Origin of the sequence: Nostoc sp. WHI (assembly GCF_015714725.1) — a bacterium.
GTDB lineage: Bacteria > Cyanobacteriota > Cyanobacteriia > Cyanobacteriales > Nostocaceae > Nostoc.
Map to the genome: position 1 here is coordinate 1 of NZ_WBKM01000356.1, position 57671 is coordinate 57671.

At 41.4% G+C, this 57671-nt stretch carries 50 protein-coding genes, 1 other RNA gene and 3 pseudogenes (1 of these 54 running past the window's edge); 23 read left to right on the top strand and 31 right to left on the bottom strand.

From position 1 onward, the window contains the following. The first annotated feature begins 47 nt into the window (after positions 1-47). Together F8S12_RS36675 and F8S12_RS42575 are read left to right on the top strand one after the other, a co-directional pair. Positions 48-866 carry a type 1 glutamine amidotransferase gene (locus tag F8S12_RS36675; RefSeq protein ID WP_196521253.1) on the top strand — a complete coding sequence of 273 codons (819 nt, stop codon included), beginning with the start codon at positions 48-50 and terminating at the stop codon, positions 864-866. Between the two features lie 273 nt (positions 867-1139). Continuing rightward, complete coding sequence (locus F8S12_RS42575) at positions 1140-1253, top strand: transposase (protein ID WP_442946853.1); 114 nt, start codon at positions 1140-1142, stop codon at positions 1251-1253. A 137-nt stretch (positions 1254-1390) separates the two neighbouring features. On the opposite strand, the gene ssrS is transcribed toward F8S12_RS42575, so the two are convergent. The 3 genes from ssrS to F8S12_RS36695 form a co-directional block, all read right to left on the bottom strand. Next, positions 1391-1573, bottom strand: a non-coding RNA gene (gene ssrS, locus F8S12_RS36685) — 6S RNA. A 60-nt stretch (positions 1574-1633) separates the two neighbouring features. Next, positions 1634-2812, bottom strand: coding sequence for a 5-(carboxyamino)imidazole ribonucleotide synthase (locus F8S12_RS36690; protein ID WP_196521302.1), 1179 nt, complete (start codon positions 2810-2812; stop codon positions 1634-1636). Beyond that, positions 2809-3297 carry a pentapeptide repeat-containing protein gene (locus tag F8S12_RS36695; protein WP_196521303.1) on the bottom strand — a complete coding sequence of 163 codons (489 nt, stop codon included), beginning with the start codon at positions 3295-3297 and terminating at the stop codon, positions 2809-2811. The genes F8S12_RS36690 and F8S12_RS36695 overlap by 4 nt, the downstream gene beginning before the upstream one ends. A 493-nt stretch (positions 3298-3790) precedes the next feature. Here F8S12_RS36695 and F8S12_RS36700 point away from each other — a divergent pair, with 493 nt between their 5' ends. Next, on the top strand, positions 3791-4114 hold the full coding sequence (locus F8S12_RS36700) for a hypothetical protein (RefSeq protein ID WP_196521255.1): 324 nt from the start codon (positions 3791-3793) through the stop codon (positions 4112-4114). A gap of 516 nt (positions 4115-4630) precedes the next feature. Here F8S12_RS36700 and F8S12_RS36705 read toward each other — a convergent pair. Further along, a complete protein-coding gene (locus F8S12_RS36705; protein WP_196521256.1) occupies positions 4631-4828 on the bottom strand; it encodes an NblA/ycf18 family protein in 198 nt (65 codons plus the stop codon). Between the two features lie 312 nt (positions 4829-5140). Then, positions 5141-5974 (bottom strand): photosystem II manganese-stabilizing polypeptide, encoded by an 834-nt coding sequence (locus tag F8S12_RS36710; protein WP_196521257.1) that lies wholly within the window; start codon positions 5972-5974, stop codon positions 5141-5143. 518 nt (positions 5975-6492) lie between these two features. On the opposite strand from F8S12_RS36710, the gene F8S12_RS36715 reads away from it, so the two are divergent. Next, entirely contained in the window at positions 6493-6840 is a 348-nt protein-coding gene (locus tag F8S12_RS36715) for a hypothetical protein (protein ID WP_196521258.1), read from the top strand. Between the two features lie 5 nt (positions 6841-6845). On the opposite strand, the pseudogene F8S12_RS42580 reads toward F8S12_RS36715, so the two are convergent. Next, positions 6846-6938, bottom strand: a pseudogene (locus F8S12_RS42580) (hypothetical protein); the annotation flags it as partial. Positions 6939-7389: 451 nt separating this feature from the next. On the opposite strand from F8S12_RS42580, the gene F8S12_RS36720 reads away from it, so the two are divergent. The 4 genes from F8S12_RS36720 (at position 7390) to ftsZ (ending at position 11724) form a co-directional block, all read left to right on the top strand. Beyond that, complete coding sequence (locus F8S12_RS36720; protein ID WP_196521259.1) at positions 7390-8223, top strand: cell division protein FtsQ/DivIB; 834 nt, start codon at positions 7390-7392, stop codon at positions 8221-8223. Positions 8224-8793: 570 nt separating this feature from the next. Next, positions 8794-9954, top strand: a complete 1161-nt coding sequence (locus tag F8S12_RS36725) for an RNA-guided endonuclease InsQ/TnpB family protein (protein ID WP_196521260.1) — start codon at positions 8794-8796, stop codon at positions 9952-9954. A gap of 117 nt (positions 9955-10071) precedes the next feature. Then, positions 10072-10365, top strand: a complete 294-nt coding sequence (locus F8S12_RS36730) for a hypothetical protein (RefSeq protein ID WP_230968527.1) — start codon at positions 10072-10074, stop codon at positions 10363-10365. Between the two features lie 54 nt (positions 10366-10419). Beyond that, a complete protein-coding gene (ftsZ, locus tag F8S12_RS36735; protein WP_196521261.1) occupies positions 10420-11724 on the top strand; it encodes a cell division protein FtsZ in 1305 nt (434 codons plus the stop codon). Positions 11725-12663: 939 nt separating this feature from the next. On the opposite strand, the gene gshB is transcribed toward ftsZ, so the two are convergent. Then, on the bottom strand, positions 12664-13638 hold the full coding sequence (gene gshB, locus F8S12_RS36740; RefSeq protein ID WP_196521262.1) for a glutathione synthase: 975 nt from the start codon (positions 13636-13638) through the stop codon (positions 12664-12666). Positions 13639-13833: 195 nt separating this feature from the next. On the opposite strand from gshB, the gene F8S12_RS41375 reads away from it, so the two are divergent. The 3 genes from F8S12_RS41375 to F8S12_RS36750 all read left to right on the top strand — a co-directional run bounded on the left by F8S12_RS41375 (position 13834) and on the right by F8S12_RS36750 (position 17537). After that, on the top strand, positions 13834-13989 hold the full coding sequence (locus F8S12_RS41375) for a hypothetical protein (RefSeq protein WP_230968528.1): 156 nt from the start codon (positions 13834-13836) through the stop codon (positions 13987-13989). Further along, positions 13958-15304: a DEAD/DEAH box helicase gene (locus tag F8S12_RS36745; protein WP_196521263.1), complete on the top strand. Its 1347-nt coding sequence runs from the start codon at positions 13958-13960 to the stop codon at positions 15302-15304. The genes F8S12_RS41375 and F8S12_RS36745 overlap by 32 nt, the downstream gene beginning before the upstream one ends. A 175-nt stretch (positions 15305-15479) precedes the next feature. After that, a complete protein-coding gene (locus tag F8S12_RS36750; protein ID WP_196521304.1) occupies positions 15480-17537 on the top strand; it encodes a thioredoxin domain-containing protein in 2058 nt (685 codons plus the stop codon). Positions 17538-17736: 199 nt separating this feature from the next. On the opposite strand, the gene F8S12_RS36755 is transcribed toward F8S12_RS36750, so the two are convergent. Continuing rightward, the gene (locus F8S12_RS36755) at positions 17737-18159 is read right to left on the bottom strand and encodes a type II toxin-antitoxin system VapC family toxin (RefSeq protein ID WP_196521264.1); all 423 of its coding nucleotides are present in this window, start codon (positions 18157-18159) and stop codon (positions 17737-17739) included. Next, complete coding sequence (locus F8S12_RS36760) at positions 18156-18380, bottom strand: hypothetical protein (protein WP_196521265.1); 225 nt, start codon at positions 18378-18380, stop codon at positions 18156-18158. Before F8S12_RS36760 ends, F8S12_RS36755 begins: the two co-directional genes overlap by 4 nt. A gap of 92 nt (positions 18381-18472) precedes the next feature. On the opposite strand from F8S12_RS36760, the gene F8S12_RS36765 reads away from it, so the two are divergent. Continuing rightward, positions 18473-19075: a molybdenum cofactor guanylyltransferase gene (locus F8S12_RS36765; protein WP_196521266.1), complete on the top strand. Its 603-nt coding sequence runs from the start codon at positions 18473-18475 to the stop codon at positions 19073-19075. 55 nt (positions 19076-19130) lie between these two features. Next, positions 19131-20102 (top strand): alpha/beta fold hydrolase, encoded by a 972-nt coding sequence (locus F8S12_RS36770; RefSeq protein ID WP_196521267.1) that lies wholly within the window; start codon positions 19131-19133, stop codon positions 20100-20102. Between the two features lie 7 nt (positions 20103-20109). On the opposite strand, the gene F8S12_RS36775 is transcribed toward F8S12_RS36770, so the two are convergent. The 6 genes from F8S12_RS36775 to F8S12_RS42180 all read right to left on the bottom strand — a co-directional run bounded on the left by F8S12_RS36775 (position 20110) and on the right by F8S12_RS42180 (position 27530). After that, positions 20110-21609: a family 10 glycosylhydrolase gene (locus F8S12_RS36775; protein ID WP_196521268.1), complete on the bottom strand. Its 1500-nt coding sequence runs from the start codon at positions 21607-21609 to the stop codon at positions 20110-20112. A 343-nt stretch (positions 21610-21952) separates the two neighbouring features. After that, complete coding sequence (gene psb27 / locus F8S12_RS36780) at positions 21953-22357, bottom strand: photosystem II protein Psb27 (protein ID WP_196521305.1); 405 nt, start codon at positions 22355-22357, stop codon at positions 21953-21955. A gap of 62 nt (positions 22358-22419) precedes the next feature. Continuing rightward, positions 22420-23568 carry a 7,8-didemethyl-8-hydroxy-5-deazariboflavin synthase subunit CofH gene (gene cofH / locus F8S12_RS36785; RefSeq protein WP_196521269.1) on the bottom strand — a complete coding sequence of 383 codons (1149 nt, stop codon included), beginning with the start codon at positions 23566-23568 and terminating at the stop codon, positions 22420-22422. A gap of 56 nt (positions 23569-23624) precedes the next feature. After that, the gene (locus F8S12_RS36790; protein WP_196521270.1) at positions 23625-25568 is read right to left on the bottom strand and encodes an ArnT family glycosyltransferase; all 1944 of its coding nucleotides are present in this window, start codon (positions 25566-25568) and stop codon (positions 23625-23627) included. Between the two features lie 297 nt (positions 25569-25865). Then, positions 25866-27026: a hypothetical protein gene (locus F8S12_RS36795; protein WP_196521271.1), complete on the bottom strand. Its 1161-nt coding sequence runs from the start codon at positions 27024-27026 to the stop codon at positions 25866-25868. 303 nt (positions 27027-27329) lie between these two features. Then, on the bottom strand, positions 27330-27530 hold the full coding sequence (locus F8S12_RS42180) for a CbtB domain-containing protein (protein ID WP_331001489.1): 201 nt from the start codon (positions 27528-27530) through the stop codon (positions 27330-27332). Positions 27531-27996: 466 nt separating this feature from the next. Between F8S12_RS42180 and F8S12_RS36805 the strand changes: the two genes are divergently transcribed. From F8S12_RS36805 to F8S12_RS36820, 4 genes are all read left to right on the top strand, one after another. Then, the gene (locus F8S12_RS36805; RefSeq protein ID WP_196521273.1) at positions 27997-29022 is read left to right on the top strand and encodes a multicopper oxidase domain-containing protein; all 1026 of its coding nucleotides are present in this window, start codon (positions 27997-27999) and stop codon (positions 29020-29022) included. A gap of 170 nt (positions 29023-29192) precedes the next feature. Beyond that, positions 29193-30230 carry a helix-hairpin-helix domain-containing protein gene (locus F8S12_RS36810; RefSeq protein ID WP_196521274.1) on the top strand — a complete coding sequence of 346 codons (1038 nt, stop codon included), beginning with the start codon at positions 29193-29195 and terminating at the stop codon, positions 30228-30230. Between the two features lie 117 nt (positions 30231-30347). Then, on the top strand, positions 30348-30782 hold the full coding sequence (locus F8S12_RS36815) for a ferritin-like domain-containing protein (RefSeq protein ID WP_196521275.1): 435 nt from the start codon (positions 30348-30350) through the stop codon (positions 30780-30782). 72 nt (positions 30783-30854) lie between these two features. Then, positions 30855-31823, top strand: coding sequence for an FTR1 family iron permease (locus F8S12_RS36820; RefSeq protein WP_196521276.1), 969 nt, complete (start codon positions 30855-30857; stop codon positions 31821-31823). A gap of 227 nt (positions 31824-32050) precedes the next feature. On the opposite strand, the gene F8S12_RS36825 is transcribed toward F8S12_RS36820, so the two are convergent. The 3 genes from F8S12_RS36825 to F8S12_RS36835 all read right to left on the bottom strand — a co-directional run bounded on the left by F8S12_RS36825 (position 32051) and on the right by F8S12_RS36835 (position 35133). Next, positions 32051-32986, bottom strand: coding sequence for an ABC transporter substrate-binding protein (locus F8S12_RS36825; protein ID WP_196521277.1), 936 nt, complete (start codon positions 32984-32986; stop codon positions 32051-32053). 153 nt (positions 32987-33139) lie between these two features. Then, positions 33140-34549, bottom strand: coding sequence for an N-6 DNA methylase (locus tag F8S12_RS36830; RefSeq protein WP_196521278.1), 1410 nt, complete (start codon positions 34547-34549; stop codon positions 33140-33142). Beyond that, complete coding sequence (locus F8S12_RS36835) at positions 34546-35133, bottom strand: restriction endonuclease subunit S (protein ID WP_196521279.1); 588 nt, start codon at positions 35131-35133, stop codon at positions 34546-34548. The genes F8S12_RS36830 and F8S12_RS36835 overlap by 4 nt, the downstream gene beginning before the upstream one ends. A 100-nt stretch (positions 35134-35233) precedes the next feature. Here F8S12_RS36835 and F8S12_RS36840 point away from each other — a divergent pair, with 100 nt between their 5' ends. Continuing rightward, positions 35234-35464, top strand: a complete 231-nt coding sequence (locus tag F8S12_RS36840) for a hypothetical protein (RefSeq protein ID WP_196521280.1) — start codon at positions 35234-35236, stop codon at positions 35462-35464. A 278-nt stretch (positions 35465-35742) separates the two neighbouring features. On the opposite strand, the gene polA is transcribed toward F8S12_RS36840, so the two are convergent. After that, positions 35743-38688 (bottom strand): DNA polymerase I, encoded by a 2946-nt coding sequence (gene polA / locus F8S12_RS36845; protein WP_196521281.1) that lies wholly within the window; start codon positions 38686-38688, stop codon positions 35743-35745. A gap of 528 nt (positions 38689-39216) precedes the next feature. Here polA and F8S12_RS36850 point away from each other — a divergent pair. Continuing rightward, positions 39217-39924 carry a choice-of-anchor E domain-containing protein gene (locus tag F8S12_RS36850; protein ID WP_196521282.1) on the top strand — a complete coding sequence of 236 codons (708 nt, stop codon included), beginning with the start codon at positions 39217-39219 and terminating at the stop codon, positions 39922-39924. A 315-nt stretch (positions 39925-40239) separates the two neighbouring features. Here the strand turns inward: F8S12_RS36850 and F8S12_RS36855 are convergent, their stop codons facing one another. From F8S12_RS36855 to F8S12_RS36875, 5 genes and pseudogenes are all read right to left on the bottom strand, one after another. Next, the gene (locus tag F8S12_RS36855; RefSeq protein WP_196521283.1) at positions 40240-40575 is read right to left on the bottom strand and encodes a XisI protein; all 336 of its coding nucleotides are present in this window, start codon (positions 40573-40575) and stop codon (positions 40240-40242) included. A 272-nt stretch (positions 40576-40847) separates the two neighbouring features. Continuing rightward, positions 40848-42056: a 4-hydroxy-3-methylbut-2-enyl diphosphate reductase gene (locus F8S12_RS36860; protein ID WP_196521284.1), complete on the bottom strand. Its 1209-nt coding sequence runs from the start codon at positions 42054-42056 to the stop codon at positions 40848-40850. A 240-nt stretch (positions 42057-42296) separates the two neighbouring features. Next, positions 42297-43175 (bottom strand): SGNH/GDSL hydrolase family protein, encoded by an 879-nt coding sequence (locus F8S12_RS36865; protein WP_196521285.1) that lies wholly within the window; start codon positions 43173-43175, stop codon positions 42297-42299. 143 nt (positions 43176-43318) lie between these two features. Beyond that, positions 43319-43687: pseudogene (locus F8S12_RS36870) on the bottom strand (ammonium transporter); the annotation flags it as partial. Positions 43688-44141: 454 nt separating this feature from the next. Continuing rightward, positions 44142-45695, bottom strand: a complete 1554-nt coding sequence (locus tag F8S12_RS36875) for an ammonium transporter (RefSeq protein ID WP_196521286.1) — start codon at positions 45693-45695, stop codon at positions 44142-44144. A 434-nt stretch (positions 45696-46129) separates the two neighbouring features. Between F8S12_RS36875 and F8S12_RS36880 the strand changes: the two genes are divergently transcribed. Next, positions 46130-46420: an IS4/Tn5 family transposase DNA-binding protein gene (locus F8S12_RS36880; RefSeq protein WP_196521287.1), complete on the top strand. Its 291-nt coding sequence runs from the start codon at positions 46130-46132 to the stop codon at positions 46418-46420. Here F8S12_RS36880 and F8S12_RS36885 read toward each other — a convergent pair. Both F8S12_RS36885 and F8S12_RS36890 read right to left on the bottom strand, forming a co-directional pair. Continuing rightward, positions 46411-46914, bottom strand: a pseudogene (locus tag F8S12_RS36885) (ammonium transporter); the annotation flags it as partial. The gene F8S12_RS36880 and the pseudogene F8S12_RS36885 overlap by 10 nt on opposite strands. A 353-nt stretch (positions 46915-47267) precedes the next feature. Then, positions 47268-47591 carry a YnfA family protein gene (locus tag F8S12_RS36890; protein WP_196521288.1) on the bottom strand — a complete coding sequence of 108 codons (324 nt, stop codon included), beginning with the start codon at positions 47589-47591 and terminating at the stop codon, positions 47268-47270. A gap of 178 nt (positions 47592-47769) precedes the next feature. Here F8S12_RS36890 and F8S12_RS36895 point away from each other — a divergent pair, with 178 nt between their 5' ends. After that, the gene (locus F8S12_RS36895) at positions 47770-48132 is read left to right on the top strand and encodes a ribosomal maturation YjgA family protein (protein WP_196521306.1); all 363 of its coding nucleotides are present in this window, start codon (positions 47770-47772) and stop codon (positions 48130-48132) included. 378 nt (positions 48133-48510) lie between these two features. Here the strand turns inward: F8S12_RS36895 and F8S12_RS36900 are convergent, their stop codons facing one another. The 4 genes from F8S12_RS36900 to F8S12_RS36915 form a co-directional block, all read right to left on the bottom strand. Further along, complete coding sequence (locus tag F8S12_RS36900) at positions 48511-51171, bottom strand: MGH1-like glycoside hydrolase domain-containing protein (protein ID WP_196521289.1); 2661 nt, start codon at positions 51169-51171, stop codon at positions 48511-48513. Positions 51172-51281: 110 nt separating this feature from the next. After that, positions 51282-53282 (bottom strand): amylo-alpha-1,6-glucosidase, encoded by a 2001-nt coding sequence (locus F8S12_RS36905; RefSeq protein WP_196521290.1) that lies wholly within the window; start codon positions 53280-53282, stop codon positions 51282-51284. 66 nt (positions 53283-53348) lie between these two features. Then, positions 53349-54122 carry a glucose 1-dehydrogenase gene (locus F8S12_RS36910; RefSeq protein ID WP_196521291.1) on the bottom strand — a complete coding sequence of 258 codons (774 nt, stop codon included), beginning with the start codon at positions 54120-54122 and terminating at the stop codon, positions 53349-53351. 484 nt (positions 54123-54606) lie between these two features. Next, positions 54607-55404 (bottom strand): MIP/aquaporin family protein, encoded by a 798-nt coding sequence (locus tag F8S12_RS36915; RefSeq protein ID WP_196521292.1) that lies wholly within the window; start codon positions 55402-55404, stop codon positions 54607-54609. A 901-nt stretch (positions 55405-56305) separates the two neighbouring features. On the opposite strand from F8S12_RS36915, the gene F8S12_RS36920 reads away from it, so the two are divergent. Then, positions 56306-57061 carry a hypothetical protein gene (locus F8S12_RS36920; RefSeq protein WP_230968529.1) on the top strand — a complete coding sequence of 252 codons (756 nt, stop codon included), beginning with the start codon at positions 56306-56308 and terminating at the stop codon, positions 57059-57061. After that, complete coding sequence (locus F8S12_RS41385; protein ID WP_230968530.1) at positions 57061-57228, top strand: hypothetical protein; 168 nt, start codon at positions 57061-57063, stop codon at positions 57226-57228. The genes F8S12_RS36920 and F8S12_RS41385 overlap by 1 nt, the downstream gene beginning before the upstream one ends. Before the next feature lie 325 nt (positions 57229-57553). Here the strand turns inward: F8S12_RS41385 and F8S12_RS36925 are convergent, their stop codons facing one another. Further along, positions 57554-57671, bottom strand: the 3' portion of a protein-coding gene (locus tag F8S12_RS36925) for an AraC family transcriptional regulator (protein WP_331001490.1). 551 nt of this gene lie beyond the right edge of the window; the window shows 118 of its 669 coding nt (coding positions 552-669); its start codon lies off the right edge, out of view; the stop codon is at positions 57554-57556.

Below are 57671 nucleotides of genomic sequence, written 5' to 3' on the forward strand. Positions count from 1 at the left end.
TTCCCCACTCCCCACTCCCCACTCCCCACTCCCTACTCCCTAAATTTATGAGTTATCAAAATTTGGAATTAACAATTGGTTGGCTGTATCCGACGCTAATGAGTACCTATGGCGATCGCGGTAATGTTATTACTATAGAACGTCGCGCTCAGTGGCGGGGATACACTGTTAAAGTATTACCCCTAGATCAAAATGCCACAGCCGCAGATATTAAAACTGTAGATATCATAGTTGGTGGTGGCGCACAAGACCGTCAGCAAGAAATTGTCATGCGTGATTTACAAGGTGCGAAAGCCGATGCTATGCGCGAGAAAATCGAAAATGGAACACCGGGAGTTTTTACCTGTGGTTCACCCCAATTACTAGGACATTATTATGAACCAGGATTAGGACAACGCATTGAAGGCTTGGGAATACTCGATTTAGTTTCCGTCCATCCTGGTGAAAATACTAAGCGCTGTATTGGTAACTTGGTAATTGAAGTTACAGCTTCACGTCTAGCGCAGGAGTTGAAAGAAATGACAGGTAACACACCGTATTTGGTAGGCTTTGAAAATCATGGCGGACGTACCAAGTTAGGAAAAGTGGAAGCTTTGGGGCGAGTGGTGTATGGTTTGGGAAATAATGGCGAAGATGGCACTGAGGGAGCATTTTATCAGAATGCGATCGCTACTTATTCCCACGGCCCTTTGTTACCGAAAAATCCCTTTGTCGCCGATTGGTTAATTCAAACAGCATTGCGGCTAAAATATCAACAGGCGATCGCCTTACAACCTTTAGATGATCATCTTGCTATGCAAGCACGGGAAGCGATGTTTAAACGATTGAAAGTAAGTTTGCCAACTTCTGGTGCGGCTAAAGTTTGAATTTTCGTATTTTTCCCTTTCCCTAACTCTCACCAGCTATCACAAGGGTATTACGCCATTCGTGTCAACTTAGCCAAAATCCCTTTCAAACCTCGTTTCTAGCCTCTGGCTAGAAATGCTTGCTCATTGCGGCTCTGCCGCAAGTCTTGAGGCGGAGCCTCCCGTTAGGCATTCCCAGTCGGAGACTGGGAACGAGACAATCTCTAAAAGCATTGTCTAGATTGGTTTTTACGTTAAGTTGACACCAACGGTATTACGCCCATTCAACAACTGATTCAGGATGTGAGTTGTGAAATTCTGTACCTACCGCCTTATTCTCCAGACCTTAACAAGATTGAGAAATGCTGTTCTTGGTTAAAAAGTCAAATCCGCAAAAAACTAGATTAGTTTGATTGTTTACGAGATGCCATTGAGCATATCTTATATTTTGCGTCCTAACTGCCTTGGCGCTTTTTATAAGTAATACCAATTTTAATAATTAAAGCTCCTGATTTACAACTGAATCTTTGGGAGCTAAGAATTTTAAGTTCACCGCGACGCCGTTTTACCTAAGTTTATGACCTGGTTTAACCAGGTGGGAACTAAATTCCTCGTTTAAAGTTTCCGGGTACATGCCCGGTTTACTGCTACGAGAACTGTTTGGCTCCCTTGTCTTTAAAGGCATAGATCAAAAAACTTGATGGCAGTCACCAACGTCGTAGTGCAACTCACTCATTATAGCTTTCAAAAAGATGTTGTGTGTTCAAAATCGAAAGTTTCTAAAAAATTTACCTGGGATACCAGATAGATTCTATGATGTGGGCGATGGCTGCGCCGACGCCGTTGGCGATCGCACTTCCCGACTCTTTATTTTGATTATCTAGCAGAACAGTAACATGTCCCAACTTCCGCCCAGGACGTGATTCTGTCTTCCCATACCAGTGAAGATGTGCCTGGGGAATCTCTGCTATTTTTTGACGCTGGCTTTGGTAGTCGCTATGAGAGTTTTCATACCCCAGAAGGTTGACCATCACTGCGCCAGCACACTGTAAAGCCGGATTCCCTAAAGGTAAACCACAAACGGCTCTAAGGTGCTGCTCAAACTGAGAAGTTTCACAAGCATCAAGAGAAAAATGCCCAGAATTGTGAGTCCGGGGCGCAATTTCATTTACCAGGATTTTGCCATCAGCACAAAGAAATAGCTCAATCCCAAAAACTCCCACAAATTGGAGGCTATTTAATAAAGTATGTGCGATCGCTTGGATTTTTGCTACTTGATTGGGCGTAATCTGGGCTGGTGCAATTACCCGCCGACACACTTGTTGTTCTTGTTGGGTTTCTACCACTGGGTAAGTGACAATTTCTCCCTCTACAGAACGAGCCGCAATTACTGCTAGTTCTTTTTCAAAAGGGACAAATTCTTCTAACAAGAAAAGTGGTTGATTTAAAGTTTTTTTTGTAGTTTCATAACTTAGCTTTTGCTCTAAAGCAGCAAAATCATTAATTATAAAAGTCCCTTGACCATCATACCCGTGGCGGCGGGATTTAAGGACTGCTGGAAAACCTAGAGATTCTATTTTTGATTTGATATTTTCCGCCTCGTCAAGGGCAAAAAATTGAGGAACTGGTAATCCTAAATCGCTTAAATAGCGGCGCTGATGATATTTATCTAAAAGAGGAACTAAAGCTTCTAATCCGGGGCGGAAACATACGCCTTGCTGTGCTAAAAGAGATAAGGCATCTAAGTTAACAAATTCGTTTTCAAAGGTGATAACATCGCATTTTTGAGCTAATATTTCTGTGGCACTAGCGTCATCTATCGGGGCGAAAATGATTTCTTGGGCGATGGACACAGCCGGATCGTGTTCACTAGGAGTTTGTACTACCAATTTTACTCCTAGCTTCTGTGCTGCATCCGCCATCATCCAGGCAAGTTGTCCGCCACCAATTACACCGACACGCTTTATTGACATCCTAAAGAATCACGAGTTTGCACGCTAGTTTTGGAATTCACACCACTGGCTTTTATACACAGTTCTTTGATTTGCGCCCTATCCAAAATTGCATCTGTAAAATCTGCACCATCTATATTTACATCATTAAAGATGGCACGGAGCAAAAGGGCTTCTTTGAAAACTGCATCACTTAAATCTGCCTTAGTCAAGTTTACCTGATCAACCATTGCATTAGTTAAATCCGCTCCGTGCAGATTTGCTTGCGTCATCACCGAAGCACTAAATACTGCTCCCCGCAAGTCAGCGTTTGCAAAGTTAGCCAGTTCCATATTGGCGTTAGAAAACTCCGCAGCTTGCAAACTTTCACCCGAAAAATCACGTCTTGACAACTCCGCATTGCTAAATGACAGTGGATGAGTCCAGTCTGCCAGTGCAGGATGAGCCACGCACCATACAATAATTCCTAGAAGTAACGCTAATCCTTGCCGCCAAAACATATCAAGAGCCAATTTGGTATCTGATCGCTACATTTAAGCTTACCGCATTTGAATATTAGCAAGACTGGATCAGTCTAATTGAAACCCGTAGCTTTGCAACTGGACTTAGGATATTCATATTTACCCTTGCTTAATCTTTGGTACCGCCAAAAGAGCTTATTGATTTGTTTACAATTCTTGATTTTTAAATTTGATTTTTAGGATATGAATAGTTTGATTGAGGAGTAGTACTCACCAATTTACTTGCAATTCTTGACTTTTGATTTCTTAGGTAAAGTTTATTGTATTTTGAAATGGATAGTTCCTCTCAACTGTTAATCTATTCATTAAGGTAAGCAATGTTTGAGCCTAATATATTTGTCTCAACTGTTTAAGAAAGCTTAAAAGTGCATAATTAGCGTTGATTTTATAACAATTAATTAGTTTGTCAGGAATCTCTGAGAAATTATATTCACCAAGTACATAACTTCCATAAACCAAATTACTAACCCCGATGATGAATCATTACTCACTTCAATGGATTGAGGTATGGTGCCAAGAAAATGGCTGGACAGATTTGTTTGTCGAGCGGCGTAACAACTACTGGGCTTTTCCTCCGGGTGGGGTAATGCCGGAACCAATCCCAGTTCATGTTCTCAGATTGATTAAAGCCGAAAAGGGATTAACTTTTGAAGAACGATTATGGTCGGTATCAGCAGTGATTGGTACAATCCTAGCTGTTCTTTTTACCTTTTGGTTTCAGTCTCCGATGCCATTAGTTTTGGCTTTCGCTTTTAACACGGTTACAGTGGCTCAATTTGAACTTGAGGATGCCTAAATTTTTCTTTTGGATTTTACTATTAAAAACTGCTCTTGCTACTTTCAGCAAGAGCAGTTTTTAATTTAAAAGTGCACTACCTCCGATGGGATAAAGGCAGCCTCTTAATTCACATCTTTATTTAGATAAACAATGATTTTGACCAACTCAGCACTACGGTAAAAGCCCCGCCCGAAGTCAAGCGGAATCTTCTTATAGAGAGAAGGTTGATACCCGCTTTTGGTGGGCGGTCTTTTCACTCAGGACTCAGCACTCTTCATTACTTTCTGCTCTTTTGTGCAAAATCAGAATTGCCTCACGGTTTTACACCTACGGTGTACACACAAATCGAAAAAAGCTCGATTTCTCATTGTTCTCTCGTTCCCATGCTCTGCATGGGAATGGCTAATTAGAGGCTCTGCCTCCAGTTAGACATTGAGCCAGAGACTCAATGAATGCATTCCCAGGCTCCGCCTGGGAACGAGGAAAGCCTTATCAAGTTAAGTTTTTAGGACTTGTGTGTACACCGTAGCGGTTTTACACAGAGGTGAAATCTTCATCTAATTTCCACTCGTGTTTCAGAATCTCCTGATACATCTTTTCCCGAATCATCATGTGCTTATACTGCAAGATCAAGAATTCTTGAGCTTGGTTGCGGGACATTTGCTGCACTTGATCGGTAAAGCTTCTGAGGCTAAATTCTTGCTCTAAAGTTAGTTCGGTAGCTTGATCCATAGGTGTCTCCTGTGACGTTTTTATAAATTCTGTTTTTTGGTTTTGTAATGTTATGTAAATTAAATTTAACACTTTTGTTACAAAACTGCAATATTTCTTGCAAAATAAAATAAATAATGATATATATTTCCTGGAATCTCCTGTATAAAATATTTGCTGTGTTGCTGATTGAATATAAGACAGGGTTAATTTCAGCAAAAAACCCTCTGCTCCTTAAAAAAAAGGGGCAAAGGGAGTTAGTTATTGTGATAAAGCCTCATACTTACAGAATTGTAGTTCTGAGCGCCAGCCAGTTGCGTTACCTAAAAGGATTTAGCCACGAGTCGATTCAACGCGGCCATAAAATAGACCACGAATTAGAACTTCTTTAGGTTCGCCAGCACCTAAATCTGTATCAGATGGCTGTTCGCTCTGGAAAGTACCAGCAATTTCACCAGTAGATTTATCTATTTTTGCTATTTGCAGAGAAATCTTGCCAGTGAGATTTTCAGCACGCTTGACGTTAGTGCGAGTCAGTTCTTCATCATCCGCTTGGGCGGGGAGAGCCACGGCATTATCATAGCCACTGACGACACCACGACCTTTAGGATCTAGGAAGGCAGCACCACGATAGGAAGGAACTTTGAAAGTACCTTCAAAGTCTGTGCTGGTGTTAATACTGGTCAAACTGGGTTGTGTTTGAGCAACCAAGTTTTTGATGGTAAAGAGGAAAGGTACTCGCTCACCACCAGGGAGTTGCACAGTGATGGCTTGGAAGTCAAGGCCATCAGTTTCCGTAAAGGTCAGGCTATTATCTGAGTTAATTTTTAGGTCGCCTTGTACCTGGTCAATGGTGGAAGTGTATCTAGTCAACAGTTTACCAGCAACAAATTCTGCTTGTTGGCGTTTATTAGCAGGTTCTTCTTTGATGAAGAAGCTAGTTGGTTCCAAGCAAAGTTCTTTGATGGCATAGGACTGGCTAGAATCAATGGAAATGGAACCACGGCTTGTTTCTGCTAGTTGGGGGCATTTGTTAGCCAAGCCAGTGCCTCGAATTTGGTCGTAAGTTAGCACGTCTCTACTACTAGTAGCAGGAGCATCACTGCAAGCAGTTATTAGCCCCAGGCACAAAGCCAAAAATGCAACAATTAAAGCGCGATACCTCATAATCAACCTCAAATCTCAAAAATTAATATCTTGGTGGCATTTGTTAGAATTGGGCGCGTGGACGAGTAAGCCCCAGAGAGCGGCATAAGTGCTTGCCTCAAGGAGCGCGAAGAGAAATATCTGCTTCGCACTTTGCTTTTGCCGATCGCAAAAGCGGCACCGCCAAGTCTTTTTGTATTATGTATGTGACGCTACTACATACAGCCCATTGTTTGATGGGTAAATTAGCCAGATCATACGATTTTTTTTAACTCAAAATCAAAGTACTCAAAATCCAAGAAAGTTTCATCGTCATCACAGCTAGCTGCTGTGGTGGCTATGGTAAAGGTTACTGCGCTTTTTTAGGAGCGATCGCAATTACTTTTGAAAAGATACAAATCTAGTTATATTCACCTCTGACTTGCTCTAGTCAGAGTATGGGGGACAAGGAGGATTAGAGGAATCAATACTGACAAACTAGGGAAAATTAAAAATCTCCGGTAAATTTGAGTTGGTCTCATTTATACGCAAAGGGTGACATGAACGATAACAAAAATATGGAATTAGAGAAGTTGTCCTCTAAACTCCAAGCGATCACAACTGTGGTATCTGATGCAGTTCAGGGTTGTCAAGGCGATACTGTAGCTCTTTTGGCAATGCTTAGGCAATTGGAGCAGTTACACCGAGAACTCCGGGATGGAGTTTTTCAAGAAAGTTTGCCTGTTAACCGTAGGCAACTCTACTCACTACTGAAAGATATTGAGTCTGAGGGAGGCTGGCCTTACATTGAGCGGATGAGACTGCAAGCATTTTTAACGAATTTGCCACAAGAGGCTTCCGAAGAAAATAGCGATGAGGTGTTGGAGAGCGATCGCTCCTTGGGCTGATCATCTTTGTCATAACTTGCTGAGGCTAGCATTTTACCTTTTGGGTCAAAACTGACACTAAGAACTTTATTTGTGTGTCCAATCAAAGTTTTGTAAACAGGACTTACGCAAATGTAACGTCTTTCTGTCATTGCGAGCGTTCGCAAAGCGTCTCGTAGAGAAGCGTTCGCGGTAGCTAGCGTCTCTAAGAGTTGCAATCCCAGTTTTAACGAGATTGCTTCACTACATACACTGCGTTTCGTACCCTACGGGTTATCCAAAGGAGTACGCAATGACTAATTATCACTGCGTAAGTCCTGAAAATCTAAATTAATATTTTGTAATCTTTAGGAAAAAAATCTTCCAAATTAACTTGTCAAAAAGGCCACAGTCAGTTAAAAATGGACACCGGAAACTTTCATCGTAATGATGCCTAGCGCCACGAGCTTTGTGTAGTTACTGTAAAGTGTTACTAAAAAATAAAAAAGTCTTGAGGAGAGTGGCTAACAGATGCCAAAAAATGATGCGAGGGCGTTGAGGAATTTGGATTGTAACCAGAAAGGGGTTTGAATGGCTGGCATAACATCAGTTTCTCGCACGGATCTAGCCCAGCGTCGTCAGAAGTTACGTCGGCAGAGGCAGATGAGAATTATTCAGGCTATTTGGCGAACCTTTGCCATTATCGGTTTGGCAGGTGGATTGCTGTGGGTAGCAGTCCAACCAGTGTGGATGCTAAAAGCTCCCAAACAAATAGTGATGAAATCAGGCAATAAATTACTGACAGATGAAACGATTCAGTCATTATTGGTGTTATCTTACCCCCAGTCTTTGTGGCGGATTGAACCATCAGCGATCGCTAACTCTTTGAAGAAACAACCAACTATTGCCCAAGCGATCGTTAGACGCCGCCTGTTTCCTCCTGGATTAATCATCGAAATTCAAGAACGAGTACCTGTAGCGGTGACTCAAACACGTGGTAACAAAAAAGTAACAATCGGCTTACTAGATGCAAGTGGAGCCTGGATGCCCTTAGAAAAATACACATCACTGAATCCCACCAAGAAATTACCCAATCTCAGAGTAATTGGCTCGTCAAAACAATACTGCCTCTACTGGACTCAACTTCATCAAGCTGTCAGTCAAAGTCCTGTGAAAGTGATAGAAATTGATTGCCAAAATCCAACAAATTTAATTTTGAAAACAGAACTAGGAAATGTGCATCTCGGCGTTCCAGGCCCCCAGTTATCTGAACAAATTAAGGTACTCGCCCGAATGCGCCATTTAACAGCAAAACTCAATTCCGGTCAAATAGAGTATATTAATCTGAAAAATCCAGAATTTCCCTTAGTACAAATGAACCAAAAAGACCAAAAATTAACTCCCAAAATCCCTAAAAACATCTAGCGTGTTTAATGTATTGATCGCTCTTAGTAATAGGACTTACGCAAAACTACACACTGTAGGGGCAATTCATGAATTGCCCCTACCTAAAAATCAGGGTTTTGGCTATTGTTTACGTAAGTCCTGAGTAAATTAAGAAGCTTTAAACGGTACTGCCCAAAGTTGCCTAAGCATTGCTTCTGAGCAATCAATTTGGACTGCTCTGTGCCGTAATTTCTATTGGGTGATCAAACCTTTTGGGAAATCTTGATTTGTTGACCACACTAGTCAGGGTTCTCGTAGGCTAGACTATTGCTTCAACAAAGCGTCCATTAAGACTCCCCAAACAACAAATTAATCAGGTATAGTCTGACCGAAAATATGGGATTCAAGCCCCGTCCTTCTAGGACGGCTTTTTATTTATTTTTAGGTTTCTAATTAGTTCCCTCAACACGTCAGACTTTGTTCTACCATTTTGCTCACAGTAAATCTCGATGTGTTCAAACTCTGCGTCTGTTAAGCGAAAAAATATACTCTTCTTCATGTCCTTTGTATATCGATATGATATATAATCATAGCAGGAGGAATTGAGTTATGAAAGCTAGGTATCAGTACAGATTTTACCCAACAGACCAACAGCAGCAGAGTTTAGCTCAGTTGTTCGGTTGCGTGAGAGTAGTTTGGAATGATGCCTTGGCTGTGTGCAAACAATCCGAAAAGAAGCCTAAGTCGGCTGAACTTCAAAAGTTGGTTATCACTCAGGCAAAAAAGACTGAAAAAAGAGTTTGGCTCAGTGAAGTATCAAACATACCTCTACAGCAGTCTGTAGCTGATTTAGAAATAGCCTTTAAGAACTTTTTCGATTCCTGCAAAGGAAAGAGAAAAGGGCGCAAGGTTGGTTATCCTAAATTCAAAAAGCGTACCTCTAGTCAGGGTGCAAGGCTTACTCGTGGTGGGTTCTCCTTAAAAGGTAGTGGTGTTTACCTCGCAAAAATTGGAGTTGTGAAACCGATTTGGTCTAGAAGACTGCCATCGGAACCTAGCTCAGTTACTATCATCAAGGATAGCGCTAACCGCTACTTCCTAAGTTTTGTAGTAGAAGTTGAACCCATTAATACTGATGCCAAAAACCAAAGCGTTGGAATTGATTTAGGGATTAAAACTTTTGCTGTGATGAGCAACGGTGAAAAAGCTGTGAGTCCTTGCTACAAGACACTTGACCGGAGAGTACGAAGACTTCAAAAGCGGTTGGCGCGTCAACAAAATGGGTCGAAGCGTAGGAACAAAATCAGGATTAAAATTGCTAAACTGCACAACCAAATAGCTGATACTCGCTCTTCCTTTCTGCACAAACTGTCAACTAAAGTCGTTAGTGAAAACCAAACTATCGTTTTAGAAGATTTGAATGTGTCAGGACTGGTCAGAAACCGTAAACTATCTAGAGTAATTAGTCAGCAAGGATGGAGAGAGTTCAGGGTCTTGGTTGAAGCAAAGTCTGAGAAATTTGGTAGGAAGTTTGTTGTGATTAGTCGCTGGGAACCAACGAGCCAAACTTGTTCAGATTGTGGCTACAGATGGGGAAAGATTGATTTATCGGTGCGTTCTGTGCTTTGTCTGAATTGCGGCACAGAACACGACCGGGATGAGAATGCTTCAGTAAATATAGAAAAAGTCGGGATAGGGCATTGCCACGACTCTAAATGTACGTCGAGACAGAGTAAGACTACCTCGCTAGCATCAGTCCTTGAAGCGTAAAGAATCCCCACGCCTTCAGGCTGGGGAGTATGTCAAAAGTAAATTCTTGCTTACTTTAACCTTAAGGATAATTAAGTATTAAGGTAAATTTTGTGTCTAAAGTTGCAATCATCACCAATGGTGAAATCTATTAACAATATTATTATTGAGGCAGAGAAGATGCGCTGTAGTGTGTCTTTACAAGTTATACCCTCCGCGGAGAATAATGAAGAGATTAATGTCTGGTTGAAGTTATACAGGTCAGTTTTAGATAAATGTCGGTATACTTCTCTAAAATTGGCTGTGCGATCGCTTGTGTTAAAAGCTTATCCCCTAACAAATTTTCGCACTGCCAATTCTGTTAGGCTTGGCAGTAGTGAAAACAATAAAAAACAGTGCCATAGTATTGTGGCACTGTCAAACTATAGTTGACTCTTAGGTGAATAACACCGAAAAAAGTCGTTTATCTACCCTTTCACAAATCCAATGACGCTTGATAATAACCAAGGACTTATCTATAAAAATTCCCAATCTACGGGACAGCCGGGGTTTTCTCTGTCAGTTAACTCGACCAATCCCTTTAATAACTCTGGGCTGAACTTCGGACAAAATCACGACGGTAAAAAGATTTCTGCTGAAAATAGCCGAATTGGCGAGATTGTTCCTGGTCGGGTCGCCAACATCAAAGTGATTGGTGTCGGTGGCGGCGGTGGCAATGCTGTTAACCGCATGATCGAGTCTGATGTCTCTGGGGTAGAGTTTTGGTCAATTAACACTGATGCCCAAGCTCTTACCTTAGCCGGCGCTCCAAGTAGATTGCAAATTGGACAGAAGCTAACGCGGGGTTTAGGAGCAGGTGGTAATCCTGCCATCGGTCAAAAGGCAGCTGAGGAATCACGAGACGAAATTGCCACAGCTTTAGAGGGTGCAGATTTAGTATTTATCACTGCTGGTATGGGGGGTGGTACCGGGACAGGTGCGGCTCCAATCGTGGCAGAAGTAGCCAAGGAAATGGGCGCTCTCACTGTCGGTGTGGTAACACGTCCATTTGTGTTTGAGGGACGCCGCCGCACCAGTCAGGCGGAACAAGGTATTGAAGGACTAAAAAGTAGAGTAGATACACTGATCATTATCCCCAACAACAAACTGCTGGAAGTGATCCCAGAACAAACGCCTGTACAAGAAGCTTTTCGCTATGCAGATGATGTGCTGCGTCAAGGGGTGCAAGGTATTTCTGATATCATCACGATCCCCGGTTTGGTAAACGTTGACTTTGCTGATGTCCGAGCTGTGATGGCAGATGCGGGATCGGCCTTGATGGGAATTGGAGTGAGTTCGGGAAAATCTAGAGCCAGAGAAGCAGCGATCGCAGCTATTTCTTCACCGTTACTAGAGTGTTCTATTGAAGGTGCCAGAGGGGTTGTCTTTAACATTACTGGTGGTACTGACCTCACCTTGCATGAAGTGAATGCTGCCGCAGAAGCAATCTATGAAGTAGTTGATCCCAACGCCAATATTATTTTTGGGGCTGTAATTGATGACAGACTCCAAGGTGAGGTAAGAATTACTGTAATTGCCACTGGGTTTACAGGTGAAGTGCAAGCGGCGGTACAACAAAGCGTGGCGAACGTTCGGATAACACCTAGTACTCCAAAGCGACCAACAACACAACAACCCGCAGTTAATCCCCCAACTCCAACTCCGACTCCGACTCCAACTCCAGAACCAAAAGAAAAACTTGGATTGGATATACCTGATTTTCTGAAAAACCGACGTACACCAAGGAATTAAAAGATTTTGGATTTGAGATTTTAGATTAAATTAGCAGTCTCAGGTTAGGCTGAATGCTGTATAACATCTGCTAGTTCCAGGGTTCTACCAAAGGCAGGGGTAAGCAATCCGTTGCCATCCCCAATTTTGCCAATTGGTAAAAAAACTCGTCAATGCTACTTTTATAAAAACACTCGTTGAAAACCCTTGAGTAACAGGCGCTATGCGCCGTATTACGTACTTTAGGCTGCGTGATGAAAACGGTTTGAGGTGTTTACGCTTTATTTCACGTTCTGGTAAAATTAGGTTTAACAGGAACGGTAATCAACCTGTATAAAAACCTAAATGCCTAGCGGCAATCTGTACCTTGACAATTGAAGATATGGGGTTCTATTCCATAGTTCTAGTTCCTGCCCAGGAATAGGTAAAATCTTCTCTGCGAGACGCTTTGCGAACATGGGGACTAGGCGATCAGAATTTCAATCAAACAAATTTTGGAATCATCCAACTACCGAGGGGCACTCGGAAAGTTAACGCTTGAGGAGAGAACCACAAGGAGGCTTAGATACCGCAAGGGGTCTAATCTAAGTGGACTCGTTGAATCAAGAATCCCCGCACCTTCAGGTCGGGGAGTGTCAAAGAATGAACTTGGGCAGGAGCCTGCTGGCTTGCATACCCTACCGTGTTTTTGTGACAAAAAACAGGAAGGACTGCCCAATTACGGATGATGCTACATCTACCTTCACGATCCACTAAACTTATATTCCGATAAGCAAGTATATTTACTGAAAGTAGTGGCGTGGAAACTTGATTACACAAGTGTCCACGCCAAATTCGCTTCTTAGAGAATATGACTTACGCAAACAATAGCCGAAACCTTGATTTTCAGGTAGGGGCAATTCATGAATTGCCCCTACAGCGTGTAGTTTTGCGTAAGTCTTAAGAGAATAGGACAGCAAATTATTTTTTGATTTTTAGAGTTTGTTCAATCCATTGAATAACTTGATGACCAAGGCGAGTACCATCTAGACGGTCAATCTCACGAATTCCGGTAGGACTGGTGACGTTAACTTCAGTCAGGTAGCCACCAATAACGTCAATACCTACAAAAATTAAACCGTCTTGGCGTAAACGCTCGGCTAATTGGGTACAGATTTCATACTCTCTTGGGGTAATTCCGGTTTGAGCGACTGTGCCACCAGTTGCCATATTATTGCGAAAATCAGTTGCGCTAGAGAGACGATTGAGCGCACCAATCGGTTCGCCATTGAGCAGGATAATTCGCTTATCTCCCTCTTTTGCCTGCGGTAAATAGGTCTGCACCATTACTGGCACTCGACCTTGGAGGGTACTGAGTTCGACAATTGAATTAAAATTGCGATCGCTTGATTGTAAGAACAAAATTCCTTCCCCAGCTTTGTTACCCAGTGGTTTGAGAATCGTAGCTCCCTTTGCTTCCACAAATTGCCGGATAAACTGCTTATCAGCACTGACAATCGTTTCTGGAATTGCTTTGGTAAACTGAAGGGCATACATTTTCTCATTTGCCCCTCGGATGCCACTGGGACTATTAATCAATAAAGTTTTATTTTGGTCAATGTAATCCAAAATATAAGTGGCATAGAGGTAGGAATCATTGACTGGTGGATCTGTCCGCATAAATACGGCATCCATTGTCTCTAAAGAAGTTAAGGAGGAATCGCTCAACTTATACCAAGGATTCGCCGCTACCCAGCGTCCCTCCACCAACTGCACTGGTACAACTTCAACTCGCTGTAGGAAAGCCCAAGCTTTGCTCTCCACTACACTCAGCAGATTTGGCTGAGTCACCCAAACTTCGTGTCCCAGAATTTGCGCTGCTTCGATCAGGGCAATGCTGGTATCATGACACGGGTCAAGCTGATGGATGGGATCAATGATAAAAGCCAGTTTCACCCTTTACACCTCAATCACCAGGAAATTAAATAGCTTTTCAATTATAAGGAAAATGCTGAAAACCCCGAAGTAAATTCTTCAAAACTTTTTGGTTTTGAAGAATGAGCATCTTTCAAGTCGGGGATGAAAGCTATCTATCCATTCTTCAACAAAACTGGTTATCGTTGATATAAAGTCTGAAAACATCATGTTAAAATGCAGAATTGCGGCCATTCGCTTTCAGTTTTGGCGTTTACTGCTCAGAAAGCCCTTCAAACCATCCGTCCGCCTCAAACTGATGCCGCCACTGGCGACAGGCCGATGTTAATTCTGGAGTTTTATGTCTTTTTCTACTCTCGGCTTGTCCAATGAAATTATCCGTGCCGTCACCGAGCGAGGGTACACCAAACCCACACCAATCCAGATGCAGGCGATTCCTGCCGTCTTATCGGGTGGTGATGTGCTAGCTGGTGCCCAAACTGGGACTGGAAAGACTGCCAGCTTCACCCTGCCGCTCCTTCATCGGTTGTCGTCCGACAAAAGCGTTAAAACCACATCTAATGGATGCTCGCCGATCCGGGCGCTAATTCTCACCCCGACTCGTGAACTCGCCGCACAGGTAGAGGAGAGCGTGATTTCCTATGGCAAGTACCTGAAACTGAACTCAATGGTAATGTTCGGTGGGGTCAGCATTAGTCAGCAAAAACGGCGTTTAAACAGCCGCGTGGATATTCTGGTTGCTACCCCAGGACGACTGCTAGACCATGTGCAGCAGGGCACGGTGAACTTGTCGCAGATTGAGGTGTTAGTGCTGGATGAAGCAGATCGGATGCTAGATATGGGCTTTATTCGTGATATTCGCCGCATTCTCTCGCTTCTGCCCAAACAGCGACAGAACTTGCTATTCTTCGCCACCTTCTCGGAAAAAATCAAGGAACTTGCTGCCGGGCTACTCAATCACCCGACGCTGATTGAGGTAGCACGCCGCAACGTTACCGCCGACACAGTGCTACAGAAAGTCTACAAGGTAGACCGGGACAGAAAGCATCAATTACTTGCTCACCTGATACGGCAAAACAATTGGGAGCAAGTGCTAGTGTTCACTCGCACCAAATATGGTGCAGACCGTCTGGTAAAGCAATTGGCCGACGATCGCATTCCAGCATTGGCTATCCACGGTAACAAGAGCCAATCGGCGCGTACCCACGCTCTGGCAAAGTTTAAGAACGGTGGTGTACGGGTACTGGTGGCTACCGACATTGCATCTCGCGGTCTTGACATCAACGAACTGCCCCATGTGGTCAACTTTAATCTGCCTAATGTAGCGGAGGATTATGTTCACCGTATTGGTCGCACTGGTCGCGCTGGCGCGTCAGGTGAGGCCGTATCCCTGGTATGCGCCGATGAATCCCAGCTGTTGGCAGATATCGAAAAACTGATCGAACGGCGCTTGCCATTTGAAGTGGTGGCTGGCTTTGAAGCCAATTTCCCCAGCCAGGCGGAAGCAATTCCAGATGGACGTAAACATAGACCCAAATCAAAAGGTGACAAGCCTCCGGCTCGTTCGACTGCTAAACCTTTACCACAGACATCGGTTAAACAATCAACACCGCGAACTGTGACAAGTGGCAAAAAGTCAAGTAGTAGTTCGGGAACATCACGCCGTTGGGCTAAAGGCGATCGCTGATCCATCAGCGTTATTAATAGCAACCACAACTGAACTTTTTTAAAGTCAAAAACAGAACTTACGCAAACAATAGTTGAAAAGAATGATTTTTAGGTAGGGGCAATTCATGAATTGCCCCTACAGTCTTGGGGAACGGGGTAGACTGAGCAAAGAAGGCAACTACTTGCATTTAATCATGACTAATCGCCTTGCTGAAGCTAAGAGCCTCTATCTCCGTAAACACGCCGAAAACCCGATTGATTGGTGGTCTTGGTGTGACGAAGCACTTGCAACTGCAAGGGCGCAAAATAAACCAATTTTTCTCTCCATTGGTTACTCTAGTTGCCACTGGTGTACTGTTATGGAAGGCGAGGCTTTTTCGGATATAGCGATCGCTGACTACATGAATACCAACTTTCTTCCCATTAAGGTAGATAGGGAAGAAAGACCTGACCTCGATAGCATCTATATGCAAGCTTTGCAGATGATGAGCGGTCAAGGGGGTTGGCCTTTAAATATTTTTCTTTCCCCAGAAGATTTAGTACCGTTTTATGCTGGTACTTACTTCCCTGTAGACCCGCGCTATGGTCGTCCGGGATTTTTGCAAGTACTGCAAGCCCTTCGCCGTTATTACGATACAGAAAAAGAGGACTTACAGCAACGCAAAGCCTTAATTATTGAGTCGCTACTCACGTCTGCGGTGTTGCAAGACGGTACAACAACCGACCTAGAAGACCGTGAATTACTTCGCCAAGGTTGGGAAACCAGTACAGGCATAATTACCCCTAGTCAATCCGGCAATAGGTTTCCGATGATTCCCTATACAGAATTAGCACTGCGGGGAACTCGATTTAATTTTGAATCTCAGTATGATGGTAAGCAAATTTGTACCCAGAGAGGATTAGACCTAGCACTGGGCGGCATTTATGACCATGTGGGTGGTGGCTTTCATCGCTATACTGTTGACTCTACTTGGACAGTACCCCACTTTGAAAAGATGCTCTACGACAATGGACAGATTGTGGAGTATCTAGCTTCTTTGTGGAGTGCTGGAGTACAAGAACCAGCGTTTGAGAGAGCGATCGCTGGTACTATACAATGGCTGAAGCGGGAAATGACTGCACCTGAAGGTTACTTCTATGCTGCTCAAGATGCCGACAGTTTTACTGACTCCACGGCAGTAGAACCAGAAGAAGGAACTTTTTACGTCTGGAGTTACAGCGAACTACAACAACTGTTAACGTCTGAAGAATTAACTGAATTACAACAACAGTTTACGGTGACACCTAACGGCAACTTTGAAGGTCGTAATGTGTTACAAAGACGCCATTTAGGGCAACTGAGTGCAACGGTGGAAACGTCACTAAGCAAGCTGTTTACCGCTCGCTATGGCGTTAGTTCTGAGTCACTAGAAACTTTTCCCCCTGCTCGTAATAACCAGGAAGCAAAAACCGCTAACTGGCCAGGTCGCATTCCCTCGGTGACAGATACGAAGATGATTGTCGCTTGGAATAGCTTGATGATTTCGGGGCTGGCTAGGGCTGCTGGGGTTTTCCAACAACCGTTATATCTGGAACTAGCGGCACAAGCGGCGAATTTTATATTGGAAAATCAGTTTGTGGATGGGCGTTTCCACAGACTCAATTATCAAGGAGAACCAACCGTTTTAGCTCAGTCTGAAGATTACGCCTTTTTTATTAAAGCTCTCTTGGATTTACAAGCTTCCAATCCTGAGCAGAAGCAATGGCTCGAAAAAGCGATCGCTATCCAAGATGAATTTAACGAATTTCTCTGGAGTGTAGAATTAGGTGGCTATAACAACACATCCAGCGATTCTAGTCAAGATTTAATTGTAAAAGAGCGTAGTTACGCAGATAATGCCACACCATCAGCTAATGGAATTGCGATCGCTAACCTTGTGCGTCTCGTCCTACTTACCGATAATCTAGATTATTTGGATTTAGCGGAACTTGGTTTAAAAGCTTTTGCGAGTGTGATGCATCGCGCTCCTCAAGCTTGTCCTAGCTTGTTTACAGCTTTGGATTGGTATCGGAATTCTACCTTGATTCGCAGCACTACTGAGCAAATAAACTCTCTGATCCCCAAGTTTTTACCAACGGCTGTGTTTGCCGTAACATCTGATTTACCAGAGAAAAGCGTTGGGTTAGTTTGCCAAGGTTTGAAGTGTCTGGCACCAGCAGAAAGTGTAGAACATTTATTCCAGCAAGTGCAGCAAAGTCAGGTGAGGGCGTGAAATAGTTTTATTTCTCCCAACTAGAATGTTAGTAGTAGATGATGTAGTCTTGATCGTAACTAGGACTTACGCACACTCTACAAATTCTCGGCACTCAGCCACTACGTGTCTACGATAAATTAAGCTTTTTAGCAATTTTTGCGTCAGTCCTGGTAACTTTCTGCGCGCTTGCTCATTTGATCCCCTATAGTGACGATGCCTAGACAGACCAAGGATTAACCATTACAACCCCTGTCCCAGCAAAATCTTTTTCGTTACGGGTGACAAGTGATAAAGAATTATGAATTGCGATCGCTGCAATAAGAGAATCCATCAGAGGTAGAGGTCGCCCATTCTGTTCTAGTTGCCCGACTAAATTTCCCCACAACAACATTGTTGAGACATCTATATTTAAAATTCTTTGTTGAAAGCGATTGGGCAGGGTTTCATTCAGCCAAGTTGTTAGAGATTCTTTCCGCTTAGATGCAGTAATTTTGCTGATACCTTTAGCAATTTCGCCAATTGTGATGACGCTAAGGTAAAGTTTTTCTGGCACTTGGGCATCTAGCCAATCCAAAACTTGTTGATTTGGTTGTTTGACAACAAGTTCGGAAATTAGGCAGGTATCAAGGAGATAAGTCATTGGGTGAAGGCATCGCGGGGAAGGGTGCGATCTCGGCTAAGATCAAGTTCTTCGGTGAGTTCAGCCAGAGGGGATTGACGGAAAAACTCTGAGAGTTTGCTTAGTTGATCTGGGTGGGTGTTATTGTGTGTAGTCATGCTTCGGGCAAGGAGTTGGATGATGTACAGTTTATCGTTGGGGGAAAGCTGAAGGAGTTGTTGTTCGAGTTCTTGGATAGCCATGATGGGGTTTAAGTAGAAGATAAATTTATTCTACTTTCAGCGCCAGGGGTTAATTTAGTTTGACTCGTTTTTTACCCTCTATTTTTTGACAAATGACTATTAACTCATGTAGCAAATTAACTGCTATTGTATTAGCCGGCGGTAAGAGTTCTCGCATGGGTCAAGATAAAGCTCTGATTCTCATTCAAGGAGTGCCGTTGTTGCAGCGAGTTTGTGCGATCGCTCAAAGCTGTGCTGATACTGTTTATGTAGTAACTCCTTGGCCAGAACGCTATCAAGACTTGGTTTTGCCTGGTTGTCAATTTATTCGGGAAGTACCTTTATCTGAAGAATCCCTAGCCCACGGGCCTCTAGTTGGGTTTGCCCAAGGACTAGTCGAAGTACAGACAGATTGGGTGCTGCTGCTAGCTTGCGATTTGCCGAAGTTGCGAGTTGAGGTGTTGCAAGATTGGGTAACTAAACTTGATAGGGTGGGAGATAATGCGATCGCAGCTTTAGCTAATCATCCCAAAGGTTGGGAACCTCTGTGTGGTTTCTATCGCCGTCGCTGTTTGCCACAACTTTTAGAGTTTATCAACCAAGGGGGGCGATCGTTTCAGCAGTGGCTTCGACAATATCCTGTAGAAGTTTTGCCATTAGCAGAACCCGAAATGCTGTTTAACTGTAATACACCAGAAGATTTGGCTTTAAGTTAATCAGAGTATAAAAATGCTAGTCTTTAACGATTAATTCGGTTTTCTGTGATCTACTATGCCTATCTACGGTCCCGATGCGATTAATTTTGACGGTGTGAATGGTCATCGCTATTGGTTTCACGAGTCTTTTTCTTATACTGGAGTGGCTGAGATTGATGAACGATTAAGTGGCTTTCCGGTTGCTGTCTTTCTGCCACACAATCGACCGGCAGAGGATACGCCTTTGGTAATTGGTTTACAAGGAATGAGCGCCCCCTATGGCTGGAATGCCTTCATTGTACCGACGCTGACACAGATGGGCATAGCTGTAGCTTTATTCGACACACCCTTAGCTGGTGAGCGTAGTTTGGTGCGTACCTTCACGGCTGTGGTGGAAAATGAGATTAAGCCTTTACTAGACCAAGGTATATCATTTGACACTGAGTTACTTTTGTGCTTATTTCGTAGAACTGCGGCTGATATTGCCAGAGTACGTGACTTTTGTGGCGATCGCTATGCCCTCAATAATCGCAGATTAGCATTATTCGGCGTCAGTATGGGAGTTTTGGAAGCTGCCTATGCCTTTACTGCTGATGGGGTTGGGGAGCGGCTATTGGGTGCTATCGGTCATGCTGATCTCCAGTCCTTTGCCAAAAGTTGGGGCTACTTAGTCTTACCAGATTTAGCAGCTTCACCCTTGGGTAGAGCAGCAGAAGCACTACTGGAACGAGTGCAACCGAATCTAAAACCCGTAGTTAAGCTTTTACAATTAGCCAAAAATCTGAAATACCCAGATCAGTATGCTCAGGCGTGCAACCCGATGACCTACGTTGAGCGGGTACAGCCTCCGCGTCGGGTTCGTTTTTTAGTGGGTGATAGCGATCGCATTGTGAACATTCGAGATGCCCGTGCTTGCGCTAGGCGCTTTCCTGATGGTGACTGTTATGTTGTTCCTGGTATGGGACATGGCACACATAAATGGGGGCCATTATTCGTAGACCATGTGTGCTATTTCCTGGCGACGCAATTGGATGATTGGCGAAATTGACATTTGCTTACCGAGTGCGACAAAATTTGCGATCGCTATCATTCTCAGGATATTGCCAAGAATAAGCAAAATGGCTAACTCCCTTCAGTTGGGGAGCAAATTGGCGAAGTGCCTGCATTTGTACTTCTAGCGATGGACGATTACTGATGGATTTTCCCCACTGACCGGCTAAAGCAGGTATTATCTGCGTACCAGGTTTTGTCATACTCAAAACCCGTTGTGCTTGCGCCACAATACAACTGCCATCACCGCAAGTCCCATATAACATGGGATGCCACTCTAATGTAGTGGGGAACCGATCCCAAGGTTGCAAACGGGAATCATACCCTTGTCCAACAGTTTGGTTGCCATCGGGGAAAAATACTACCCCTGTGGGAATTCCTTGCTGCTTTGCTGGGTAACTAGCTATGGTGACAAAATCTAGAATTCCTTGCATGGCGTGAGCAACGGCGAGTTGCCACAATTCCCATTGTAAAATTGGTTGTCTGTCGGTTGCAGACAAGATTGACTTTTGCCCTGGTGGGGGAGTGCGTCCTTGCCAGAGGGGTTCGCCTTCTTGAGGATAAAGCTGATCAATTTCCGCTACATCTGCGGCGGTAACGTATCCCTTACTTAAAAAGCGCCGAATCAAGTCTAACCCTTTGTTATTCTGTGCCCGCTTAAATAAAGCTTCTTGGATTGCGGGACTAAATAGCCATAAATCTGAAACTTTGGTGGCGATGGAATCACTTCCTGCTTGGCGGGGATAGCGCACGTAGTCCAACAGCAGTCCATCTGGGCGACGGCGCAAAATTTGCTGCACCAGTTGGTAGTAGTCGCGTTTTGCTTGCGGGTTATAGGGGTCGATAAATAGTTGAGAGCCGTTATCTACAACATATAAGCTCGTTTGACCTTTGCCATTACGAGCGATCGCTCCTTCTCTTTCTGGGCGCTGGGCGTAAGTATAGCCGAAATTTGTGGTAAACATCCAGGCGTAGACTTTTAAACCGCGTTGCCGACCTTTTTTAATTGCTATGGCTAGTAAATCGACGTTTTCTGCACCTGGAGTGCGAATCACAGCCGGCCAAACTGTCGGGTTAGCTGTTGCTGGCAATAACACCTGCCCGTCGGAAAATACTTCCAAATAAACTTGGTTATAGCCCCGATTGACAATCCGATCCATAATCTGATCAATTGTTCCTGGCTTAATGTCACAGGGATACAAGCGCAACCAGATGGCTTGAATTTGCGGCCAAGTCCGAGTGCGGCAACCTTGTAATTCTTGTGCCTGTTTTTGTACTATATTTTGGTAGCTGGTTTGGGCATCTTGATTGCCTTTAAGAGCTGACAAACGTAAGTTTTCTTTTTCTTTCGCCGCCGCTAATGATAACTGGCAATACTGGGTTGCTTGCGCCCTTGCTGGTTGGCTCCCAAAATTGGTGAGTAAGGAAGTACTAGTGAAAACAACAGCGAATAGGCGCGGCCAAAATAATATTGATCTTGTAACGTTCAAAGGACGGTTAGACATACCTTGCAGTAGATGTACACGATAATCATCGACCCCAACTTAGATAATTGTGGACAACGTGTATCGAATTATATAGTTAAGTCGTAAGGGTTTTGAAACCTATTTTTTGAAGACTCCCAAAGGCCTATTTGTGTTGCCTTCTTTTTTTATAAGGACACAAACACATAAAAGGCAGTATAAAAAAAAGCTTGAATAAAAAGCAAGTTTAGTCAGCTATTGCCTAAAGGAGTGTCAATTAGGTTATTAAAAATTTAAAACTTACATGTATTAAGTTGCACAAATAGTCAAGAGTCAGAAGTTAAAACTTTTGACTCTTGATCATAAAGTAGGCAATACTTTAGAGTTAACCGCCACGCTTCAGCGCCGTCTCTACCTGCTGTAACTCTTTCTCTAGACGATTTTTGAGTTTTTCAGGTACGGAACGATTTGGGTAAGAACTGTAGTGTCCAGCTAGGGAGTTGAGGGCTGTTCGGATGGTTGTAAAGGAGCCAAGACCAGAAACAGAGTTAACTCGTTGGTAGCGAGCTGAAAAGTCATTAATTTTTTGACGCGCTTCTGCTTGAACTGCTGCTTTGTCTGGTGAATCTTGTGATATATCCAGAGCTTGTCTCATAATATTTACCACAGCCAAAGTGTCTTGGCGATAATCTCCAGTCAAACTATCTGGACTGCTAGAACAGCCCATCAAGCCGATAGCTACAACCAAAACCAGCGCAAGCAAACGCGACCAATAGCGCTTCATAAGCATTAAGTAGAAGAATACGTAAATCAATGTCCATCGTATCTTGGATTGGTATCTTGGGGATCAATTTAGTGCTGACTCCTAACTCTTTGATAAAGAGTATCCCGTTGTTGGTAAGGTCTTCCTAAAGAAGCGATCGCAGTTTCCAAAGTTTCCACTTCCATACACGTACCACCCAAAGCACCTGCCATTGTGGTAATATGCTCCTCCATTAATGTGCCGCCGATATCGTTGCAACCCCAAACTAAGGCTTCCGTTGCACCAGTAAGTCCCAGCTTTACCCAACTCTGCTGATGGTTGGGAATCCAATTACCCAAGAAAATCCGCGCCACAGCCCCTAGCAGCAGTGCATCAGCCAAAACTGGTTGATCGCGTCCGACACGGCGGCGTAAGGGTTTAGGTGCTTCTTGCCCAACGAAGGGTAATAAAATAAACTCTGTGATCCTGGCTGAATATCCCTGATTGATGGCAGTTTTTTGGAGCGATCGCAATTTTTCTAAATGTCCGATTTGCTGCTCGCGGGTTTCAATATGCCCAGATAACATGGTACTGGTGGTATGCAAGCCTAGTTTGTGAGCGGTGCTAACAATTTCTAGCCAAGTGGCTGTGTCAATTTTCTCTGGACACAGTATCCGCCTAACTTCATCGTCCAACACTTCTGCTGCTGTTCCTGGCATTGATCCAACACCAGCATCGCGCAAAGCTGTAATCACATCAGCATACTCAAGTCCGTCAAGTCTGGCGATAAATTCCACTTCCTGGGGAGAGAAAGCGTGTAGATGTATCTGGGGAAATTCCTGTTTGATGGTTTCTACTACCTTGAGATAGTAGGGCAAAGATTTGCCGTTGATCTGCGCTTGGGGATTTAATCCTCCCTGCATACAGATTTCCGTCGCACCCCGCCGCACTGCATCTGTCGCTTTTTCCAAAATTTGCGCCGAATCTAACCAGTATGCACCGACATCACCATCATCTCGACGGAAAGCACAAAAACTACAGTGCTGCTCACAAATATTGGTAAAGTTGATATTACGATTAATTACATAAGTGACGGTATCGCCTGCTTGAGTATGGCGGAGTGTGTCGGATGTATCACGTATTGCTGCGATCGCCTCTCGATCAGTTTGTTCTAACAACACCACTCCCTCTTCAGCAGATAAGTCGTACCCCATCAATGCACGTTCAAGAATTTTTTCAACAGCAATTTTTGTCAGCATTATGTTATTAATTTCCCAATAAATTTTAATTGCACGAGCTTGTAAATAATTAAATTTTACTCAATAAATACACCCATTTCTGGAGAATCCCAAGCTCGAATAAAAGTTTTACCTTTAAAATTAATCTCTTGAAATTTCTTTTGTTTACTTTTTTTAGTTTCCATTGAAATAATCCCACAAGGTTCAAAATCTTTATAAAAATCCTCTTTTTCTAAAATCGCCGAAATATTCGTCACATTGATATGTTGGATTTTAACGATTTTTTGATTATTTTGCTGCAAAAGTACCCATAAAGGGTATTCCCAAGGGTCTTTGCCCATCGATAGCCCAATATTCGAGCATTTTTTTGAATTTAAAAACTCAACCGCTCCTGTATAAGTAGTATTGAGATATGGTCTAGTATTAAAATATTGCTCAATTCTGCTGACTTGGAATATATTGTTGCTATCAATGATCGGTCTATACCGATTAAAAAATACCCACGGTAATGATGACAAGAGCAAAAATGTTACTATAAAAATTGCTATTTTTTGCTTTTTCAGTTTAGATAACACAACACCTACAAATGGAGAAATTAGTATAAAAAAAGGTAAATGCAGACGACTATTCCAAGCTTGCCATTTTACCAAGTAGCAAAATATCAAAAATGTAGATATGGTAGTGATAAGATAAGCAAAAATATAACCTTGTCTACGGATAGATTTTCGAGATATAAAAATAATTATACATATTATTATCAATCCTAAATGTACTACATTACCAGCACCGTTTTCATTGCCAGGTATCCCAATTGTTGACCAACCTCCTGGGACAAAGAATGTTTTGGAGAAGGTTATTCGAGGATCATTAACATCTACACCGATGAATATATGTAAAATTTGAATTAATTTATTTGCTATTCCATTCCATAAACCAATCGGTGTTCCTATATGCAAAGCAATATTTCTCACAATATTAGAAATAAGTATATTAATACCGACTACTTCATTCCGATAGCCACCTGGTTCACCAAGTGGCGAAGTAAATAAATTATAATTACGTAAATAGTGACTAATATTAAGCAATAAAGATATACTTCCTACTATCAAAGCAGGCTTCCATGCTTGCCAGCGTAAGCGTTTAATCTGGTAGATAGTAAACCAAATTAAGAAGGGAAATACATAAAAATAAGCAGTTCCCTTGCTCAAAATAGCTAGTCCTATACTACTACCAATCTTAAATGAATTTGTCCATATTGTGTTTGTTTCTGCTTGGATAGTTGATAACAAATAGTAAGCAAGACAAACTACCCAAAATGCAACAACATAATCATTTTGAGTGCTTGAAGCTTGCAAGATTCCCATAGGAATTGTTGCAGTTACAACCGCAGAAAAAACCTGGCCTTGTAAATTTGCTCCGAGTAGTTTTGCAAGTAATGAGACTGCAATCATACAGCCAATCATACTTAACCATTGAACTAAGTTAGCGAAGTAGTCACCACCACTTAAAATTTGAAAATGCAAAATCACGAACTCTGACCAAGGGTTTTGATATAGTTGTGGAGTATAACTTGTTGGATAATGAGCAAGACTATGATTTTGTATCCAGTAAGCAACACGACTCATGTGATAGTCCATAGAATCCCAGTTATTGGGTGGTGCTATGATGGCAATTAATCCAATTGTCGCTACAACGAAACCTAATCCAGATAACAATAATTTTATAAAGTTTGTTATTTTAATATTATTATGTACTTGAGCATTATTATTTGGCTCAGAAATCTGCATTTTTTTGGTATTTAGGCGCAAAATATAAATTAACATGATACATATTAATCCCCAAGCGCCTAATATCCAGCCAAAAGTAATTAATTTAAAAAGACTTAAAAATTCTGTAATTATAGTGAGTAGTATTCCCCAGTAAGTAGTTGCTAATATCAGCGACTCACGCCACTCAGTAGAATTCTTGTTAATTATTAAATAAATAACAATTAAGGAAATAAGAGGCAAAATTATAAACATACTACTAGTAGTTATATGTTAAGAGCTATATTGCAATACTTGAGATTGTAATTGCACACTATTTCTTCTAGTTTATATAACAATACGGTTCAGTTAAGGGCTACTGGTACAAAATTTTGGGTTTTTGAGACGCGATAAATCGCCGTCTCTACAAATGTTTTGGTCTTATCTGAACTGTATTGGTTTATGTAAACCATAATCTAAAAAAAATAGTGTGTTTTACCACAACTATTTTGACCTATTAAAACACAATATTTATTGGTTGCAATCCTCAATAAAGTCAGGGTATGACTAATTTTATCTTGCTGGTGGTGTTCGGCGATATTGTATTAGCAATCCAATTGCCATACCAATGCCGACAATGGCAGTAAAGTAGAATAAACCAATCAATCGGATATAAATTGGTGGTGCGATCGCTTCAACTTCAACTAACTGCGCCACTTTCACAGGTGGAAATTGAGGGTTAGATCCAGGGTTAGGAGTTGCTTCTACCTCGACTTTGTGAGGTGCACCATCAAAAAACTGTTCTTGCCATGTTAACTTGCCTTGTTCGTCAGAAAGTCCTTTGTAGGCAAAGACTGTTAAATTATCTTCTAAGGCGATCGCTTTTACCTGCAACGTTACATCCCTGATGGGTTTTCCTGTGGCGGGATCTTTCACCTGTAGCGCTAAATTCGCCAGTTTTCCGACAGTGGCGTTTTTATCTCCCTCAATGCTAATTTCCAATCCCTGAGATTTTTGAGATGATGGTGCAATGACTTCGATACTATTTGAGTGTTCGTTGCCATGAGCTTCTGCAACTTCTGCACTAATGTTAATAAACAATAAAGTTACTATAGCCACCACTGTCAAAGCACTTAATAAAAGGCGCACTGACTGCGGTGCAATTTCTCCTTGTTGTAGTTCTTCTTGTCCGCCAATAACCCAACCACCCAACAATCCAAGTGATAGTAAAATAGCTGCAACAATAGCAAAATATTTATATTTTACGGGATTTTCTCGGACATTTAAATTCAAGGTTTGCTGATAAGAAGCAAAAGCATTTGCTACCAAGGGGGATACATTAACCCTCAGTTGATAATTACCACGGATGGGTAACATCTGCTGAATTTCTAATTTACCATCGGGTGCAGCAGCATTAATTTGCAGTAATTTTGTTCCCTCGACAAGAGGAAAATCTGTTGTTAACCAAGGATTAGGCGGTGGCGTTAGAATTTGTAAGTTTATTTTGGCATTTTCTAATGGTTTACCCGCAGCATCAACAGCTTGTAACGTTAGGGTAACGGGAGATTGATGTTTTTCTGTTCCTGCTTCAAAAGGAAGAATACGCTCTAAAGTTGGGTTGGTGGAGAGTAGCACTCTAGATGTAGGAATTTGGGAACTCCCCACAAATGAGTAAAGAATTGACAAAGTGATGCAAACAGCGCTGATAACTCCAAAAAGCCGATATTTTTTCATAAAAACTTACGGTATATGTGAAACTCATGTACTTTTTGCAACTGAAACCTAATAGTAGTAGGTGAAAGTTACCCAAAATATTAGTAAGTAGAGGAATTACAGTCAAATAATTAGTAATAAATCAGACATCATGTTAAATTAAGTTCAAGTGATGTAGAGATGCTTTTTTACCATCTCTACAAAACCTAAAAATTATTTCCAAGCAAAACATTGCCGGGAAATCCGCACTATTTTAGGGTTATAACTTTGTTAGGTGTCAAAACATTACTTTATGCACCTAAAAAATCTTGGAATTATGATAATTTAGTGACATCCAACGCCTAATGTGTGGTGACGCGCTGAGTGTGCTGTATTATGAGCCGCAGGATAGGTAGAGAACAAGACAGTCCAGATAACTAAAGAAGATAGCAGCATATAAAGCGCAATCTGCACAGGCTTCGATAAGGTAATACCTGCGGTCTTCTGCAATACTGAAATATGAGAAAAATTAGTCATTTTTGACATCCTATAATAAATTTGGGTAACTCATCAATTAAAAGGCACGATGCCACTTGATTGCAAAAAGATATCCGATTAACTTTGTGTTTGACAAGTGTGTATCAAATGTATTGTGTAATTAGATCATAGTAAATACTATACAATCCTTTGAGCATCGGCTCATCACGATGCAGCAATTAACAAAAGAATGATACAGGGTTTTAAGTGACGGCATTTTTAAGGTACACAACACGAAGGTAACAGATAAAAGTTAAAAATTACTATTTTACCAAGTATTTAAAATTCCTTGAAATGAGATTTATGTTATCTCTAAGCCAATTAAATACGCCACAGATTACCAACAGTTTATTGTAAGTAGCAATTTTGAAGCACTTAAAAATTATTGACAATAATTATTAATTCCTATAATATACACAACAGTAATTGCAAATCATTTGCAATTCTCTTTTAGCGCTAACCGTAATTAAATGTCATGCCCAACAACTTCGCTCTGGGTAACGAAAAACTTTGGAGCCGCCGTCAATTAATAAAGCTTGGCCTAGCGAGTGCTGGAGTGACTGGTGCAGCAGGACTTTGGCAGATGTTAAATCTACAAAGTAAGTCAATCGTCAAAGTACCATCACTTGATATAGACTCACCAGACGATGTTACTAACCCGATGAAGATGGTGAGGGATTTTGATTATGGGACGCTCAAGCAAGAGAATGGGCGCACTATCCGAGAATTTCAGTTAACTGCAAGTACTTCCATAATAAAGCTCAATAGTGCTGTCTCTTACAACATCTGGGATTTAAACGGTCGCATACCAGGGCCAACGCTACGGGCAAAACAAGGCGATCGCATCCGGGTACTATTTCTCAATAACGCGGGACATTCTCACTCTTTACATTTTCATGGCGTTCATCCGGCGGAAATGGATGGTGTTCGTCCCATCAGCAACGGCAAAGCTACAATTTATGAATTTGATGCTGAACCTTATGGTGTTCACTTATACCACTGCCATATTGAACCAGTGACCCGTCACATCGCCAAGGGATTGTACGGGATGTTTATCATCGATCCACCTACTTCCCGTCCCCCGGCTGATGAGATTGTATTAGTGATGGGTGGGTATGACGTGAATGATGATAGCCATAACGATTATTACGCCTTCAACGGTCTGCCGCACTATTACATGGATCATCCAATTCGCATTTACAAAGATCAGTTGATTCGGCTGTATGTTCTCAACATCATTGAATATGATCCGGCAGTGACCTTTCACCTGCACGCCAACTTTTTTGATGTCTATCGTTATGGCATGAGTATGACTTCTAGTGAGAAAACTGATGTAATTACGATGGGTATCGCGGAAAGGCACATCTTGGAATTTGCTTTTCGCTATCCAGGTAAATATATGTTTCATCCTCATCAGGATGCGATCGCAGAAAACGGTTGCATGGGTCAATTTGAAGTAGTTACTGAGAGCAACTCTCAAAATCCTGTTAAAAATTCCTGACAATATTATTAATAATTCGTAATTAATTCATTAGATTTTTAGGAAGTAGTTGATAAAAAATGTCATTATGTGCAACAGTAAAGTCTATGACAATGTGTAAAACAAACTAGCTTTCAGTAATAGTTTGAAATGTTTCAATTAATACCTTTTAAGTTGTGTGAGGAGCAAAAATGATCAAACTTCGTTATGTCTGTTTAACAGCAGCAGCAGCCCTAATAGTTACCTTGAGTTCCTGTAACAGTACGCCGACGGCAGAAAATCCATCAGCACCAGTTGCTAGTCCTCAAGCTACAGAGGCAGTAAGTAATAACAATCATAGTGGTCACGGGGGCAAAGAAAAAATTAACATTAACACTGCTATATTGTCACAATTGGATAAGTTTGAAGGCAAGCTAGGTGTCCCGGCTTTATCGAATAAAATCCAAGCAAATCGTCCCTATGGCAGCCCAGAAGATTTAGTTACTAAAAAAGTAATTACTCAAGAGCAGTTCGACCAAATTAAAGACCAGGTTGGTGTTGAAGAAGTAGTACTTACAGGTGAGGCAAAAGATGTTGATTATATGTCTAAATTAGGCTTAATGAAAGGGCATCTTTTGGTAGCACAAGAACTGTTGGATCAAAATCAGCCGAAACAGGCAGAACCTCATATTGGACATCCAGTTGAGGAGATTTACGTTGATGTAGAAGAACAATTGAATGAGCGTAAAGTTAAAGAATTTAAGACAACTTTGGTAAGTTTGCAAGATTTAGTAAAAGCTAGTCCTAAAGATGACAAAGTTAAAACTAACTTTACTTCTTCAGTGCAAGCAGTTGATGGTGCGATCGCAGCATTACCAGCAGATCAACGCTCAAAATCAGGATTTGTGCTACAGGTAATTAACGAATTATTGGATGCAGCCAACTCTGAATATAGCGCTGCGATCGCAGATGGTAAAGTAAGCGCGCCAATTGAGTATCAAGATTCTCGTGGTTTTGTCGTTTACGCCAATGAATTATACAAAGGAATTTCTAGTCAAGTAGCTCAACAAGATTCCGAAGCACATAAAGCGATCGAAACTAGTTTGTCTGAACTAATAAAAGCTTGGCCTGCCGCTATCCCACCAGCGAAAGCAGTTAAAACTCCTAATGATGTTACCAATCTGGTGAAAACCATTGAGGAAAACTCTCAAAAAGTGGTTGATAAATCCAATACTCAAGCGCAGCTATAGCACTTTTATTTAATGGGAAGCATAGAGGGGGAAGTTTAAAATTAGGAAATAGTTAGGAATTACGAATTACGTACTCCTAACTAATTACACTCCATTCGTTACTTGAACTAACAACTGATGCAAGAACTTGACCATAAAAAGACCATTGACTTGCTAAACGCCATCATGGAATTTGAACTAGCAGGGGTAGTGCGCTATACACATTATTCTTTGATGGTGACTGGCCCTAATCGCATTCCAATCGTGGCTTTTTTCAAAGCACAGGCAAGTGAATCTTTACTTCATGCCGAACAAGTGGGAGAAATTCTCACCGGTTTAGATGGACATCCTTCCTTGAAAATTGCCTCAATGGAAGAAACCTATCAGCATAAAGTCAAGGATATCTTGGAAGAAAGCTTATCTCATGAAAAGAAGGCATTGGATTTGTATAAAAATCTGCTCGAAACTGTTACCAATGCCAGCATTTATCTGGAAGAATTTGCTCGTGGCATGATTGGGCAAGAAGAGATGCATAATCTCGAACTCAAAAAGATGCTACGCGATTTTAGTTAATAGTTATTAGTCATTAGTCATTAGTTATTGGCTAGGGACTAATGACTAAGAATAAAAGACAAAGGACAAAAGATGAATTTTAGTACTGCTCTACCTACTTTTGTGATTACACTCCGAGAAGGAGTAGAAGCCGCCCTTGTTGTGGGAATTGTCCTAGCTTTGCTGAAAAAAGCTAAACAATCCCGGCTGAACCCTTGGGTATATGCTGGTATCGGCGTTGGCATTATCGTCAGTGCCTTAATAGGAGTGCTATTCGGTTGGGTAACTCAAGCACTAGGCAAAGCTTATCCGCAATACACGGGAGTGATTGAGCCAGCGCTGGAAGGTGTATTTTGTGTATTAGCGATCGCAATGCTCAGTTGGATGCTAATCTGGATGACCAAACAAGCCAGATTTATGAAAGCTGCGGTTGAAGGAGCTGTTAACAGCGCCTTGACAAAAAATACTAATGCTGGATGGGGTATTTTTAGTTTAATTTTTGTTGCTATAGTGCGCGAAGGTTTTGAAACCGTTCTGTTTATTGCTGGTAGTTTTCAACAGGGGTTAATGCCTGTTATTGGTGCCCTTGGTGGTGTGATAGTTGCGATCGCAATAGGTGTGCTTTTATTTAAATGGGGCGTTAAAATTAACATCCGCCAGTTTTTCCAGGCAATGGGCATTTTATTAGTGTTAATTGTTGCAGGTTTAGTTGTGACAGCGCTGCAACGTTTTGATGAAGCTATTGCTAGCGTTGCTCTCAGTAACCGCGCCTCGGAAAACTTTTGTTTTTATTACGAACACTTTACTAGAATCCACTCCTGTATTTTAGGGCCAATGGTTTCTAATACTTCCAAAATATTACCTGACGAACAGTTTCCTGGCATTATTCTCAAATCTTTATTTGGTTATAGAGAACATCTCTATCTCGTACAAGCAGTGGGATATGTAACATTTTTAGTCACTGTTGGAGGACTGTATTTCCGCAGTCTTGGAGGTATATCTCCTGAAGCACAAAAAAATATCCCAGTTAATCAAAAAGCCATTAATTATACCAGGGATTAAAAACATTATCATAACCCAATACGGTTCACTTAAGGGCTACTGGTACAAAATTTTGGGTTTTTGAGACGCGATAAATCGCCGTCTCTACAAATGTTTTGGTCTTATCTGAACTGTATTGTATCATAACCAACATCTTTCAAAAACTTTGCGTTCCTCTGCGCTTCCCTCTGCGCCCCTTTGCGTTTAAAATTAAACCTCAATCCCCCACAAACTTCCGAAATTATGTACTAAATGCCCTGTGATGCCAACAGCGATTTCTTAAGCTCCTGACAAGCTTTTTCAATTGCATCTATACTACCTGGATTCACCAACCCATAGTAATCAAACACATAAACTCGGTTATTTTTAGTCGCTTGCAATTGCTGCCAAAAACCTTCCTTTTTCAGCGAATCTAAAAGTGCTGCTTCCGAATTCCCTTGCGGCGAATTAACCAAAATTATCACCTCTGGATTTGCCTCCAAAACCTTCTCAGCCGAAAGTGTCACATAGCCGCCAATTGGACTTTTGCCTTGTAAATCTGCTGCTATATTTTTCGCCTGAAATTTCGCAAGCAAATCCCCTGCCCAACTGTTTTTATTTGGAGCTAAAATTGGTTGACGACTAACTAGAACTAAAGCCGAAAGATTCTGCGTTTGCTTGTCTGGCAAAAAAGTTTTATAACGGTTTAATAAAGGCTGAGGATCAGCGTCAATTGACTGAGCCAATGTTTTAGTAAGTTCTTCTAAAGATTCCCAGTTATTCACCTTGGTGAGCAAAGTTGGAATTCCTAGCTGCTTAAGTTTTTGAATTGGTACGGTAGAAAAACCTTCAGCACCAATAACTAAATCTGGTTGGAGTGCTACAATTTTTTCTAAATTTGGCGGATTTTGGCCTTCACTAACGCGGGGAAGATCCTTAAATCTTGGCTCATTCTGAAATAATTTGCTCCCAGTAATTCCAACAATTTTTGTTTGATCGAGTTGAGAGATGATATCAGCAGCAAGAGAAGAAAGAGCAACAACTCTTTTTGCTGATCCTTTTGGTAACTGCTGAGAGTTCGTGTTAGCTGCCTCAGTGGTATTTTCCACTTTGGTTTGTGGTTGCTGAGTAGTTGCAGTAGCGCAAGCAGCTAAAACTATACTCAACAAAATTGCGAAAGCAGATAAAAGCCAACGATGATACATATTAAAATTCCTTCTGAGATAATATCGCTTGAATAGCAAAAGTGGTTAAGATTATGAATAAAAATAGATGTTGCATTTTCTGGCATCAAGCTAAACTACAATTTAGTGAGCAAAATAAAATAACCACTCTTAAGTCTGTAGATATGAACTAGTCTAAAGTTTGATTCCTAAAGCTCGTAAGTAATAGTCTATTTTAGCTTCAAGTTCAGAACGTTCAGCCTCTAACTGATGAAGCTTGCTAACTTCCATAGTTAGATCAATTTTTTCATTAGCAGGAGGAATAACGTAGCAATTAACGCTGAGGTTATATTTGTTATCAGCGATTTTTCCGACAGTCTCTATTTTTGCAAACCCTTCTTCATCTGAAAAGCTGCGATATGTGGAGACAATATGATCTGTATGCTTACAGTGTAGAAGATTATGCCCTTTTACAGCTTCATATTCACGGCTTGCGTCAATAAATAAAATTTTGTTTTTATTAGGTTTTCTTCGATTGAAGATCACTATTACAACAGGGATTGAAGTGTAATAAAAAAGCTTTGGAGCAAGTTCGATAATCGCTTCAATCAAGTCTGCTTCAATTATTCTTCTGCGAATTTCTCCTTCATCTCCCTCCCGAAAAAGGACTCCACGCGGTAATAACACTGCTGCTTTTCCGGTATTGTTGAGAGAGGAGAGAATATGCTGGATAAACAAAAAATCCCCTATACCGTTGCTAGGGACTCCATAAGAAAATCGACTAGGATAATTAACCTGCATAAGATCCATTGGTAGGTATTTGAGGTTAAAAGGCGGATTACTTAGCACTACATCAAACAATCTCAGATCACCATCTTCAACAAAACAAGGTTCTAAGATGGCGTTGCCTATCCGAATATCAGGGTTATCAATTCCATGAAGTATTAAATTAGTTTTGGCAGTTACATATTTGTGAACATCTGTATTCTGCCCATATATATTTACTTGGGATAAATTTCCTCCAATTTTCTTGATGAATTTTACAGCTTCAGCCAAAAATTCACCAGAGCCACAAGCAGGATCATAAATACTTGTTTCTTGCTGTATATTGATTAATTCAACCATCATCTGAGTAAGTTGACGTGGAGTATAGATTCCTGCAATTCCTTCAAGATAGGCACTTTTTTCGATAAAGTTTTCACCTGCTTTACCTAGTTCATTTAAATCATCAAAATTTTCATTGCTAAGGTCTAACTCAGAAAAAAGTTTGATTATACGTAGTAGTGTTTCATCATCAAACCTAGTCCAGAAGTTAATTTCTGAATTAGTAAAAACTCCTCTTAGGTTAGAGTTAGTTTCTTCTATGACAGTCAAAGCTTCACTGAGTTTTTGAGCCAGATCACGCCGTTTTCTTTGTATAACAGACCAGTGTGCTTCTTCAGGAACAGACAATCGTGTTCTTTCTTCTGTACATGATTGATCTGACAATCGTTTAAAGAGGAGCAACTTCAGCACACAGTCTACACTTTCACCTAAAGCATACTTCTCACGCAAGACATCAATGATTTGCCAAAGTTTACTTTCTATTTCGACTGCACTGATCATATTTGCACCCCTAACGCTTGAAAAAGAGCAACTTCGGAGAGTTTTTGGCGAGTTTTAATCGCTGATAATGTAACCTTTTTTGCCTGCTCAACAGACAGAAAAAGTTGAGCTATCTGATTCTGAGTCTGCAAATCAGGTAACGGGATTTCTAAATTGCGAAGGTCGGCAACCCTGATAGCAGGTAGAGTAGTGGTAGATTGCCTTTCTCTAAAAGATGGCAACCGTTCAAAATATTCTGACCGCAGCAGCACAGTTAAGTACAAAGGGTTAACTTGGTGAGATTTTGAGCGGAAGAAGACTGTGTTTTGGTTACACATACTTCCTTGCACAGGCATACTAACCACTGAGGATTTAAGGAGTGTACCTCGAATCGCTATAACTACATCGTTTTCGAGTAGCTGATACCGTTGAAGGTCAGGTATAGCAAGTTGAACTTGATTATGGACATTTTCTACATATAGATATTCAAGATCGCTAACGCTAACGACACGATAAGTCTCTCCTTGATTGCTTACATAGCGACTAGGGATGATTCCTTGAGAAATTTGACCCAGTTCTTTGAGTGGAATGGATTGAGATGCCATAGCCTAAAGCACAAAAAAATTAGATATTCACACTATACAAAGGCGTGATATAAGCTATATTATAGCAAGTTGCGCTATATCCTAAAGATGGAGTCATCCCATGTTACCGAAAAAACCTTTGCTCAAAAGATATAAATCCTCAAACAACCAGGACTATTGGACGTATCGCATGGCTGTCGTCACCTTAGCAATAACCGTTATAGGTTGTGTTGCTGGTGCAGTAGTGCTTCAAATCTGTGGAAAATCTACTCCAGATTTACTCACGACGTTAGCGCCCTGCGCGATTGCTGCTTTGGCTGGAATCGTCACACCCTCTGCGCCGAATCCTTAGCAGGAAGTTCCTAGCTGGAAAGATTCGCGTAATTAGCAAATTGTCAGACGATAAAATAACCCTGATTCTGGTGATTGCCAGAGTCAGGGCTATTGAATTTGATTTTTGAGCAGTGTAAATGTTTCAAGCTGTTTTAATTATACGAGTTGCATCAAAATCTAATAAAGCTTTACCATTTAAAAACTGCACATAATTGATTGATATAAGGTAGAGTTGCTGTAACTGCTAAGACAGATGTACGCCCATCCCGATGTAATTGTTTTAATCCCCAATTAAACTTACTTCGTCTCCATCCAATTTTCACCTACACGCGCATCTACCAGCAACGGCACACTCAACTGGACTGCGTTTTCCATCACCGACTTAATTTGTGGTTGTAATTCTTCCCACTCCTGATGGGGAATTTCAAACACTAATTCATCGTGAACTTGCAACAACAAACGCGCCTGATAGTTCTTCAAAACCTCATGTAGTCTTACCATTGCAATTTTGATAATATCAGCGTTGGAACCTTGAATTGGTGCATTAGCGGCGGAGCGTAGTAAACCCGCATCAAAAGGGCCTAAATTCTTTAATTTACTCAGATCAATATCTTCTGGATTACTGCCTTTTAATTTGCGTAAACTGTTATTAGTAAAGTCAAAATAACGACGACGACCGAGAATAGTTTCTACATAACCTTGAGATATTGCTTCTTTTTTCACTCGCTCCAAATATGCAAATACTTTCGGATATCGTTCATTAAACCGCTTAATGAACTCGTTGGCAATAGTCTTATCTATCCCGGTTGAGCGCGAAAACCTTAGAGAACCCATTCCATATATCACGCCAAAATTGATAGTTTTTGCTAACCTTCGTTCATCTGATGTCACATCTTCTTTTTCAAATACTAACCGCGCGGTAACAGTGTGAACATCTTCATTTTGCTGATATGCTTGCACTAATATCGGCTCTTGACTCAAATGAGCCAAAATCCGCAATTCAATTTGTGAGTAATCAGCAGCTACCATTAACCAACCAGGTTCGGGTAAAAACGCCTTCCGAATCTGGCGACTAAAAGCTGTGCCAATTGGAATATTTTGCAAATTCGGATTAGAAGAAGATAAACGTCCAGTATCTGTAACAGTCTGATTGAAATCTGTATGCACCCGTTGGGTATCTGGGCGTACTAGTTTTGGTATAGCTTTGACGTATGTAGAGTAAAGCTTATGTAGAGTCCGGTACTCTAATAGCGCATCGACAAAAGGGTGATCTCCTTGTAAATTTTCTAGCGTCGCCGCATCAGTAGAATAAAAGCCTGTAGGAGTTTTACGAGACTTTTTACTGTCTAAATTTAGCTTGTTAAACAGTATTTCACTTAACTGCTTAGGTGAGTTCAAGTTGAAGGTTTCACCAGGAACAGCAGCATAGGCTTTTTGTTCAATTCCTGCCAAATTTTTTTCTAATTCTTCGGAAAGTTCTTTAAGGTAAGGAATGTCAATGCGAACACCTGTGTATTCCATTTCGGCTAAAACTGCTTCTAGTGGCTGTTCTATTTCCACAAATAGTTTAGACAAAGCTGGAAATTGCTCCAGTTCCTCACGCAGTTTCGACACTAAACCAAAGGTAGAATAAGCATCCATCCCGCAGTAATCTGCGACAGAGGGAATATCTATATCAGCAATGGTTTTACCTGTAGGAACTAAATCTAAGTAACTTTTAGCCGTCAATCCCAAATATTTATTCGCCAAATCCATCAAATTATGGCTAGAATCAGCTCTTAGAATGTAACTTGCCAGCATAGGATCAAATACCACTCCCGCCAAGTTAATTCCTTGACACCTGAGAACTAAGCGGTCAAATTTGGCATTTTGTAGAGCTTTAGGATAATCAGCACTTTCGAGAATTGGGCGTAATGCTTCTAGCACCAAATCTTTATTCAAATTTTCCCCAGTTTTATGTCCTACAGGAATATAGGCCACCTCATCTGGTTTTATTCCCCAACAGCAACCAATTCCTACTAACTCAGCGTCTCTTGGTTCTAAATCGGTGGTTTCAGTATCCCAAGCAACGGGTGTTTCTGCATTAGTAAATTTTTGCAAAAGTTCTACTAACTCAGTTAATTTTGCTTCGGTATCGATGATAAGTGGCGTAATTGGAGAAGTAGATTGTAGTGGAATTGCGGCTGTATCACTAGCACTGAAAAACCACAAATCATTATCTTCATCAGCGCCAAATTCTGAGTTAGTAGAGTTGGGATTAATTGCGTCTGTTTTAGCTGGTGGATTTTCTGCAACTTTTCCACCAAAACGTTGCTGGAGGTCGTTAATTTTGTCTAAAAATTTATTTAATTCTAATTTTTCTAAAATTGGTGCAAGAATACTGGCATCAAATCCGGTTAATTCACAATCTTCTAAATTAATTTCTATAGGAACATTAAGAACTATATTTGCTAAATAGCGGGACTTTTCGGCATCTTCTTTACCCACTGTCAGTTTTTTCTGATTTGCTCCTTTAATTTCATCTAACGCAGCATAAATATGGTCAAGGGAACCATAGGTATTTAGCAGCTGCACTGCTGTCTTTTCGCCAATTCCCTTGACCCCAGGAATATTATCAGATTTATCACCACAAAGAGCTTTAAAATCAACAATTTGTGAAGGTAAAACGCCCATCTTCTCTTTGACTTGTTCTGCTTCAAATTCCGCGATGCTATTTGTAGAGCGTTTTAGGGCATCTGGACTAAAATACAGGACAGTAATTTCCTTGTCAGGATCGATTAGTTGAAATAAATCGCGATCGCCTGTGAGAATCTTCACCCTATACCCAGCAGCAGTTACTCGCTGTGCTAAGGTTCCCAAAACATCATCTGCCTCGTAACCAGGAGCAGTGAAAATTGGTAGATTGAAGCCATTGAGCAACTCATGGAGATTTGCTAAGTCGGGAATAAAGTCTTCTGGCGTTTCTTTGCGATCGGCTTTATAAGTCTCGTCAGCTTCGTGGCGAAAAGTTGCCTCACCCAAATCAAAAGCGATCGCCATTGCTTGGGGCTGTTGTGTTGCCATTACCTCCAGCAGGCACTTAACAAAACCAAAACATATACTCGTAGGAATCCCCGTTTTGGTATGCAGTCCTCCATCTCGCCCTTTGGCGAAAGCAAAGTATGAACGATAAGCGAGGGAGTGTCCATCTACGAGGATGAACATGGGACGTGTTGCGGTTACAGAAGTCAAAGTTTCAGACATAGCCCTATTTTAGCTAGAAGCTTTGTTACATAGTTAGCAATTTCAGATTGGTTTGGGCGACAATAGGGCAGTTTTTGCGTACCAGTCGCTTATGCCTATAATTTTATACAAAACAATATCTACGCATTTGCAGCTTTAGTACGGAAGCCCAGTAGAACCAATTTTTAGGAGGGATTAGTATTTGAGTATAGATAAACACAGTAACCAAATCCCCGACTTCTGGCGAGAAGTCAGGGATCTATCTCCTGAGCGTTTTATGTTTAATTAGGTTGACCTATTTACTAGAGTTCAATTCTCAAGAACTAACAAAAACTAGCTTAATATTTCGACATATAACTCCCACTATCAAAGCCTCTTTGCTTAACAAAACTTTATATATGTCGATAAAAAGGTCTATTTATCAAAGTAATTCAACATCAAAACTTTATACAAGTTTACGTGTATTTATCAAGCCCATAAGCAAAATTTTAGAGTTAAAAATAAGCTAGTAACCCCGTGATAATTCGGTTAAAAAAAACATCTTTGATCATGACAACAAAACTATTTAATACTCTGGCTGCTGCTACCACTTTGGTAGGGATTGTTGTAACATCTGGAGCAGCTAATGCAGCTTCTCTCTCGTACACTAGTTTCATTGATTACGAGCTTACAGATATCATTGATACACCTCTGAGCATCCAAAAATTTAACTCGTCTCTAGGCACGCTCAAGGGTGTAACGATCGGATTTACTGGCGATCTACTTGGAAATGCAGGCTTTGAAAACAGGAGTAAATCTTCGACTAATGTGACAGTAACGCTTGCCAGTGAACTCAGCTTAAAACTAAATAATCAGTTTCTGTTTGGGCTTAATCCAGAAGATAGCTTCACCTACCCAGTTCCTAGATATGACGGCATAACTGATTATAGTGGCGCATCTGGCAAGACTCTTTCTAACTTAACTGCCACACAATCTAATACCCAGTCTTTCACTAATGCCCAATTCTTGCAGTCTTTCATTGGTAATGGCAACGTAGACTTTTTGTTCTCAGCTTCAGCCAAGTCATTAGTCACAGGATCAGGCAACATGAGTTCCTATTTTGATACACTTGCCAAAGCAAATATCAAAGTAACTTATGACTACGATGAGATGACATCAATACCTGAACCCTCTACCACACTTGGAGTCGGTTTAATTGCTGGGCTTTTTCTGTTGTCCCAACGCAAAAAAAGCTGGAGCAAGGTATCCAATTCATAGACTTTTTTAAATAGGTAGGTTTTTCCCATCCTATCTATGATCTAGGCTATTTAATTTAAATAGAAATGCCCGATTTTTTCGAGAATCGGGTTTTTTATTACGACTATTAGCCAATACGCTTGGGTTAAGGGCTACTGGTACAAAATTTTGGGTTTTTGAGACGCGATAAATCGCCGTCTCTACAAATGTTTTGGTCTTATCTGAACTGTATTGGACTATTAGCTAGAATTTTTAACAATATCTAAAAAACATTATTTTTGGTAATCACCGTAAATATTATTAATAAGACGTAGCAGGCAATAGTTCCTAGGCTTTTTAACCCACAGCAAATCCAGTGTATTGCCTTACCAACGGTTCATGAAATGCCAAAACAATATCTTCCTTTGGGACTCCTAATTTTACTAAATCATTGGCAATACCAATCTCAGTCCCATCATATTGTATCCAAATCTTCCCATCTTTGATATCAAGATGCAAAACACAGCCATATTGCCGTCGTCGATTCTTCCAGCCTACGTATACTAATTGATAGTGATCGTGAATAATATCAAAAATGACTTGTTTTTCTATTTCACTTTTTGACGAACCTCGACTAGCATAAGCGGCTAATAATTGTTGAATATAACCTTGATATTGCTCTAATTTTTCCATTCTACAATCACCTCATTCACAGGATCGTAAACGATTAGCTTTAGTTGAGAGCGTTGAATAACATTAGGACTTACGCAAAATGAGACGCTGTAGGGGCAATTCATGAATTGCCCCTACCTAAAAATCACGGTTTCGGCTATTGTTTGCGTAAGTCCTGAACATATAAATATTGGGTATAAATAAAAATACTCAGATACCCGACTTATTTGAGAAGTTGGGTATCTATCTCCTGAGTATTTATGTTTAATTAGGTTGCCATACATCCCTAAAATTTAAACCAGCGCTGCTGTTGCTTTCATTGCAAAAATCTTCTGAATCACATCTTCCACCACCTTATCTGGTGTGGAAGCGCCAGAAGTAATTCCCACAACAATTTCTCCATCTGATAACCAGTTTTCTGTGGTTATTAACTGGCCATTCAATTGCCGATGTTCAATAGAATTACCTGATTTAATTCGTTCAACAGTATCAATGTGATAGGAAGGAATTTTCTGCTCAAAAGCAATTTGTTGTAATTGTGTGGTATTCGATGAATTAAACCCACCAATTACTACCATCAAATCTAAATTATGCTGCACTAACTCCAACATGGCATCTTGCCGTTCTTGGGTGGCATCACAGATAGTATTGAAGCTTTGGAAATGCTGATTTAATTCGGTGGGGCCATACTTCTGCAACATGGTATGCTCAAAAACCTTGCCAAGTTGCTCAGTTTCGCCTTTAAGCATTGTAGTTTGGTTTGCAATGCCAACTCTTTCTAAATCTTGATCGGGGTCAAATCCTGCTGAACAAGCTTTAGCAAATTTTGTCAAAAATTCTTCACGATTTCCACCATTGATAATATAGTCAGCAACATATTCTGCTTCTGGCAAATTCAACACGATTAAATACTTGCCAGCAAAGGAACTAGTAGCGACTGTTTCTTCATGCTTATATTTACCGTGAATAATTGAAGTATAATCAATTTTTTTGTGCTTTTCTACTGTGTTCCAAACTTTAGAAACCCAAGGACAAGTTGTATCAACAATTTTGCAGCCTTTATCGTGAAGTATCTGCATTTCTTGAACGCTAGCGCCAAAAGCTGGTAATATAACTACATCACCAGTTTCAACAACAGAAAAGTCTTTTTGATTTCCTTCAACTGGGATAAATTCTACTTCCATCTCCTGCATTCGCTGATTTACAGAAGGGTTGTGAATAATCTCATTAGTAATCCAGATGTGTTCTGTGGGAAAGTGCTGACGGGTTTCATAGGCCATAGCTACAGCACGTTCTACACCCCAACAAAAGCCAAAAGCTTGTGCTAGTCGGATCGTCACATTACCCCGTTGCAGAGTGTAATTGCGATCGCGAATTTCCTGAATCAAGTTACTTTGATACTCAGATTGCAACTGGGTGGCAACTTCTGCTTGATGACCAAAGCCCTTACGATTGTAATTTTCTGAATGTTGGAGCGTCCGCTTAAAAGCTTTTGTATCCATTATATTTTTCTACTTAAACCACTATTTTTTATTGTCTCGCGTCAAGACGCGATTTATACAAAGCTTTATTCTAAAGATATTACTTCTTATTGTCCTTGGCGTTGCATAAATGCGGGATGAATTGAGATTGTTAGCAAAAGGTAAATCTAGATTTTTTGCGCCTTTGCGCGGCAGTCGCTACAAACTCCTCCACCCCCGCAACGCGCTGCCTTGCCTTTGCGCGAAACAAAATTCATCCCATTAATCAGCAATGCCTTGTCCTTTAGCCTTTTTCCCCGAAGGACGTTGACGCTGGGGTTTTAATTCAATGTCGCTATAAATCTGCAATGCAGAACGCCAAACTATATAGCCTTCCCGACTTAAGTGTAAGCCATCAGTAGTAAATTCCCGGCGGAGATTACCTTGCGTGTTGGTAAAGAGGGGATATAAATCGAGAAATTTCACACCTTTTTTGGTAGATATATTTTGCAATTGCTGATTCAACTTGCGAATGCGACTATTGGCAATAGTCAACAGTTTCTCTCGTCCTTTCCAAGTTGCTTCCTTTGCCCCATGCGGCAAAATTGATTGGATAACAATTTGGGCTGTGGGATGCGTGTTTCGCAGGTAATTGATAATTTGCCGTTGATTATCTAAAATTACCCTGTCGCTCATTCCTCGAATTAAATCATTAATGCCAATCATCACAAAAATTACTTCTGGCTGGGTGCGGTCAAATATATTCAATCTTTTCAAGAGTCCATTGCTGGTTTCGCCAGAAATTCCTTGATTGAGCCAATTTTTACCTTCGGGTAATAACTCAGTGGGAAACCACAAACTCAGAGAATCTCCCGCCAAAATGGTTAAATGCGGAGGACGTTGGTCGGCAGCTACCTTGGCTTCTTGATTGAGGATGTCTATCCACTCCCGGTAAGTAAGTTGGTGACGGCGACCCAAGTCAGGTGTAGCAATTTGGCGATCGCTGTTCAGGTTGATTGGCTCTGAGGATGTTATTATTCCAAAAAAAGCGGCCACTCGCTGCTGTTGCCAAATTAGCAGGATGACCGCCAACATTAGGATGCCGTTGGTTAACAGCGAGAAAAATGCCCAGATAGGAAAGGTTTTAAGAGATGTAGACACGACTAGCGAAATTTACCAATTATTTGAATCAGATTTTAACGCTAGCGATCGCAAATCAGCCCAATTTTGGATTTTGAATTTTGGATTGAAAAAAAATCTAAAATCTAAAATCTAAAATCCAAAATTGAATCACTCAGCACTCTTCACTGAGTAGGACGATCGCCAAACTCGGAATTATAACCTTCTTCACCGTGTTCGTTGATATCCAAACCTTGCAATTCGGCTTCTTCTTTGACTCGCAAACCGACTGTAGCATCGATAACTTTGAGAATAATCACTGTACCAACAGCTGCGATCGCATAGGCAATGGCAATTGCTATTAGTTCAACTCCCAATTCACCAAAGTTACCACGTAGCACACCGTCTTTACCTGCTGAGTTGACTTGAGTGGTAGCAAAGATTGCTGTTAAAATCGCACCCACTGTACCCCCAACGCCATGCACAGGAAAGGTATCTAAAGCATCATCAATTTGCAGTTTGTGCTTGAAACTGATCGCATAGAAGCAAGCAAAGCAATACTTCTCGGTTAAGGGGGAAGGGGAAAGAAAAAACCTTTAACCCTTACCCTTTACCCTTTTCTCAACCCGATTCCGAATTAAAAATGCTTAACCGAAAAGTATTCCCTACCGATGTATTTATGTCAGGTATTTATCCAAACGAAAAGTAGGAGGTATAAAACCCCTACTTTTCGTTTGGATAGAGAATTTTACGGAATTAGGTCAATCGACTAATGGTGTTTTGATAGCTCAACATTAGAAAAATGCTACTAGTACGGCGGAAACAGGGCAACCATTTTAAATCCTTAAAGAGCTTATTCCATAAAGCTTTTGACTTCCGCTTTGCGGTACTAATCTGTCAACTTTAAATTGATGGGTAAGTAAGTTCGTATGTAAACAAAGTACTTACTAGAAACCCGCAAAACTAGGTTGACAAAGTACTAGAGGAAAAACCAAAAGAATATTTACCCTAAAATCTTCCAATTGAGCCTTGTTCTTCAGAAAATCCAGTTGCATCACCTTCTTTAAGAAATCCACTGTAGGCTTCCATACCGTGTTCACCGATATCTAAACCTTCTAGTTCCTCTTCTTTAGATACTCTGATACCTAAAGTAGCTTTCAGCGCTAGCCAAAAAATACTACTGAGTAAAACAGTGAAGCCACCTACTGTGGCAACGCCCAGTAACTGAACACCAAACTGCCCAAGACCACCACCTGCAAATAAGCCTTTTTCTGGGCCAAGTGCATACCAGGAATAAACACCAGGGCCAACAGACCATAGACCCACTGCTAGAGTCCCCCAGATGCCACAAACTAAGTGAACTGAGGTAGCTCCCACTGGGTCATCAATGCCAAGTTTGTCAAAGAATGTTACAGAGAAAACTACCAGTACTCCAGCAATCAAGCCAATGACTAAAGAAGCAGGAATACCTACGTAAGCACAAGACGCTGTAATCCCAACCAAGCCAGCCAAAATACCATTGATAATCATTGACAGGTCTGGTTTACCTAAGTACAACCAAGCTGTAATTGTAGCGGAAATTCCACCGGCAGCACCAGCCATGTTAGTGGTTACAGCAATGTGACTGATTGCACTAGGATCAGCAGCCATTACAGAACCGGGGTTGAAACCAAACCAGCCCAACCAGAGGATCAAACAGCCCAAAGTGGCAATACTCATGTTGTGACCGGGCATAGCAACGACTTGCTTATCTTGATATTTACCAAGACGGGGCCCAAGAAATGCTGCTCCCATCAAAGCTGCCCAGCCACCTACAGAGTGAACCACCGTAGAACCGGCAAAATCCCAAAAACCTCTGTCTGCTAGCCAACCACCACCCCAAATCCAGTGTCCGGTAATGGGATAGGCAATACCTACAAGTAAGAGGCTGAAAATTAGGAAGTCAACAAACTTAATTCGTTCGGCTACTGCGCCAGAAACGATTGTTGCTGCTGTTCCAGCAAACACTAGCTGGAATAAAAACTTGGCTGCTAAAGGTACACCAGCCCAATTCATAGCACCGAAGATACCTTTATAAGCATCTCCTGTGGCGGGACTGTTATCTGCTCCCCCTAAGAAAAACCCATTTAATCCAATGAAGTCGTTGCCATCACCGAACATTAAGGCAAAACCGATAGACCAAAAGGCAATGGTAGACAGAGCAAATACAATCAGGTTTTTGGAAAGAACATTGACAGCGTTTTTCTGGCGACAGAAGCCTGTTTCTAACATACAAAAACCAGCGTTCATGAAGAACACTAAAAAAGCTGCGATCGCAACCCATAAGGTGTCAAGAGCAACTTTTAGTTCTGCTGTCGTTGGACCTGCGGCTGGAGTTTGGGCAACTGCGGCATAACCCCAACCCAACACAATCAGACAAGCTATAGGTAAACAAGCTTGCGAACTGGGAGAGAGCCGCCTAATCAGATTAAATAGCTTGACTTTGGAGTTGAATTGTGGGTTTATCGGAGAATTTTTTGCAGAAAGATGCCTCTTTTTTGTTTTCAATTTTTGTTTGTACATAAATTTCAGTGTCATCCTCCAAACTATCCTTGAACGAGGGAAAAGTAGCGTCAGAAGTTATAACCTGTGGTTTTTGATATTTTTCCTTTAGACCACTTGCTTAAAAAGCATAAACTCAAATAACCTTAGTAGGAGTTTAAGAAACTATTGCACATCTGTAAATGTTTTTTGTAGTTATTCGTAAGAAATTTATGATCTAATTTATAAAACAGTCAAGTCTTCTTCACTTAATCTTTAATCTTTAAAAAATAATTTTCGGCAGGGAAATTTCCCAAAATGAGATGTCAATAAAAAATCCGGTAGTAAGCTGACTTTTCACGGGATGTGGAAAGGGAAGTTCGGTTCGCGAATGTCATTCGCGAACCGAACTCCCATAAAAATGATCTTTATATTTGCTGGTATCGTCGTTATAGGTGTGAGTGACATGGGTGCAAATGAAAATATTAGAGATAAGTCCGTACCTAGAGTGTAATTTTGGAGACAAACGCTTAACTCAACAAGCAGTATCGATTGCAGAGTGTTTGTCTGTAAAATATGGAGAGCCATTATTAAAAGTATTTAAAAGCGCCAGCGACCTCAAACGTGGTTACGAATTTTTTTCTAATCCCAAAATAACATTTTCTAAGTTGACTCAACCCTCTTTTAAACAAACAGCACGACAGATAAATGGCATACCAGTTGTGCTAGCGGTAGGAGATACGAGTTTTCTTGATTACAGCGAATAGGCGCAGAAACTCATCCGTTCTGCGATCGCCCCAGAAATTAAGGCTGGGGTGATAATGGCAAACATGGCTTGGTAAATCATGAATGCCTGGTGGGGTATCGTTGCGGCATAAGAAACAACTTCTGGTGGGTTCGATCCTTTGAGATAATCGGTGATCTCTAACCCAACACCATTTAACCCCAACCATTGCAATCCACCGATAAACGGTAAACCTGGCGCAAAGGAGAGACTATAGCCCCATAGAATCCAGGTAACACCGATGATCGCCATCAACACAAAGCTCATCATCAATGTGTTTAGGATGTTGCGCGATCGGACAAATCCACCATAAAAGAATGCCAATCCTGGTGTCATTAGCAGCATTTATGCTGATCTCATCAGCATAAATGCTGTATCTCCGGTATCAGCAGCAGGCACAGCGGCGGCTGGTGTTTGGGCAAAAGCATTGCCCATCAACGGTACTCCCAAAAACAGTAGGGTGATAGCCCCAATCATCACAACTTTCTTCAACACTTGTTTTTTCCCTCAGCACCAATAATTTTGTATACTTAACTACATTTGATTACTTTTTGTTACATATTTTTGTGTTGAAAGTTACTTAACCTTAATTTTCTGGAAATTTTAACAAAAATATAATCCTGATTGTAGTTGCCAATATTTCAATAAGGGTGTATTGACATACGCAATCATTACATCTTTTTTTTGAAGAATAACATTTTATTCAAGCGCTACAAAATTCCAAATTTTTAGTTACCTACTGTTACAAACCAAGATACTTGCGAGATTATTATCTGTTTAAAAGCGGAGATTATAAAAGTTATTGGTCAAAAATAATATAGAAATTTTACTTAATTTCTGGGTGCAAACATGATAATTAATACACTCACTAAAGCGAAACTTGCTCCGAGAAAATCGTAACGGTCTGGAATCACCCCGTCTATCTTCCAACCCCAAAGCATTGCCATTGCGATAAATACGCCACCATAAGCCGCATACACTCTGCCAAAATTTGCTGGTTGGAGAGTTGCAATAATGGCATAGATAGCTAAAGCAATTCCACCCAATATCCCCCACCAGAACGGCTTACCTTCGCGCAACCACAACCAGATCAAGTAGCCGCCCCCGATTTCAAATAAACCAGCCGACAAAAAATATGATAAGGACTTAATCATTTGACCAACCATAAATGACGGTATAGTTAACTAGCAATTAACTCGGAACATTTGGATCAGCGATCGCAAACATTAAGGCTACAGCCATATACTGAGCATCTACTGTATTATATTCTGGTGCTTCATCGACATCTGGAAAGCAGTTAGGCAACATACCTTTTGAGCGCTATTGATTGCCATGTTTATCTTCAACAAAAAATATTTCTACTTCACAGTTATACTATTTTTAATCGAGGTATATATTGCTGTTTTTGTAAATGAGAGTTTCATTCGTCCTTTTATCGGTGATGTTTTAGTAGTCATCCTAATTTATTGCTTTGTCAAAGCTTTTTGTAATATACATTCATCCATCGCCGCTTTATCAGTTTTTGCCTTTTCTTGTACTATCGAAATTCTTCAATATTTTAATTTTGTAAATAATTTAGGATTGCAAAAATATAAGATTCTAGCTGTTGCTTTGGGAAGTGTATTTGATTGGAAAGATATCATTGCTTATGCAATAGGTATCATAACAGTCTTATGTTTGGAAAATAGAACATGATTACTTGGAAGTTCTGGTTAGCCCCAAAACGGAGCGAGGGGCGATCGCTCCGTTCTTGGCTGCATGAATTATTGGTAGTTCAATGTAATTTTGAGCTAAATCAGCTCAAAATTACATGCGTTCAAACCCTAGTAAACTAACTTATTTCCATAAAACTTTACGTGCTATGGCTTAAAACAATCGTCCACAAGGAATTGTTCCACGACGAATTGCATAACCGCTGGTTTCGGAATCATCCGCCCACAAGAACTGTTTTAGATTGCTGGCGCATTCAGAATTGGGCACAATGGCGATACCTTCGTTGTTAATGTTTGACATCGATCGAACTTGGGCGCTGCTGCTTGTCATAACTATTAGTGATTTCCCCAAATTCGGAAATTAATCTGACAACACTTGTTCTGCACATTGCTGGATTAATTTGGCGATTAAACCTGTCCAACCAGTTTGATGACTAGCACCAATACCAGCGCCATTGTCTCCATGAAAGTATTCATTGAACAGAATCAGGTCGCGCCAATTAGGGTCAGTTTGGAATTTTTCTGTTCCACCATAAAAAGGTCGTTTACCAGAAGTATCTGTCAGAAAAATTTGGATCAGCCTTTGAGCTAATTCAATTGATACTTCCTTAAGCGTCATCATTTGGCCTGAACCAGTTGGACACTCAACTTTGAAATCGTCGCCGAAATAGCGATAGAACTTTTGCAGCGATTCCAGCAGTAAATAATTAATCGGAAACCAAATTGGGCCGCGCCAGTTGGAATTACCGCCAAACATTCCTGTGCTAGACTCAGCAGGTTCGTAATCGACTCGATGCTGTTGACCATCCACCGTTAAGACGTAAGGATGGTCAGCATGAACTTTAGAAACAGAGCGAATACCATAAGGGCTAAAAAATTCCGTTGCATCTAACATTTTTTCTAAGATGCGACGGAGTTTATCTGGATAAGCGATCGCTAGCAGTCGGCGTTCACCCATACCTCGTTTCTGCATACAAGCGATATTTCGGGTCAGATCAGGGCGATTTTCCAAAAACCATTCTGTCCGTTGCTTAAAGCCTGGGAGTCGCTCTAAGGTTTCTGGTTCTAAAATGTTCACAGCACATAATGGGATTAACCCCACTAGCGATCGCACTTTCATCGGGAAGTGATGACCATTTGGTGAATGTAGGGCATCGTAATAAAAACTATCAGTTTCATCCCATAATGCTATATCGACATCACCAAAGCCGTTCATGGCATCTGCAATGTACAAGAAATGCTCGAAAAACTTGCTGGCGATGTCTTCGTAGGTAGAATTTTCTTTTGCTAACTCTAAGGCGATCGTCAGCATATTCAGACAATACATCGCCATCCAACTTGTACCATCTGCTTGTTGTAGATATCCACCAGTTGGTAGTTCAACACTACGGTCGAAGACACCAATATTATCCATGCCTAAAAAGCCACCCTGAAAGATATTTCTGCCTTCTAAATCTTTCCGGTTAACCCACCAAGTAAAGTTGAGCAGTAATTTCTGAAAAACACCCTCCAAAAATTTTTTATCTGCATGACCATAAATTTTTTGCTCAATCTGATAAACCTGCCATGCAGCCCAAGCATGTACGGGGGGATTGACATCACCAAAAGCCCATTCATAGGCTGGTAGCTGACCGTTAGGATGCATATACCACTCTCGTGTCAAGCGACTCAGTTGCAGTTTGGCAAAGTCGGGGTCAATCATTGAGAGCGGAATTACATGAAAAGCTAAATCCCAAGCTGCAAACCAAGGATATTCCCATTTGTCGGGCATGGAAAGTACATCGTCGTTAAATACATGAAACCATTCATGGTTTCTGCCATTGAGCCGCGATGCTGGTGGTGGCGGGCCAGCCGGATCGCCTTTTAGCCATTCTTCAGCTACATAATAGTAAAATTGCTTACTCCACAACATGCCGGCAAATGCCTGTCGCTGCACATTCCGCCTGTCTTCTAACATCGGAAACGGACAAATTCGCTGATAAAATTCATCTGCCTCGCGCTGACGCTGTTGCCAAACTGTATCAAAGTCAGTCCCGAATGGTGCAACTAAATTTTGGGCATCACTTAATCGCAACCGCACTTTCTTAGTTTCGCCTGCACCGATATGTAATTCGTAACGAGCGGCAAACTTAGTGCCAATGTGATTGGGATTGACACCTGTTTTTTGCCCATTTACGACATAATTATTTATGCCATCTTTAACGTATGCCGAAGCATTGCCAACTCCAAACAATCTTTGATTATTAGTCTCATTTTCTGTAAATAATAGTTCTGGAGTTTCATTACAGTACAGCCATCGGGTTTCTAAAGAGGGGTGATAAGCTTCGATGGTGCTGAGGTGAGAGTTAGATTGGCTAATTTTCAGCCACGGCTTTTCTTCTTGATTAGAAGTCCAAGACCAGGTGTTGCGAAACCAGAGCGTTGGTAACAAATGCAGCGTTTTTGCTTCTGGGCCACGGTTAATCACACTGATCTCAATTAAAATGTCGTCGGGTGAAGCCTTAGCATACTCAACGAATACATCAAAATAGCGGTCTTGATCAAATATACCTGTGTTGATTAATTCAAACTCTGGAGCTTGGCGATCTCTGCGTCGATTTTCTTCTACCAGTTGGTTGTATGGAAAAGCAGCTTGGGGATATTTATAAAGATATTTCATGTAGGAGTGAGTCGGGGTGTTATCCAGGTAGAAGTAGTATTCTTTAACATCTTCCCCGTGATTCCCCTGATTTCCTGTGAGACCGAAAAGTCTCTCTTTGAGAATTGCATCTTCACCATTCCAGAGAGCGATCGCAAAACATAATCGCTGATGATTATCAGAAATTCCCGCAATTCCATCTTCTCCCCAACGATAGGCGCGAGAGCGGGCATGGTCGTGGGGAAAAAATTCCCAGGCAGCCCCATCAGGGCTATAGTCTTCCCGCACTGTTCCCCATTGGCGTTCACTCAGGTAGGAACCCCATCGTTTCCAGTAGGCTTTGCGATCGCGGTCTGCTGCTAATCTTAGTTCTTCTTGGGTCATAGCGATTTTAGATTTTAGATTTTGGATTTTGGATTAAGAATCTTTCGCACAAGGTTGTTTTAAGTGGCTTAAACAATACTATTTATACCGATTTTGTATTAATGCAAAACTTAAAACTCAGAATTATCTGTGGTAGGTTCTGTTGCTATCCAGGCGCGAAGCACTTCTGCTACTGTCCAGGCTTGAGCAATACAACCTCGTGGGCTGAGTGGCTCATCCCCATCAAAAATCTCACTGAGACTACCGACCCCGTGAGCGCGTAGATGATTAGCCATTGGCTCAAGTAAACTGCGAGCTTGGGCTGGATCGTTGAAAACACGCAGATGGGCTAAAACAAATGGCCCAATCAGCCAGCCCCAAACTGTTCCCTGATGATAAACACTATCTCGCTGAAACTGATCTCCACCGTAGTGACCTTGATACTGGGGATGATTAGGGTCAAGACTACGTAGACCGTGGGAGGTGAGAAGCGATCGCGCACAAGATTCTACCACACCCCGTTGTTGAACTGGAGTCAGGGGGCTTTCTGATAACGACACGGCGAATATCTGGTTTGGTCGTAATGAATCGTCGTATCCTTCAGTCCCATCTAGAACGTCGTAGCAGTAACCAACTGCATCATTCCAGAAACGCTGAAATCCTGCATTTGCACGCTCTTGCATTTGCTTGTATTCTTGGTAAGGCTTGCTCAGCTTTTGCGCGAAGTTTGCCATAGTTCCCAGAGCATTACACCACAGGGCATTGACTTCTATGGGTTTGCCAATGCGTGGCGTAACTACCCAATCACCGATTTTGGCGTCCATCCAGGTGAGTTGCACACCTGTCTCACCCGCATAAAGCAAACCATCGTTTTGGTCTAAGTGGATGTTGTAGCGCGTTCCTTGACGATGCCAATTAACAATGTCTGCTAGCACAGGAAAGAGTTCACTTAGCAATTCGTCGTCTTTTGTGGCTGCATAGTAAGCACGAACTGCTTCAAAATACCAGAGGGTTGCATCTACTGTATTATATTCTGGTGCTTCACCAGCATCTGGAAAGCGGTTAGGTAACATACCTTTGTCTACGTAGCGGGCAAAAGTACGCAAAATAGGGCGTGCAACTTCTGGACGACCGACTGAGATTGTCAAACCAGGTAAGCTAATCATTGTATCCCGTCCCCAGTCACCAAACCAATGATAACCAGCAATGATTGTTTTGCCGTTGGGTTCATCCGGCAATGGGCGACTGACGATAAACTGGTCGGCAGCGAGGACTAGCTGATGCACCCAGTCTGGATCTGCTTTGGCATTGACACGGCTTTGTTTCCAGAATCCGAGCAGCTTTTGCTCAAGGGAGCGACGTAACTCTAAGGCTACCTGGCCATTTAACTCTGCATACATTTCGGTGCTGGCAACAAAGGTGAGTGATTCACCGGGCTGGAGGGTAGCGTCAAAGGTTGCTGCATGTAGATGATCTTCCTGATCGTCGAGTCCGCGATCGCGTTCCCTGGCTAAGTCAAATTCATGATACCACTCGTGGGCAGGTGAAGCATGTCCGCGATCGCTTAATAAATATAACGGCACAGCTTCCTCAAAAGCGGTAACACGGACACCATGCTCAATAGCATCAATGTTCATCTGCCAGCCTCCTGCATGGGTGCTACCGTGATAATCCCGATTATTCACCAATGCTTTCAGTTTTAGCATTAGTGGTTTAGTGGCACGATGCAGGGAGTATTGAACATAAGTGGTATTGCTGCCGGGTTGCATCCATACACGTTTTTCCAATAAAGCATCCGCACAAGCAAATCGCCATGTTGGTATTGTGCCTTCTAACTCGAAGGATTCAATGTGCTGATAGCCGTCTGGATTAACGGCTCCACCAGTCCAACGATTAGCTCCAAGGAAATAATTGCGTCCGTCATACAGAGCCGTTTCATCTAACTTAGCTAGTAACAAAGTTCTCATTAGCGGCGGTTTCAGTGCTGCCACGAGTAATCCATGATAGCGGCGTGTCAGTATACCTGCTACTGTCCCTGAAGCATAACCACCAATGCCATTAGTTACCAACCATTCTCGCCCTGCTGCCAAATCGAGAACACCACAAATTTCGCGTCCAAAGTTGATACTCATAAGTGATATTACGTTCTGTACTCCAGATCACAAAAATTCTAGAACAGTAGAGGCAAGAGAAACTACTTACTGCTCATGATAATTCCGGCTCAATCCTCCATCGACATAGAAGGTTGCGCCTGTGATGTAGTCAGCATCCGTTGAGGCTAAAAAGGAAACTATGGGTGCGATATCTGACGGTTTGCCTAAACGACCCAAGGGAATGTTTTTCAACAGTGCTGCTAATTTTTCAGGGTCATTTAATAGCTTACTGTTGATTGGTGTCTCAATTGCTCCTGGAGCCACATTGTTAATTGTAATTCCCAGAGGGCCAAGCTCAACTGCTAGGTTACGCATCATCATTTTTACACCACCCTTGCTGGCACAGTAGGCAGTGAAGTGGGGAAATGCTATTTCCTCATGGGTAGAACTTATATTGATAATTTTGCCAGTTCGCTTGGTTTCGATTAAGTGTTGTACTATCGCTTGAGTGGCGAAAAATGTCCCTTTGAGGTTGAGATTAATCACTGCGTCATAGTCGGCTTCAGTAATGTTCCAAAAGTCAGCATTTCGACCGTCAATGCCGGCATTGTTCACCAGAATATCTAGCTTGCCAAAGTATTGAATACCCTGGTCTAGAAGTTGGCGAATATCGCTAATTACACTCAAGTCAGCTTTAACAGTTAAGCCTTTGCTGCCAGCAGCTTCTACTTTAGACAGAGTTTCTTGGGCACCTTCTGGATGAGAACGGTAGTCTATTACAACATCTGCACCTTGTTCAGCAAGATGTACAGCAATAGCTTGACCAATTCCTCCGCTACTACCTGTTACTAAAGCTACCTTACCTTCTAGTTTCTTCATTGACTTTCTCCTTCTAGAGTATTTTGATGTTTTCTAGGGCTTATAAATAATTCTCAACTAAAAGAATAGAAATCAGAATTCTCAGATAATTGTCTAGCGCAGCTTTTGCCGCTCACAAGTTCGGAGAATGAGAATAATTCAACAATCGGCAAAATACTTGATGAATGAATATACCAATCATACTAGACTTTTTGCAAATTCTGACTTCTAATTGCTGAGTGCTGAATTTTTAACTTAATTATCGCTCTGGGAAGAGAAAAATGCCTGACCATTAATGATCCTCAGAGTAATAAACTGTGCGATCGCCTATGGTAAATGCTCTGTACTCCAATTATTTTAACTTAATTTTTTCCGACCTCCGCAAAAAATTAAGCTTATGAATTATTCTCTACTGAAAGTAAAAAAGAGGGTTATGTGCTACATTTTTTGCTGGTCAACTATTGGTAACAACAAAGTTGATTCTAGGTTAAATCTACTGATGCTTTTACAGATGTGGCACTTTAACATTCTTAAAAATACAACGATAATTGGGAACATGAAAAAGTTTGCCTGTCAAAACTTCGCGTTCACCCATAGCTATCAGTTGAAAAACTCCTACAGCAGTTAATGCCCCTAGTGGAGGTGCAATACAATAAAGCCATTGGTTTTGCCAAGACCATGCTAGTAAAGCAGGTCCAATACTGCGTGCTGTATTCAAACTTGTGCCAGAAATGGGCGCTCCTAACCAAACCATAGTTGCCACTAGAAGCCAGACCATTAAAGGTGTCCAACGCAATAAATGATGATGACTCAAGAAGATAAAGATAGACAGCACTAACAGAAATGTCATGAAAAGTTCAGCTAAAAATACATACCATAACGGATAACCTATTGCAGGTGAAGTGATACAATAATTGACGCTGACAAGATAATTTCCCCACAAAGCTAATGCCAAAGATGTGCCAATAATTGCGCCAATAAATTGACCAAAAATATATCCAATTAAGTCATGCTTATGCATTTTCCCTTGCAACCAGAATGCCAATGATAAGCAGGGGTTGAGGTGTGAACCACTCAGTTTCCCTAAAGGTGAAATGCTAAATAATGTACCACTTCCAGCAAAAATGAGACCATTAATTAATAAACGAGGACTTGCTGCCGGGATGAGATGTTCCATAGGCAAGCCTTTGCCAAAATTGAAGGTGATTATACTAAATCCAACAAAGAGATTGAAACAAGTTCCCACCAACTCTGCACCATATTCAGACCAATTAAGGGTTTTCCAATTTTTGAAAGCATTCATGAGTTTATTTCTGCTTTTCAGACCATAATAATATATTAAACACTAATTAGATGATTAGAAAATAATGCAGAGGTTCTTGTCAACTTAATGCCAATCTGAATTTTTATAAAAAACTTAGGTAACACTAATCTTTTGGGAGCATCCCAGTTTTTTGCCAAGAGGATAAGAATCAGTCTGGATAGGTAACAGATGAGTATATTTATTGTTATTATCCAAAAAGAAGCGTTCAACCCCACTGTCAAATCCTTATTCTTTGTTGGAAGTTGTGACATATTGAACATGGACTTGCACTTGTACACTGGTAGGAACCATCGCAATGTTCAGACTGTTCCGTCAAACATTGGTAGGTAAGGATAAATATTTTGAGGTCTACAACCCTTAATGATTGGGCGTTTCAAAGATAAGATGCGTTTGCAATTACTATTCTTCAGTCTACAAGTTATGAAACATAGTTGCAAGGGACAATTTTTCGGGACAAGGTTGTATTTTATTGTGCTATTGCAGAAGAGTAAAAAGCACTTAAAGACTATGTAATTTTAAAAGCGGATACAAATTTTGCCGAAGTGTGCACTTTTTTCCATATACTCAAATGCCTCACCAAAACAGTGCTGAGTAAAAATGAGTGCTGAGTCCTGAGTGCTGAGTAAATTTAAGAAGTACTCAGTACTTCCGCACTACGGTAAAAGCCGCGCCCGAAGTCAAGGGGAATCTTCATTATAGAGAGAAGGTTGATACCCCGCCCGCAAGTGGCGCGGTCTTTTCACTCGGAACTCAGCACTCTTCATGTTTTTGTCTTATACAATTTAGCTGCACATCAGCTTATTACATGATTTTTTAATCAGAATTTATCTTCATGGTCAATAATAATTGGTAGTTTTTCACTGACTTATTTCGACTTACTATGAATTCGATCAACCAAGAAATTTCTTACAAGCTGGGGCTAATGCGAAAAGCCCTGAGTGAGACCGGTGCAATGGGGATGCGATTGCGTGGTTCAGATTGGTTCGCTTGGTCTACCAGTGGTGCTTCTAATACTGTGCTGCTTGCTACTGACACTGGAGTAGCGGAAGTCCTGGTAACTGCTGAAGAAGCCTGGATATTAACTGATGAGATTGAAGCTCAACGCCTACAGGATGAAGAACTTCCGGGTAAAGAAGAGTCGCCAGATCGTCTTTACAAGCTGCACATTAATCCTTGGGCTGATAAAGTTGCCCGCGAGTCTTTCGTGCGTGAGGTCACAAACGGGGGAAAGATTTTGAGTGACATTCCCACCGCCCATGAAAATCCATTACTTTTGTCACTCATAAATCAGAAGCGGGTGATTATGCCAATAGAATTGGAGCGCTATCGGCGAGTGGGGCGTTTAGCAAGTGAAGCCATGACTGAAGTACTTTTAAAAGCCCAGCCTACTTGGACAGAGTACCAATTAGCTGGAGCAGGTGCAGAGGCATTGTGGTCAAGAGGGCTACATCCAGCCTTAACGTTAGTCGCTGGAGAAAGGCGTCTTCCACTATACCGTCATGCCACGCCGAAACAAGAGGTGCTGGGACATGCAGCAATGCTTGTTTTTTGTGCATTCGTCAACATCACCAAGGAGGAACCACAGGCTATCTGTCTCGTGAAATCATCGCCAATCCAACCACCAGCGAAAATTTAGTGGAAAACACGGCTGTAGCGTGGAACCCAAGTTTACCAGGAGCCAAGATTGAAGATACTTTTATCATCCTGAAGGATGGAGAGCTAGAAAACCTGACTTTTGATCCAAAGTGGCCAAGTGTTAAGGTTGAAGGACGCGATCGCCCCCTACCATTAAAAATTGACTAAAATTGAGCCAGCCGCAAGCTTATTCACATGGGATCAATAGGTCTTGCGGCTAGCTTGTGCTTGGTTAACGGTTACGCCAGTTTCGATTAGTTTTTGGCTTCTTTAAGGTTGTTATTAATTACCGCAGTAACTAAAGCCAAAATTACTTGTTATATTTTATGAGGATTTAACCTAAATATTTCTTAGAAAACTCGAAATATTTTGATTGACCTAAATCAGTGTTCAATACCTTGAACAACACGAATGCCGTATTCTAAGTCTGCGTTGTAGAAATGGAGAATTTGTCGCATTTCCCAGACTTAAATAAAAGTCAAAAATGATTTCATCACAATTGGCAAGTTGAGCCTAAGGTTATCTGTATCAAACGATTATCTATTTTTGCAACAGAACCATTTTCACTTTTTAACACAAGTACTTCATCAGCAACAGTACTCTTATTAAAA

What these genes read in the sequence shown, in the direction of transcription:
- F8S12_RS36675 (WP_196521253.1), top strand. Translation starts at nt 48, where the DNA reads ATGAGTTATCAAAATTTGGAATTAACAATTGGTTGGCTGTATCCGACG.
- F8S12_RS36695 (WP_196521303.1), bottom strand. Translation starts at nt 3,297, where the DNA reads ATGTTTTGGCGGCAAGGATTAGCGTTACTTCTAGGAATTATTGTATGG.
- F8S12_RS36700 (WP_196521255.1), top strand. Translation starts at nt 3,791, where the DNA reads ATGATGAATCATTACTCACTTCAATGGATTGAGGTATGGTGCCAAGAA.
- F8S12_RS36705 (WP_196521256.1), bottom strand. Translation starts at nt 4,828, where the DNA reads ATGGATCAAGCTACCGAACTAACTTTAGAGCAAGAATTTAGCCTCAGA.
- F8S12_RS36710 (WP_196521257.1), bottom strand. Translation starts at nt 5,974, where the DNA reads ATGAGGTATCGCGCTTTAATTGTTGCATTTTTGGCTTTGTGCCTGGGG.
- F8S12_RS36715 (WP_196521258.1), top strand. Translation starts at nt 6,493, where the DNA reads ATGAACGATAACAAAAATATGGAATTAGAGAAGTTGTCCTCTAAACTC.
- F8S12_RS36720 (WP_196521259.1), top strand. Translation starts at nt 7,390, where the DNA reads ATGGCTGGCATAACATCAGTTTCTCGCACGGATCTAGCCCAGCGTCGT.
- F8S12_RS36725 (WP_196521260.1), top strand. Translation starts at nt 8,794, where the DNA reads ATGAAAGCTAGGTATCAGTACAGATTTTACCCAACAGACCAACAGCAG.
- F8S12_RS36730 (WP_230968527.1), top strand. Translation starts at nt 10,072, where the DNA reads ATGGTGAAATCTATTAACAATATTATTATTGAGGCAGAGAAGATGCGC.
- ftsZ (WP_196521261.1), top strand. Translation starts at nt 10,420, where the DNA reads ATGACGCTTGATAATAACCAAGGACTTATCTATAAAAATTCCCAATCT.
- F8S12_RS41375 (WP_230968528.1), top strand. Translation starts at nt 13,834, where the DNA reads ATGCAGAATTGCGGCCATTCGCTTTCAGTTTTGGCGTTTACTGCTCAG.
- F8S12_RS36745 (WP_196521263.1), top strand. Translation starts at nt 13,958, where the DNA reads ATGTCTTTTTCTACTCTCGGCTTGTCCAATGAAATTATCCGTGCCGTC.
- F8S12_RS36750 (WP_196521304.1), top strand. Translation starts at nt 15,480, where the DNA reads ATGACTAATCGCCTTGCTGAAGCTAAGAGCCTCTATCTCCGTAAACAC.
- F8S12_RS36755 (WP_196521264.1), bottom strand. Translation starts at nt 18,159, where the DNA reads ATGACTTATCTCCTTGATACCTGCCTAATTTCCGAACTTGTTGTCAAA.
- F8S12_RS36760 (WP_196521265.1), bottom strand. Translation starts at nt 18,380, where the DNA reads ATGGCTATCCAAGAACTCGAACAACAACTCCTTCAGCTTTCCCCCAAC.
- F8S12_RS36765 (WP_196521266.1), top strand. Translation starts at nt 18,473, where the DNA reads ATGACTATTAACTCATGTAGCAAATTAACTGCTATTGTATTAGCCGGC.
- F8S12_RS36770 (WP_196521267.1), top strand. Translation starts at nt 19,131, where the DNA reads ATGCCTATCTACGGTCCCGATGCGATTAATTTTGACGGTGTGAATGGT.
- F8S12_RS36775 (WP_196521268.1), bottom strand. Translation starts at nt 21,609, where the DNA reads ATGTCTAACCGTCCTTTGAACGTTACAAGATCAATATTATTTTGGCCG.
- psb27 (WP_196521305.1), bottom strand. Translation starts at nt 22,357, where the DNA reads ATGCTTATGAAGCGCTATTGGTCGCGTTTGCTTGCGCTGGTTTTGGTT.
- cofH (WP_196521269.1), bottom strand. Translation starts at nt 23,568, where the DNA reads ATGCTGACAAAAATTGCTGTTGAAAAAATTCTTGAACGTGCATTGATG.
- F8S12_RS36790 (WP_196521270.1), bottom strand. Translation starts at nt 25,568, where the DNA reads ATGTTTATAATTTTGCCTCTTATTTCCTTAATTGTTATTTATTTAATA.
- F8S12_RS36795 (WP_196521271.1), bottom strand. Translation starts at nt 27,026, where the DNA reads ATGAAAAAATATCGGCTTTTTGGAGTTATCAGCGCTGTTTGCATCACT.
- F8S12_RS42180 (WP_331001489.1), bottom strand. Translation starts at nt 27,530, where the DNA reads ATGTCAAAAATGACTAATTTTTCTCATATTTCAGTATTGCAGAAGACC.
- F8S12_RS36805 (WP_196521273.1), top strand. Translation starts at nt 27,997, where the DNA reads ATGCCCAACAACTTCGCTCTGGGTAACGAAAAACTTTGGAGCCGCCGT.
- F8S12_RS36810 (WP_196521274.1), top strand. Translation starts at nt 29,193, where the DNA reads ATGATCAAACTTCGTTATGTCTGTTTAACAGCAGCAGCAGCCCTAATA.
- F8S12_RS36815 (WP_196521275.1), top strand. Translation starts at nt 30,348, where the DNA reads ATGCAAGAACTTGACCATAAAAAGACCATTGACTTGCTAAACGCCATC.
- F8S12_RS36820 (WP_196521276.1), top strand. Translation starts at nt 30,855, where the DNA reads ATGAATTTTAGTACTGCTCTACCTACTTTTGTGATTACACTCCGAGAA.
- F8S12_RS36825 (WP_196521277.1), bottom strand. Translation starts at nt 32,986, where the DNA reads ATGTATCATCGTTGGCTTTTATCTGCTTTCGCAATTTTGTTGAGTATA.
- F8S12_RS36830 (WP_196521278.1), bottom strand. Translation starts at nt 34,549, where the DNA reads ATGATCAGTGCAGTCGAAATAGAAAGTAAACTTTGGCAAATCATTGAT.
- F8S12_RS36835 (WP_196521279.1), bottom strand. Translation starts at nt 35,133, where the DNA reads ATGGCATCTCAATCCATTCCACTCAAAGAACTGGGTCAAATTTCTCAA.
- F8S12_RS36840 (WP_196521280.1), top strand. Translation starts at nt 35,234, where the DNA reads ATGTTACCGAAAAAACCTTTGCTCAAAAGATATAAATCCTCAAACAAC.
- polA (WP_196521281.1), bottom strand. Translation starts at nt 38,688, where the DNA reads ATGTCTGAAACTTTGACTTCTGTAACCGCAACACGTCCCATGTTCATC.
- F8S12_RS36850 (WP_196521282.1), top strand. Translation starts at nt 39,217, where the DNA reads ATGACAACAAAACTATTTAATACTCTGGCTGCTGCTACCACTTTGGTA.
- F8S12_RS36855 (WP_196521283.1), bottom strand. Translation starts at nt 40,575, where the DNA reads ATGGAAAAATTAGAGCAATATCAAGGTTATATTCAACAATTATTAGCC.
- F8S12_RS36860 (WP_196521284.1), bottom strand. Translation starts at nt 42,056, where the DNA reads ATGGATACAAAAGCTTTTAAGCGGACGCTCCAACATTCAGAAAATTAC.
- F8S12_RS36875 (WP_196521286.1), bottom strand. Translation starts at nt 45,695, where the DNA reads ATGTACAAACAAAAATTGAAAACAAAAAAGAGGCATCTTTCTGCAAAA.
- F8S12_RS36880 (WP_196521287.1), top strand. Translation starts at nt 46,130, where the DNA reads ATGAAAATATTAGAGATAAGTCCGTACCTAGAGTGTAATTTTGGAGAC.
- F8S12_RS36890 (WP_196521288.1), bottom strand. Translation starts at nt 47,591, where the DNA reads ATGATTAAGTCCTTATCATATTTTTTGTCGGCTGGTTTATTTGAAATC.
- F8S12_RS36895 (WP_196521306.1), top strand. Translation starts at nt 47,770, where the DNA reads ATGTTTATCTTCAACAAAAAATATTTCTACTTCACAGTTATACTATTT.
- F8S12_RS36900 (WP_196521289.1), bottom strand. Translation starts at nt 51,171, where the DNA reads ATGACCCAAGAAGAACTAAGATTAGCAGCAGACCGCGATCGCAAAGCC.
- F8S12_RS36905 (WP_196521290.1), bottom strand. Translation starts at nt 53,282, where the DNA reads ATGAGTATCAACTTTGGACGCGAAATTTGTGGTGTTCTCGATTTGGCA.
- F8S12_RS36910 (WP_196521291.1), bottom strand. Translation starts at nt 54,122, where the DNA reads ATGAAGAAACTAGAAGGTAAGGTAGCTTTAGTAACAGGTAGTAGCGGA.
- F8S12_RS36915 (WP_196521292.1), bottom strand. Translation starts at nt 55,404, where the DNA reads ATGAATGCTTTCAAAAATTGGAAAACCCTTAATTGGTCTGAATATGGT.
- F8S12_RS36920 (WP_230968529.1), top strand. Translation starts at nt 56,306, where the DNA reads ATGAATTCGATCAACCAAGAAATTTCTTACAAGCTGGGGCTAATGCGA.